At 70.4% G+C, this 57,671-nt stretch carries 53 protein-coding genes (2 of these 53 cut by a window edge); 45 read left to right on the top strand and 8 right to left on the bottom strand.

The features are described from left to right. The 13 genes from ACIRR9_RS20050 to ACIRR9_RS19990 all read left to right on the top strand — a co-directional run. On the top strand, positions 1-31 hold the 3' end of the coding sequence (locus ACIRR9_RS20050; RefSeq protein WP_365345601.1) for a glycosyltransferase family 4 protein. The gene continues 1,130 nt to the left of window position 1, outside the view; 31 of the gene's 1,161 nt are visible here — the last part of the coding sequence; its start codon lies off the left edge, out of view; the stop codon is at positions 29-31. Between the two features lie 136 nt (positions 32-167). Further along, the gene (locus ACIRR9_RS20045; RefSeq protein ID WP_403753414.1) at positions 168-710 is read left to right on the top strand and encodes a hypothetical protein; all 543 of its coding nucleotides are present in this window, start codon (positions 168-170) and stop codon (positions 708-710) included. Between the two features lie 105 nt (positions 711-815). Next, complete coding sequence (gene pdxS / locus ACIRR9_RS20040) at positions 816-1,721, top strand: pyridoxal 5'-phosphate synthase lyase subunit PdxS (RefSeq protein WP_123978497.1); 906 nt, start codon at positions 816-818, stop codon at positions 1,719-1,721. After that, on the top strand, positions 1,721-2,323 hold the full coding sequence (gene pdxT, locus ACIRR9_RS20035; RefSeq protein ID WP_123978498.1) for a pyridoxal 5'-phosphate synthase glutaminase subunit PdxT: 603 nt from the start codon (positions 1,721-1,723) through the stop codon (positions 2,321-2,323). Before pdxS ends, pdxT begins: the two co-directional genes overlap by 1 nt. Positions 2,324-2,375: 52 nt before the next feature. Continuing rightward, complete coding sequence (locus tag ACIRR9_RS20030; protein WP_232651528.1) at positions 2,376-3,128, top strand: YebC/PmpR family DNA-binding transcriptional regulator; 753 nt, start codon at positions 2,376-2,378, stop codon at positions 3,126-3,128. Positions 3,129-3,278: 150 nt separating this feature from the next. Then, complete coding sequence (gene ruvC, locus ACIRR9_RS20025) at positions 3,279-3,818, top strand: crossover junction endodeoxyribonuclease RuvC (RefSeq protein ID WP_089103224.1); 540 nt, start codon at positions 3,279-3,281, stop codon at positions 3,816-3,818. Further along, positions 3,815-4,420 carry a Holliday junction branch migration protein RuvA gene (gene ruvA, locus ACIRR9_RS20020; RefSeq protein ID WP_123978501.1) on the top strand — a complete coding sequence of 202 codons (606 nt, stop codon included), beginning with the start codon at positions 3,815-3,817 and terminating at the stop codon, positions 4,418-4,420. Before ruvC ends, ruvA begins: the two co-directional genes overlap by 4 nt. A gap of 27 nt (positions 4,421-4,447) precedes the next feature. Continuing rightward, entirely contained in the window at positions 4,448-5,521 is a 1,074-nt protein-coding gene (gene ruvB / locus ACIRR9_RS20015; RefSeq protein ID WP_403753408.1) for a Holliday junction branch migration DNA helicase RuvB, read from the top strand. 771 nt (positions 5,522-6,292) lie between these two features. Continuing rightward, positions 6,293-6,808 (top strand): preprotein translocase subunit YajC, encoded by a 516-nt coding sequence (yajC, locus tag ACIRR9_RS20010; RefSeq protein WP_403753405.1) that lies wholly within the window; start codon positions 6,293-6,295, stop codon positions 6,806-6,808. A 141-nt stretch (positions 6,809-6,949) separates the two neighbouring features. Continuing rightward, positions 6,950-8,740, top strand: coding sequence for a protein translocase subunit SecD (gene secD / locus ACIRR9_RS20005; protein WP_403753402.1), 1,791 nt, complete (start codon positions 6,950-6,952; stop codon positions 8,738-8,740). Positions 8,741-8,743: 3 nt separating this feature from the next. After that, complete coding sequence (gene secF, locus ACIRR9_RS20000) at positions 8,744-9,850, top strand: protein translocase subunit SecF (RefSeq protein WP_403753399.1); 1,107 nt, start codon at positions 8,744-8,746, stop codon at positions 9,848-9,850. Continuing rightward, complete coding sequence (locus tag ACIRR9_RS19995) at positions 9,847-10,386, top strand: adenine phosphoribosyltransferase (RefSeq protein ID WP_403753396.1); 540 nt, start codon at positions 9,847-9,849, stop codon at positions 10,384-10,386. Before secF ends, ACIRR9_RS19995 begins: the two co-directional genes overlap by 4 nt. A 226-nt stretch (positions 10,387-10,612) precedes the next feature. Next, positions 10,613-13,138: a RelA/SpoT family protein gene (locus tag ACIRR9_RS19990; protein ID WP_403753393.1), complete on the top strand. Its 2,526-nt coding sequence runs from the start codon at positions 10,613-10,615 to the stop codon at positions 13,136-13,138. A gap of 110 nt (positions 13,139-13,248) precedes the next feature. On the opposite strand, the gene ACIRR9_RS19985 is transcribed toward ACIRR9_RS19990, so the two are convergent. Then, the gene (locus tag ACIRR9_RS19985) at positions 13,249-14,478 is read right to left on the bottom strand and encodes a DUF349 domain-containing protein (RefSeq protein WP_403753390.1); all 1,230 of its coding nucleotides are present in this window, start codon (positions 14,476-14,478) and stop codon (positions 13,249-13,251) included. Positions 14,479-14,613: 135 nt separating this feature from the next. Beyond that, a complete protein-coding gene (locus ACIRR9_RS19980; protein WP_403753387.1) occupies positions 14,614-15,447 on the bottom strand; it encodes a peptidylprolyl isomerase in 834 nt (277 codons plus the stop codon). 178 nt (positions 15,448-15,625) lie between these two features. Here ACIRR9_RS19980 and ACIRR9_RS19975 point away from each other — a divergent pair, with 178 nt between their 5' ends. Both ACIRR9_RS19975 and hisS read left to right on the top strand, forming a co-directional pair. Then, positions 15,626-16,336 carry an MBL fold metallo-hydrolase gene (locus ACIRR9_RS19975; RefSeq protein ID WP_123978511.1) on the top strand — a complete coding sequence of 237 codons (711 nt, stop codon included), beginning with the start codon at positions 15,626-15,628 and terminating at the stop codon, positions 16,334-16,336. A gap of 13 nt (positions 16,337-16,349) precedes the next feature. Then, entirely contained in the window at positions 16,350-17,612 is a 1,263-nt protein-coding gene (gene hisS / locus ACIRR9_RS19970) for a histidine--tRNA ligase (protein WP_403753384.1), read from the top strand. A gap of 318 nt (positions 17,613-17,930) precedes the next feature. Here the strand turns inward: hisS and ACIRR9_RS19965 are convergent, their stop codons facing one another. The 4 genes from ACIRR9_RS19965 to ACIRR9_RS19950 are packed head-to-tail and all read right to left on the bottom strand — an operon-like array spanning position 17,931 to position 21,455. Continuing rightward, positions 17,931-18,554, bottom strand: a complete 624-nt coding sequence (locus ACIRR9_RS19965) for a response regulator (protein WP_384573837.1) — start codon at positions 18,552-18,554, stop codon at positions 17,931-17,933. Then, on the bottom strand, positions 18,551-19,747 hold the full coding sequence (locus ACIRR9_RS19960; protein WP_403753381.1) for a sensor histidine kinase: 1,197 nt from the start codon (positions 19,745-19,747) through the stop codon (positions 18,551-18,553). The genes ACIRR9_RS19965 and ACIRR9_RS19960 overlap by 4 nt, the downstream gene beginning before the upstream one ends. Further along, positions 19,744-20,592 carry an ABC transporter permease gene (locus ACIRR9_RS19955; RefSeq protein WP_403753378.1) on the bottom strand — a complete coding sequence of 283 codons (849 nt, stop codon included), beginning with the start codon at positions 20,590-20,592 and terminating at the stop codon, positions 19,744-19,746. The genes ACIRR9_RS19960 and ACIRR9_RS19955 overlap by 4 nt, the downstream gene beginning before the upstream one ends. Next, the gene (locus tag ACIRR9_RS19950; RefSeq protein WP_403753375.1) at positions 20,589-21,455 is read right to left on the bottom strand and encodes an ABC transporter ATP-binding protein; all 867 of its coding nucleotides are present in this window, start codon (positions 21,453-21,455) and stop codon (positions 20,589-20,591) included. Before ACIRR9_RS19950 ends, ACIRR9_RS19955 begins: the two co-directional genes overlap by 4 nt. A 146-nt stretch (positions 21,456-21,601) precedes the next feature. Here ACIRR9_RS19950 and ACIRR9_RS19945 point away from each other — a divergent pair, with 146 nt between their 5' ends. The 3 genes from ACIRR9_RS19945 (at position 21,602) to rpsD (ending at position 24,582) form a co-directional block, all read left to right on the top strand. Beyond that, a complete protein-coding gene (locus ACIRR9_RS19945; RefSeq protein ID WP_384573848.1) occupies positions 21,602-22,258 on the top strand; it encodes a vitamin K epoxide reductase family protein in 657 nt (218 codons plus the stop codon). A gap of 43 nt (positions 22,259-22,301) precedes the next feature. Further along, a complete protein-coding gene (locus ACIRR9_RS19940) occupies positions 22,302-23,657 on the top strand; it encodes a replication-associated recombination protein A (protein ID WP_403753372.1) in 1,356 nt (451 codons plus the stop codon). Positions 23,658-23,967: 310 nt separating this feature from the next. Beyond that, positions 23,968-24,582: a 30S ribosomal protein S4 gene (gene rpsD, locus ACIRR9_RS19935; protein ID WP_365345638.1), complete on the top strand. Its 615-nt coding sequence runs from the start codon at positions 23,968-23,970 to the stop codon at positions 24,580-24,582. 27 nt (positions 24,583-24,609) lie between these two features. Here rpsD and ACIRR9_RS19930 read toward each other — a convergent pair whose 3' ends face one another. Continuing rightward, positions 24,610-26,775, bottom strand: coding sequence for an ATP-binding protein (locus ACIRR9_RS19930; protein ID WP_403753369.1), 2,166 nt, complete (start codon positions 26,773-26,775; stop codon positions 24,610-24,612). A 151-nt stretch (positions 26,776-26,926) separates the two neighbouring features. Here ACIRR9_RS19930 and ACIRR9_RS19925 point away from each other — a divergent pair, with 151 nt between their 5' ends. The 13 genes from ACIRR9_RS19925 to nusB all read left to right on the top strand — a co-directional run bounded on the left by ACIRR9_RS19925 (position 26,927) and on the right by nusB (position 40,056). Further along, the gene (locus tag ACIRR9_RS19925; protein ID WP_365345642.1) at positions 26,927-27,367 is read left to right on the top strand and encodes a DUF948 domain-containing protein; all 441 of its coding nucleotides are present in this window, start codon (positions 26,927-26,929) and stop codon (positions 27,365-27,367) included. Positions 27,368-27,379: 12 nt separating this feature from the next. Further along, positions 27,380-27,727, top strand: coding sequence for a hypothetical protein (locus tag ACIRR9_RS19920; protein WP_123978520.1), 348 nt, complete (start codon positions 27,380-27,382; stop codon positions 27,725-27,727). Further along, positions 27,727-30,399 carry an alanine--tRNA ligase gene (gene alaS / locus ACIRR9_RS19915; protein ID WP_403753364.1) on the top strand — a complete coding sequence of 891 codons (2,673 nt, stop codon included), beginning with the start codon at positions 27,727-27,729 and terminating at the stop codon, positions 30,397-30,399. The genes ACIRR9_RS19920 and alaS overlap by 1 nt, the downstream gene beginning before the upstream one ends. Positions 30,400-30,413: 14 nt before the next feature. Next, entirely contained in the window at positions 30,414-30,878 is a 465-nt protein-coding gene (gene ruvX / locus ACIRR9_RS19910; protein WP_123978522.1) for a Holliday junction resolvase RuvX, read from the top strand. A 123-nt stretch (positions 30,879-31,001) separates the two neighbouring features. Further along, positions 31,002-32,771, top strand: coding sequence for an endolytic transglycosylase MltG (gene mltG / locus ACIRR9_RS19905; RefSeq protein ID WP_403753360.1), 1,770 nt, complete (start codon positions 31,002-31,004; stop codon positions 32,769-32,771). Positions 32,772-32,820: 49 nt separating this feature from the next. Then, positions 32,821-33,660 (top strand): shikimate dehydrogenase, encoded by an 840-nt coding sequence (locus ACIRR9_RS19900; protein ID WP_403753357.1) that lies wholly within the window; start codon positions 32,821-32,823, stop codon positions 33,658-33,660. Positions 33,661-33,838: 178 nt separating this feature from the next. Next, positions 33,839-35,023, top strand: a complete 1,185-nt coding sequence (gene aroC, locus ACIRR9_RS19895; RefSeq protein ID WP_403753354.1) for a chorismate synthase — start codon at positions 33,839-33,841, stop codon at positions 35,021-35,023. Beyond that, positions 35,020-35,538: a shikimate kinase gene (locus ACIRR9_RS19890; protein WP_403753351.1), complete on the top strand. Its 519-nt coding sequence runs from the start codon at positions 35,020-35,022 to the stop codon at positions 35,536-35,538. The genes aroC and ACIRR9_RS19890 overlap by 4 nt, the downstream gene beginning before the upstream one ends. After that, positions 35,535-36,626, top strand: coding sequence for a 3-dehydroquinate synthase (gene aroB / locus ACIRR9_RS19885; RefSeq protein WP_123978527.1), 1,092 nt, complete (start codon positions 35,535-35,537; stop codon positions 36,624-36,626). Before ACIRR9_RS19890 ends, aroB begins: the two co-directional genes overlap by 4 nt. A gap of 143 nt (positions 36,627-36,769) precedes the next feature. Continuing rightward, positions 36,770-37,597: a Pro-rich N-terminal domain-containing protein gene (locus ACIRR9_RS19880; RefSeq protein WP_403753347.1), complete on the top strand. Its 828-nt coding sequence runs from the start codon at positions 36,770-36,772 to the stop codon at positions 37,595-37,597. A gap of 299 nt (positions 37,598-37,896) precedes the next feature. Then, complete coding sequence (locus ACIRR9_RS19875) at positions 37,897-39,003, top strand: aminopeptidase P family protein (protein ID WP_365352272.1); 1,107 nt, start codon at positions 37,897-37,899, stop codon at positions 39,001-39,003. A 52-nt stretch (positions 39,004-39,055) separates the two neighbouring features. Beyond that, positions 39,056-39,622, top strand: coding sequence for an elongation factor P (gene efp, locus ACIRR9_RS19870; protein ID WP_351487768.1), 567 nt, complete (start codon positions 39,056-39,058; stop codon positions 39,620-39,622). Positions 39,623-39,624: 2 nt separating this feature from the next. Further along, a complete protein-coding gene (gene nusB / locus ACIRR9_RS19865) occupies positions 39,625-40,056 on the top strand; it encodes a transcription antitermination factor NusB (RefSeq protein WP_316774863.1) in 432 nt (143 codons plus the stop codon). Positions 40,057-40,341: 285 nt separating this feature from the next. On the opposite strand, the gene bldD is transcribed toward nusB, so the two are convergent. Further along, on the bottom strand, positions 40,342-40,845 hold the full coding sequence (gene bldD / locus ACIRR9_RS19860) for a transcriptional regulator BldD (protein ID WP_020938842.1): 504 nt from the start codon (positions 40,843-40,845) through the stop codon (positions 40,342-40,344). A gap of 253 nt (positions 40,846-41,098) precedes the next feature. Here bldD and pyrR point away from each other — a divergent pair, with 253 nt between their 5' ends. From pyrR to ACIRR9_RS19790, 14 genes are all read left to right on the top strand, one after another. Further along, positions 41,099-41,680 carry a bifunctional pyr operon transcriptional regulator/uracil phosphoribosyltransferase PyrR gene (gene pyrR, locus ACIRR9_RS19855; RefSeq protein WP_123978531.1) on the top strand — a complete coding sequence of 194 codons (582 nt, stop codon included), beginning with the start codon at positions 41,099-41,101 and terminating at the stop codon, positions 41,678-41,680. Between the two features lie 84 nt (positions 41,681-41,764). After that, positions 41,765-42,745: an aspartate carbamoyltransferase catalytic subunit gene (locus tag ACIRR9_RS19850; RefSeq protein WP_365352267.1), complete on the top strand. Its 981-nt coding sequence runs from the start codon at positions 41,765-41,767 to the stop codon at positions 42,743-42,745. A 5-nt stretch (positions 42,746-42,750) separates the two neighbouring features. Further along, entirely contained in the window at positions 42,751-44,037 is a 1,287-nt protein-coding gene (locus ACIRR9_RS19845; RefSeq protein WP_403753340.1) for a dihydroorotase, read from the top strand. Further along, the gene (locus ACIRR9_RS19840) at positions 44,034-44,603 is read left to right on the top strand and encodes a hypothetical protein (protein WP_403753337.1); all 570 of its coding nucleotides are present in this window, start codon (positions 44,034-44,036) and stop codon (positions 44,601-44,603) included. The genes ACIRR9_RS19845 and ACIRR9_RS19840 overlap by 4 nt, the downstream gene beginning before the upstream one ends. Further along, entirely contained in the window at positions 44,600-45,742 is a 1,143-nt protein-coding gene (carA, locus tag ACIRR9_RS19835) for a glutamine-hydrolyzing carbamoyl-phosphate synthase small subunit (RefSeq protein WP_403753334.1), read from the top strand. The genes ACIRR9_RS19840 and carA overlap by 4 nt, the downstream gene beginning before the upstream one ends. Beyond that, the gene (gene carB, locus ACIRR9_RS19830; protein ID WP_403753331.1) at positions 45,735-49,046 is read left to right on the top strand and encodes a carbamoyl-phosphate synthase large subunit; all 3,312 of its coding nucleotides are present in this window, start codon (positions 45,735-45,737) and stop codon (positions 49,044-49,046) included. The genes carA and carB overlap by 8 nt, the downstream gene beginning before the upstream one ends. Before the next feature lie 128 nt (positions 49,047-49,174). Next, positions 49,175-50,281 (top strand): quinone-dependent dihydroorotate dehydrogenase, encoded by a 1,107-nt coding sequence (locus ACIRR9_RS19825; protein WP_403753328.1) that lies wholly within the window; start codon positions 49,175-49,177, stop codon positions 50,279-50,281. Then, positions 50,278-51,123 carry an orotidine-5'-phosphate decarboxylase gene (pyrF, locus tag ACIRR9_RS19820; RefSeq protein WP_403753325.1) on the top strand — a complete coding sequence of 282 codons (846 nt, stop codon included), beginning with the start codon at positions 50,278-50,280 and terminating at the stop codon, positions 51,121-51,123. Before ACIRR9_RS19825 ends, pyrF begins: the two co-directional genes overlap by 4 nt. 299 nt (positions 51,124-51,422) lie before the next feature. Then, the gene (locus ACIRR9_RS19815; protein WP_003977346.1) at positions 51,423-51,746 is read left to right on the top strand and encodes an integration host factor; all 324 of its coding nucleotides are present in this window, start codon (positions 51,423-51,425) and stop codon (positions 51,744-51,746) included. Between the two features lie 60 nt (positions 51,747-51,806). Continuing rightward, complete coding sequence (gmk, locus tag ACIRR9_RS19810) at positions 51,807-52,400, top strand: guanylate kinase (RefSeq protein ID WP_123978538.1); 594 nt, start codon at positions 51,807-51,809, stop codon at positions 52,398-52,400. A gap of 51 nt (positions 52,401-52,451) precedes the next feature. Continuing rightward, positions 52,452-52,724: a DNA-directed RNA polymerase subunit omega gene (gene rpoZ, locus ACIRR9_RS19805; protein ID WP_005319902.1), complete on the top strand. Its 273-nt coding sequence runs from the start codon at positions 52,452-52,454 to the stop codon at positions 52,722-52,724. A gap of 97 nt (positions 52,725-52,821) precedes the next feature. Next, complete coding sequence (coaBC, locus tag ACIRR9_RS19800) at positions 52,822-54,027, top strand: bifunctional phosphopantothenoylcysteine decarboxylase/phosphopantothenate--cysteine ligase CoaBC (protein ID WP_403753322.1); 1,206 nt, start codon at positions 52,822-52,824, stop codon at positions 54,025-54,027. A 236-nt stretch (positions 54,028-54,263) separates the two neighbouring features. Next, positions 54,264-55,472: a methionine adenosyltransferase gene (metK, locus tag ACIRR9_RS19795; protein WP_403753319.1), complete on the top strand. Its 1,209-nt coding sequence runs from the start codon at positions 54,264-54,266 to the stop codon at positions 55,470-55,472. Between the two features lie 388 nt (positions 55,473-55,860). Beyond that, positions 55,861-57,671, top strand: partial view of a primosomal protein N' gene (locus ACIRR9_RS19790; RefSeq protein WP_403753315.1) — the 5' portion only. Its footprint extends 337 nt past the window's final position; the window shows 1,811 of its 2,148 coding nt (coding positions 1-1,811); its start codon is at positions 55,861-55,863; its stop codon lies off the right edge, out of view.

The following is a 57,671-nucleotide window of genomic DNA, read 5'->3' as shown; positions in this document are numbered from 1 at the left end:
GCGGGCGCGGTTCGGGCTGGCGCGAGATTAGTGGGCCGCGAGAGGTCGTCCGACGGGTGCGGCTCCGTTGTGGCTGGTCGCGCCCGCGCGGCGGCAGCCGCACATCGGATACAGCCCCGCGCCCCTGACAGGGCGCTGCAGCCGGCGTTTCCTATAGCGTTCCGCCCGTGACCGCAACGCTCATCTGGATCCTCGCCGCCCTCGTGGTGATCGGCCTGTACCTGAGCTGGACCGCCGGGCGGCTCGACCGGCTGCACTCCCGTATCGACGCCGCTCGCGCGGCCCTGGACGCCCAGTTGCTGCGGCGGGCCTCCGTGGCCCAGGAACTGGCGACCTCGGGGGTGCTGGACCCTGCCGCCTCGATCGTGCTGTACGAGGCCGCGCACGCCGCCCGGCAGGCCGAGGAGGAGCAGCGGGAGGTCGCCGAGAGCGAGCTGAGCCAGGCGCTGCGGGCGGTCTTCGAGGACCCGCGGCAGGTCGAGGAGGTCCGTGAGGCGCCCGGCGGAGAGGCCGCCGCGACCGAGCTGGCCGAGGCGGTGCGCCGGGTCCCGATGGCCCGCCGCTTCCACAACGACGCCGTCGGCGCGGCCCGCCGGCTCCGCGAACACCGCAAGGTCAGGTGGTTCCGGCTGGCCGGACACGCCCCCTTCCCGCTGGCCTTCGAAATGGACGACGAACCGCCGGCCGCGCTGGTCGAGCGCGTTGCCTAGCCGTAAAACGATCCACCGGCTTCCCATTGGCCCTTGCTGTGGACTGGTCCGTTCGCGTTTCCTCGGTGTTCGCAGAAACCCTCTTTCACTTCAGCGAGGTCACCCGTGTCCACCACCGACAACCAGGCCCCCGAGACCGGTACCGCCCGCGTGAAGCGCGGCATGGCGGAGCAGCTCAAGGGCGGCGTGATCATGGACGTCGTCACGCCGGAGCAGGCGAAGATCGCCGAGGACGCGGGCGCCGTCGCCGTCATGGCCCTGGAGCGGGTCCCGGCCGACATCCGCAAGGACGGCGGCGTGGCCCGGATGTCCGACCCGGACATGATCGAGGGCATCATCGAGGCCGTCTCCATCCCGGTCATGGCCAAGTCCCGCATCGGCCACTTCGTCGAGGCCCAGGTCCTGCAGTCCCTCGGCGTCGACTACATCGACGAGTCCGAGGTCCTCACCCCGGCCGACGAGGTCAACCACTCCGACAAGTGGGCGTTCACCACCCCCTTCGTCTGCGGTGCCACCAACCTCGGCGAGGCCCTGCGCCGCATCGCCGAGGGCGCGGCCATGATCCGCTCCAAGGGCGAGGCCGGCACCGGCAACGTCGTCGAGGCGGTCCGCCACCTGCGCCAGATCAAGGGTGAGATCGCCAAGCTGCGCGGCTGCGACAACAACGAGATCTACGCCGCCGCCAAGGAGCTGCGCGCCCCCTTCGAGCTGGTCAAGGAGGTCGCCGAGCTCGGCAAGCTGCCGGTGGTGCTGTTCTCCGCCGGTGGCGTGGCCACCCCGGCCGACGCCGCGCTGATGCGCCAGCTCGGCGCCGAGGGCGTCTTCGTCGGCTCCGGCATCTTCAAGTCGGGCGACCCGGCCAAGCGCGCCGCCGCCATCGTCAAGGCGACCACCTTCTACGACGACCCGAAGATCATCGCGGACGCGTCCCGCAACCTGGGCGAGGCCATGGTCGGCATCAACTGCGACACCCTCCCCGAGGCCGAGCGTTACGCGAACCGGGGCTGGTGATGACCACTCCCGTAGTCGGAGTGCTCGCGCTCCAGGGCGATGTACGGGAGCACCTGATCGCCCTGGCCGCGGCCGACGCCGTGGCCAGGCCGGTCCGGCGCCCCGAGGAACTCGCCGAGGTGGACGGCCTGGTCATACCCGGCGGCGAGTCCACCACCATCTCCAAGCTGGCCGTCCTGTTCGGCGTGATGGAGCCCCTCCGCGCGCGCGTGCGGGCCGGAATGCCCGTCTACGGCACCTGCGCGGGCATGATCATGCTCGCCGACAAGATCCTCGACCCGCGCTCGGGCCAGGAGACGATCGGCGGCATCGACATGATCGTGCGCCGCAACGCCTTCGGGCGGCAGAACGAGTCGTTCGAGGCGGCGGTCGACGTACGCGGTGTTGACGGCGATCCTGTAGAGGGCGTGTTCATCCGCGCCCCCTGGGTCGAGTCCGTGGGCGCCGACGTCGAGGTGCTCGCCGAGCACGGCGGCCACATCGTCGCGGTCCGCCAGGGCAACGCGCTCGCCACGTCGTTCCACCCGGAACTGACCGGCGACCACCGTGTGCACTCCCTGTTCGTCGACATGGTGCACGCGGACCGGGCGACGGAGTCCTAGTAGGATCTCTGGCGTTCGTTGTTCGGATGGGTTACGCGAAGGAGACAGGCAGATGTCCGGCCACTCTAAATGGGCTACGACGAAGCACAAGAAGGCCGTGATCGATGCCAAGCGCGGCAAGCTCTTCGCGAAGCTGATCAAGAACATCGAGGTCGCGGCCCGCATGGGCGGCGTCGACATCGAAGGCAACCCGACCCTCTACGACGCCATCCAGAAGGCGAAGAAGCAGTCGGTCCCGAACAAGAACATCGACTCCGCGGTCAAGCGCGGCGGCGGCCTGGAGGCCGGCGGCGCCGACTACGAGACGATCATGTACGAGGGCTACGGCCCGAACGGTGTCGCGGTGCTCATCGAGTGCCTCACCGACAACCGCAACCGCGCGGCCTCCGACGTGCGCGTCGCCATGACCCGCAACGGCGGCAACATGGCCGACCCGGGCTCGGTGTCGTACCTCTTCAACCGCAAGGGCGTCGTCATCGTCCCCAAGGGCGAGCTGACCGAGGACGACGTCCTGGGCGCCGTCCTGGACGCGGGCGCCGAGGAAGTCAACGACCTGGGCGAGTCCTTCGAGGTGCTCAGCGAGGCCACCGACATGGTCGCCGTCCGCACCGCCCTCCAGGACGCCGGGATCGACTACGACTCCGCGGAGGCCAACTTCGTCCCGACCATGCAGGTCGAGCTGGACGAGGAAGGCGCCAAGAAGATCTTCAAGCTGATCGACGCGCTGGAGGACAGCGACGACGTGCAGAACGTCTTCGCCAACTTCGACGTCAGCGACGAGGTCATGGAGAAGGTCGACGCGTAACGCCGCGACGGGCTGCACGGACCCAACGGGCCGACGGGACACACCCGTCGGCCCGCCGTCGTGTCGGCCGTTGTCGGTGGCACCGGATAGCCTGCACAAACTGGGGGCACCTCCCAGCGATAGCTGGGGGAGACCGAAGGGAGGGGCGCGGTGCGCGTACTGGGGGTGGACCCCGGGCTGACCCGGTGTGGTGTCGGTGTCGTCGAAGGCGTCGCCGGGCGGCCGCTCACCATGGTCGGCGTGGGGGTCGTACGGACGCCCGCGGACGCCGAACTCGGCCATCGCCTGGTCGCCATCGAGCAGGGCATCGAACAGTGGCTGGACGAGCACCGGCCCGAATTCGTCGCCGTGGAGCGGGTGTTCAGCCAGCACAACGTACGGACCGTGATGGGCACCGCCCAGGCCAGCGCCGTCGCCATGCTGTGCGCCGCCCGCCGGGGCATCCCCGTCGCCCTGCACACCCCCAGCGAGGTCAAGGCCGCCGTCACCGGCTCCGGACGTGCCGACAAGGCCCAGGTCGGCGCCATGGTCACCCGGCTGCTCCGGCTCAGTGCCCCGCCCAAGCCCGCCGACGCCGCCGACGCCCTCGCGCTCGCCATCTGCCACATCTGGCGCGCCCCCGCCCAGAACCGACTCCAGCAGGCCGTCGCCCTGCACGCAGCCAACGCAACGAAAGGCCGTACGGCATGATCGCCTTCGTCAGCGGCCCGGTCGCCGCCCTCGCCCCGGACTCTGCGGTCGTCGAGGTCGGAGGGATCGGCATCGCCGTCCAGTGCTCGCCCAACACCCTGTCCGGGCTGCGCATGGGCCAGCAGACCAAACTCGCCACCTCCCTGGTCGTACGGGAGGACTCGCTCACCCTGTACGGCTTCGTGGACGACGACGAGCGGCAGACCTTCGAGCTGCTGCAGACGGCGAGCGGGGTCGGCCCCCGCCTGGCCCAGGCGATGCTGGCGGTCCACAGCCCGGACGCCCTGCGCCGTGCCGTCTCCACCGGTGACGAGAAAGCGCTCATCGCCGTCCCCGGCATCGGGAAGAAGGGCGCGCAGAAGCTGCTGCTGGAGCTGAAGGACCGCCTCGGTGAACCGGTCGGTGCCCCCGCGATCGGCGCCCCGGTCACCCAGGGCTGGCGCGACCAGCTGCACGCGGCCCTGATCGGTCTGGGCTACGCGACCCGGGAGGCCGAGGAGGCCGTCACCGCCGTCGCCCCGCAGGCCGAGGCCGCCGGGGGCACGCCCCAGGTCGGCCAGCTGCTCAAGGCTGCCCTGCAGACCCTCAACCGCGCCCGCTGACCCCACGACCGCTGAGGCACATCACTTATGAACTGGGACGACACGACCGACACCGGCGCCGACGCGGAGCGGCTGGTGGACGCCGTCGCCGACCGTGAGGACCAGGCCGTCGAGGCCGCGCTGCGCCCCAAGGACCTGGGCGAGTTCATCGGCCAGGAGAAGGTCCGCGAGCAGCTCGACCTGGTCCTGCGCGCCGCACGCGCGCGTGGCGCCACCGCCGACCATGTGCTGCTCTCCGGCGCTCCCGGCCTGGGCAAGACCACCCTCTCGATGATCATCGCGGCCGAGATGGGCGCCCCGATCCGCATCACGTCCGGACCCGCCATCCAGCACGCCGGCGACCTGGCCGCGATCCTCTCCTCCCTCCAGGAGGGCGAGGTCCTCTTCCTCGACGAGATCCACCGCATGTCGCGGCCGGCCGAGGAGATGCTGTACATGGCGATGGAGGACTTCCGCGTCGACGTGATCGTCGGCAAGGGCCCGGGTGCGACCGCCATCCCTCTGGAGCTGCCGCCGTTCACCCTGGTCGGCGCCACCACGCGCGCGGGCCTGCTGCCGCCCCCGCTGCGCGACCGCTTCGGCTTCACCGCGCACATGGAGTTCTACGAACCGCGCGAGCTGGAGCGTGTCGTGCACCGCTCGGCGAATCTGCTGGACGTCGAGATCGAGCCCGCCGGCGCCGCCGAGATCGCCGGCCGCTCGCGCGGCACGCCCCGTATCGCCAACCGGCTGCTGCGCCGGGTCCGCGACTACGCGCAGGTCAAGGCCGACGGGCTGATCAACCGCGAGATCGCGCACGCGGCCCTGGCCGTCTACGAGGTGGACGAGCGCGGCCTCGACCGGCTCGACCGCGCCGTCCTGGAGGCCCTGCTCAAGCTGTTCGGCGGCGGCCCGGTCGGCCTGTCGACGCTCGCGGTGGCGGTGGGGGAGGAGCGCGAGACGGTCGAGGAGGTCGCCGAGCCCTTCCTGGTCCGCGAGGGCCTGCTGGCCCGCACCCCGCGCGGGCGGGTGGCCACCCCCGCCGCCTGGGCCCACCTCGGCCTGACCGCCCCAAGAGGCGCGGCGGGCGGCACCGGCCAGCAGGACCTGTTCGGCACCTGACACCGGCCCGGCGAAGGCCCGGCCACGCTGGAGCCCGTCACGGGCCGTCGCGCGGAACCCGCCGCCGGCTCCCGCCACGGGCCGCCGCGGCGGGCTTCCCCCGGCCCCATCACGAGCCGTCGCCTCGGGCTCCCTCCGGCCCGCCACGGACTGTCCCTCCAACCGTCCGCCGGAGTTCCCACCGGGGAACTCCCCGAACTATCCACGGATCGAGCATCGGCCGGTCCACCGGATCTCGTGCCGACCGGTTCGCCCGGATCCCGGACCGGCCGATACATCGGTTCTTGCGCTGGCCGGTTCGCCCGGATCCCGGACCGGCGGGTCCACCGGATCTCGTGCCGGCCGGTTCGCCCGGATCCCGGACCGGCCGGTCCATCGGTTCTTGCGCCGGCCGGTGCGCCCGGATCCCGGACCGGCCGGTTCGCGGCTTCTTGCACCGCAGTTCCGCCTGATCCCAGAGCGTGGCTCCGCCGGTTCCCCCACCCCCGGTTCGCCCGGTCGTCGCCCACCCGGACCCGGGTCGTCCCGAGCCGTCGAGGCCCCGGCTTCCGGACACACCGCCGCCCGCCCGCCAGGGCCCCGCGGCAGACGTGATCTCTTCGTGACGGCGGGGCATTGGCGGGCGCAGGAACCCAGGTGCCATGCTGAGCGTTGTTCCATGCGAGTGGACTCGCTTAGACTCCGCCGATGCCGCCTCTACAGGCGGCGCCGACCACGCCCCCATCATCCAGGCCGCTCACCGCCGCGGCCGCGCGAAGGAAATTCCGTCCCGTGAATACCTTGACCCTTCTCCCGCTGGTCGTGCTCATCGCGGCCATGTTCCTGCTGACGCGCTCGAACAAGAAGCGGCAGCAGCAGGCCCAGAACATGCGGAACGATCTGCAGCCCGGCAGCGGCGTCCGCACCATCGGGGGCATGTACGCGACGGTCAAGGAAGTGAACGACGACACCGTCCTGCTCGACGCGGGCCCGGGTGTCGAGCTTCTCTTCGCGAAGAACGCGATCGGCGCCATCCTCACCGATGACGAGTACAACCGCATCGTGCACGGCATCGAGCACGACCTGAAGTCCGACGCCGACGTCGTTCCGGACGACGCCTCCTCCCTCACCGAGACCGACGACGAGCCTGCCGACGCTGCCGCCGCCTCCGACGACAAGGCCGTCGACTTCGGGAAGAAGGACGCCGCCGAAGCGGAGACCGAGGAGAAGGCCGAGGAGGCCGAGACCTCCGACGCGAAGGCCGACGGAGAGCCGAAGAAGACCGACGGCGACTCCGACGCGAAGTAGCCGCGACCCGGGGAGCGGTGCGCGCACCTTGTGCGCACCCCGCACCCCGGGCGCGTCTGTTTACCGCACGGGATCCCGACACCATGTCATGGCCGACCGCGCCGACCAGGCGCACGGCGGCCCGAGAGGGAGTACGAGAAGGTGGCAGCACCTAAGAGGGGCCGGAGCGCGAGCGCCCAGAGCAAGCCAGGGCGCTCGCTGGCCCTCATCCTGATCGCCATCGTGGCGCTCACCGGAGGGATGTTCGCCTCGGGGCACACCACTCCGCGTCTCGGCATCGACCTTGCCGGCGGCACGAGCATCACGCTGCAGGCGAAGGCCGACCAAGGGTCCGCGATCAACAAGGCCAACATGAAGACCGCGGTCGACATCATGAACAACCGCGTCAACGGTCTTGGTGTCTCCGAGGCGGAGGTGCAGACCCAGGGGACGAGCAACATCATCGTCAACATCCCCAAGGGCGCCAACTCCGAGGAGGCCCGCCAGCAGGTCGGCACCACCGCGAAGCTGTACTTCCGCCCGGTCCTGGCCAGTGAGGCCAGCGCCGGCGCCGCGTCGTCCGCCTCCCCGAGCGCGTCCTCCAGCGGCAGCTCCAGCGCCTCCCCGAGCGCGACCCCGTCGAGCAGCGCGTCGGCGTCCCAGAAGGCGACCGGGTCGTCCTCCGCCTCGCCGTCGTCCTCGGCCACCTCGCAGGGCCGCGCCGTCACCGACGCCCTGAAGGCCGGCTCCACGCCGTCCTCCTCGGCGAGCCCGTCCGCCTCGGCCAGCCCCTCCGCCGGCTCCTCGGCTTCCGCGAGCGCCTCCGCCGCGGCCTCGAAGCTGGAGGCCGAGTACACCGCGCTGGACTGCAACGACAAGGCGCAGCGCGCCACCGCCGGCAAGAGCGCCAAGCCCACCGACGCCACGGTGGCCTGCGGCAAGATCTCCGGCGTCTGGTACAAGTACGTGCTCGGCCCGGCCCGTGTCGACGGCACCGAGGTCAAGAAGGCCCAGGCCGTCTTCGACACGCAGACCGCCGCCGGCTGGCAGGTCCAGATGACCTTCACCGGCACCGGCGCCAAGAAGTTCGCGGACGTCACCGGTGAGCTCGCCAAGAACTCCCAGCCGCCGCAGAACGAGTTCGGCATCGTCCTCGACGGCGAGGTCGTCTCCAGCCCGACCGTGGCCCAGTCCATCGTGGGCGGCCAGGCGGAGATCTCCGGCAGCTTCACCCAGACCGAGGCCCAGAGCCTCGCCAACGTGCTGTCGTACGGTGCGCTCCCGCTGTCCTTCCGTGAGCAGAGCGTCACCACCGTGACCGCCGCGCTCGGCGGTGAGCAGCTGCACGCCGGTCTGATCGCGGGCGCGATCGGCCTCGCTCTGGTCGTCATCTACCTGCTGGTCTTCTACCGCGGTCTGTCGGTCGTCGCGATCCCCTCGCTGCTGGTGTCCGCGGTCCTCACCTACGTGATCATGGCGCTGCTCGGCCCCGCGATCCACTTCGCGCTGAACCTGCCGGCCGTCTGCGGTGCCATCGTCGCGATCGGTATCACGGCGGACTCGTTCATCGTGTTCTTCGAACGCATCCGGGACGAGATCCGCGAGGGCCGCACGCTGCGCCCCGCCGTCGAGCGGGCCTGGCCGCGCGCCCGGCGCACCATCCTGGTCTCCGACTTCGTGTCGTTCCTGGCCGCCGCCGTGCTGTTCATCGTGACCGTCGGCAAGGTCCAGGGCTTCGCGTTCACCCTCGGCCTGACCACCGTGCTCGACGTCGTCGTCGTCTTCTTCTTCACCAAGCCGCTGATGACGGTCCTCGCCCGTCGTAAGTTCTTCGCGAACGGCCACAAGTGGTCCGGGCTCGACCCGAAGGGCCTGGGCGCCAAGCCCCCGCTGCGCCGCACCCGCCGTCCCGCCGGTCCCGTCGCCGGCCCTGTCGACCCGAAGGAAGCGTGAGCGATGTCGAAACTCGGCAACCTCGGCGCCCGACTCCACCGAGGCGAGATCAGCTACGACTTCGTCGGCAAGCGCAAGATCTGGTACGGCGTCTCCATCCTGATCACCATCACGGCCATCGTCGGCCTGGCGGTGCGCGGCCTGAACATGGGCATCGACTTCCAGGGCGGCGCGGTCTTCACCACCGCGCAGACCAGTGTCTCGGTGGCCCAGGCGGAGACCTACGCGAAGGAAGCCTCGGGCCACGACGCGGTCGTCCAGAAGCTCGGCACGGGCGGTCTGCGCATCCAGATCGCCGGCATGGACACCACCAAGTCGGACGCGACCAAGATCGCGCTGGCCAAGGACATGAAGGTGGACCCGGAGTCCATCGCCGCCGACCTCGTCGGACCCAGCTGGGGTGACGAGATCGCCAACAAGGCCTGGGAAGGCCTCGGCATCTTCATGGTCCTCGTGGTGATCTACCTGGCGATCGCCTTCGAGTGGCGGATGGCGGTCGCGGCCCTGGTCGCGCTGATCCACGACATCACCATCACGACCGGTATCTACGCCCTGGTCGGCTTCGAGGTCACGCCCGGTACGGTCATCGGTCTGCTGACGATCCTCGGTTACTCGCTCTACGACACGGTCGTCGTCTTCGACAGCCTCAAGGAGCAGACCAAGGACATCACCAAGCAGACCCGGTTCACCTACAGCGACATCGCCAACCAGTCGATCAACGGCACCCTGGTCCGTTCGATCAACACCACGATCGTCGCGCTGCTGCCGGTCGCCGGCCTGCTGTTCATCGGCGGTGGCTTCCTCGGCGCCGGCACGCTCAACGACATCTCGCTGTCGCTGTTCGTCGGTCTCGCCGCCGGTGCCTACTCGTCCATCTTCATCGCCACGCCGCTCGTCGCCGACCTCAAGGAGGCCGAGCCGCAGATGAAGGCGCTGAAGAAGCGTGTTCTCGCCAAGCGGGCCCAGGCCTTCGCCGAGGAGGAGATGGCCGAGGCCCGGGGCGATGACGACCGCGACGACGACGCCGCCCCGGCCGTCGTCGGCCCGCGCAACCAGCCCGCGTCCCGCAACCGGGGCGGCCGCGGCCGACCGTCGGGGAAGCGCCGGTGACCGACATCAGGGAACTGCTGCTCAGCCGCATCCGGGACGTCGAGGACTACCCGGAGCAGGGGGTGATGTTCAAGGACATCACCCCGCTGCTGGCGGACCCGGCAGCGTTCACCGCGCTCACCGACGCGCTCGCCCGGATCGCCGCCGAGACCGGCGCCACCAAGGTCGTCGGCCTGGAGGCCCGGGGCTTCATCCTGGGTGCTCCGGTCGCCGTGCGCGCGGGCCTCGGCTTCATCCCGGTCCGCAAGGCGGGCAAGCTCCCCGGAGCCACCCTGCGCCAGGCCTACGAGCTGGAGTACGGCTCGGCCGAGATCGAGGTGCACGCCGAGGACCTCGGCAAGGACGACCGGATCCTGATCGTCGACGACGTGCTCGCCACCGGCGGCACCGCCGAGGCCTCGATCCAGCTGATCCACCGCGCCGGCGCCGAGGTCGCGGGCGTCGCGGTCCTCATGGAGCTGGGCTTCCTGGGCGGCCGCGGCCGCCTGGAGCCCGCGCTGAACGGGGCGCCGCTGGAGGCACTGCTCCAGGTCTGAGCGTCGTACGACCGGCAGAACGCCCGCCCACCGAGGCGGGCGTTCGCATGTCCGGCGGGCCTCCGGCAACCCACCGGACATCGCTGAGGAATCCCTCGGCAGCCTCGCGTGTTCCTCCCGTATACGGTCCACGGTTCGGCCTCCAGGCGATGACATGGCCCAGGATCGCTACCATGGGGTCTCCGGAGCCTGACCGGGGGACCCGGATCGCGCACGAGGAGCCCTCTTGCCAGACGAGGCCCAGCCACTGACAGCCGCCAAGCCCGAGCCCGCCTCGGCGCCCGCGGCCAAGCCCGCGCCGCACGCGACGACCGCGAAGAACGACGCCCGTGGGCCGGTCGAGCACGCCCAGTCCGCGCCCGCCGAGAAGTCGGCCGAGACCTCGCGCCCCAAACCGGCCCCTCCCGAGCGTCCCGCGGCCCGCCCCAACACCGGCCAGCCCGCACGCTCCGGCTCCTCCAACCGCGTCCGCGCCCGCCTCGCCCGGCTCGGCGTGCAGCGCGCCAACCCGTACAACCCGGTGCTGGAACCGTTGCTGCGCATAGTCCGCAGCAACGACCCCAAGATCGAGAACGCCACGCTGCGCCAGATCGAGCGCGCCTACCAGGTCGCCGAGCGCTGGCACCGCGGCCAGAAGCGCAAGAGCGGCGACCCGTACATCACCCACCCGCTCGCGGTCACCACCATCCTCGCCGAGCTCGGCATGGACCCGGCGACCCTGATGGCGGGCCTGCTGCACGACACCGTCGAGGACACCGAGTACGGCCTGGAGGACCTGCGCCGCGACTTCGGAGACGTCGTCGCGCTGCTCGTCGACGGCGTCACCAAGCTGGACAAGGTCAAGTTCGGCGAGGCCGCACAGGCCGAGACCGTGCGCAAGATGGTCGTCGCCATGGCCAAGGACCCGCGCGTCCTGGTCATCAAGCTCGCCGACCGCCTGCACAACATGCGCACCATGCGCTACCTCAAGCGCGAGAAGCAGGAGAAGAAGGCGCGCGAGACCCTGGAGATCTACGCGCCGCTCGCCCACCGCCTGGGCATGAACACCATCAAGTGGGAGCTGGAGGACCTCGCGTTCGCGATCCTCTACCCCAAGATGTACGACGAAATCGTCCGCCTGGTCGCCGAGCGGGCGCCCAAGCGCGACGAGTACCTGGCGATAGTGACCGACGAGGTCCAGGCCGACCTGCGCGCCGCCCGCATCAAGGCGACCGTCACCGGCCGGCCGAAGCACTACTACAGCGTCTACCAGAAGATGATCGTCCGCGGCCGGGACTTCGCGGAGATCTACGACCTGGTGGGCATCCGCGTCCTGGTGGACACCGTCCGCGACTGCTACGCGGCCCTGGGCACCGTCCACGCGCGCTGGAACCCGGTTCCGGGGCGCTTCAAGGACTACATCGCGATGCCCAAGTTCAACATGTACCAGTCGCTGCACACGACGGTCATCGGCCCCAACGGCAAGCCGGTCGAACTCCAGATCCGCACGTTCGACATGCACCGCCGCGCCGAGTACGGCATCGCCGCGCACTGGAAGTACAAGCAGGAGGCCGTCGCCGGCGCCTCCAAGGTGCGTACCGACGTGCCGAAGGCCGACAAGGGCAAGGACGACCACCTCAACGACATGGCGTGGCTGCGTCAGCTCCTCGACTGGCAGAAGGAGACCGAGGACCCCAGCGAGTTCCTGGAGTCCCTGCGCTTCGACCTGTCCCGCAACGAGGTCTTCGTCTTCACGCCCAAGGGCGACGTCATAGCGCTGCCGGCCGGGGCCACCCCGGTGGACTTCGCGTACGCGGTGCACACCGAGGTGGGCCACCGCACGATAGGCGCGAGGGTCAACGGCAGACTCGTACCGCTCGAATCGACCCTGGACAACGGCGACCTGGTGGAGGTCTTCACCTCCAAGGCGACCGGCGCCGGTCCGTCCCGTGACTGGCTCGGCTTCGTCAAGTCGCCGCGTGCCCGCAACAAGATCCGGGGCTGGTTCTCCAAGGAACGCCGGGACGAGGCGATCGAGCAGGGCAAGGACGCCATCGTCCGCGCGATGCGCAAGCAGAACCTGCCGATCCAGCGCATCCTCACCGGTGACTCGCTGGTCACGCTCGCGCACGAGATGCGCTACCCGGACATCTCCTCGCTGTACGCGGCGATCGGCGAGGGCCATGTGGCCGCGCAGAACGTCGTGCAGAAGCTGGTGCAGGCGCTCGGCGGCGAGGAGGCGGCCACCGAGGAGATCGACGAGGCGGTCCCGCCGTCCCGCACCCGCGGCCGCAAGCGGCGCAGCAACCAGGACCCCGGTGTGGTGGTGAAGGGCGTCGACGACGTCTGGGTCAAGCTGGCCCGCTGCTGCACCCCCGTGCCCGGCGACCCGATCATCGGCTTCGTCACGCGCGGTAGCGGTGTATCGGTTCACCGCAGCGACTGCGTCAACGTGGAGTCACTGTCCCGCGAGCCCGAGCGCATCCTCGACGTGGAGTGGGCGCCCACCCAGTCCTCGGTCTTCCTGGTCGCCATCCAGGTCGAGGCCCTGGACCGCTCCCGGCTCCTGTCGGACGTCACCCGGGTCCTGTCCGACCAGCACGTCAACATCCTCTCCGCGGCCGTCCAGACCTCCCGCGACCGGGTGGCCACCTCCCGCTTCACCTTCGAGATGGGCGACCCCAAGCACCTGGGCCACGTCCTGAAGGCCGTACGGGGCGTGGAGGGCGTGTACGACGTCTACCGGGTCACTTCGGCGCGCAACCGGTCGTAGGGGCCCGCAACCGGTCGTAGGCCGCCCAGCACGCCGGACAGACGACGAGAGGGGCCCCGTACGCGTCGTACGGGGCCCCTCCCGGTGTTCCTGGCCGCTGACGCCCGGACCTAGCCGCCGAACTCCTGCAGGCCCTTCAGAGCCTGGTCCAGGAGCGCCTGGCGGCCCTCCAGCTCGCGCTCCAGCTTCTCCGCCTTGGACGTGTTGCCCTGGGCACGGGCCTGCTCGATCTGCGCCCGCAGCTTGTCCACGGCGGCCTGCAGCTGGCCGGTCAGACCCGCGGCACGCGCGCGTGCCTCCGGGTTGGTCCGGCGCCACTCGGCCTCCTCGGCCTCCTGGATGGCCCGGTCGACCGTGTGCATCCGGCCCTCGACCTTCGGACGCGCGTCACGCGGCACATGGCCGATGGCCTCCCAGCGCTCGTTGATCGAGCGGAAGGCGGACCGCGCGGACTTCAGGTCGGTGATCGGCAGGAGCTTCTCGGCCTCGGCGGCCAGCTCCTCCTTCAGCTTCAGGTTCTCCGTCTGCTCCGCGTCCCGCTCGGCGAACGCCGAGCCACGGGCCGCGAAGAACACGTCCTGGGCGCCGCGGAAGCGGTTCCACAGGTCGTCCTCGTGCTCGCGCTGAGCGCGGCCGGCGGCCTTCCACTCGGCCATCAGCTCGCGGTAGCGCGCGGCCGTCGGACCCCAGTCCGCCGAGTCGGACAGCGCCTCGGCCTCGGCGACCAGCTTCTCCTTGACCTTGCGGGCGTCCTCGCGCTGCGAGTCGAGCTGCGCGAAGTGCGCCTTGCGGCGCTTGGAGAACGCCGACCGGGCGTGCGAGAAGCGGTGCCACAGCTCGTCGTCCGACTTGCGGTCGAGACGCGGCAGGCCCTTCCAGGTGTCCACCAGGGACCGCAGCCGCTCACCGGCCGCCCGCCACTGGTCGGACTGGGCCAGCTGCTCGGCCTCGACGACCAGGTCCTCCTTGGCCTTGCGAGCGTCGTCGGACTGCTTGGCGCGCTGCGCCCGACGCTCCTCGCGGCGCGACTCCACGGTCTTGACCAGCTCGTTGAGCCGCGTCCGCAGCGCCTCCAGATCACCGACCGCGTGGTGCGCCCCCACCTGCTCGCGCAGGTGGTCGATGGCGACCTGGGCGTCCTTCGCGGACAGGTCGGTGGTCTGTACTCGCTTTTCGAGGAGGCCGATCTCGACAACCAGGCCCTCGTACTTGCGCTCGAAGTAGGCCAACGCCTCCTCGGGGGAGCCGGCCTGCCAGGAACCGACGACCTGCTCGCCGTCGGCCGTACGCACGTACACGGTCCCCGTCTCGTCGACGCGGCCCCACGGGTCGCTGCTCACAGCGCCTCCTCCACATGATGCCTGCGAGGGGCCTCTGTGCCCCCGGGCATCGTCCACAGTTTCGTCACGGCCAACATAGGCGACCGGCGGGTTGCCTGTCCGCATCCCGCGCGACCGAAATTTCGCAGCTGGTGGTCAGGATTTCGCGACCGTGGCCTTGTTGATCACGACCGTCGCGTTCGGTGCTCCGTCACCCGCTCCGGTGTTCTCTCCCGCGGCGGCGATTTTCTTCAGAACCTTCATTCCGGCCGCGTCGATCGTGCCGAACGGGGTGTAGCTGGCCGGCAACTGGCTGTCCTGGTAGACCAGGAAGAACTGGCTGCCGCCGGTGTGCTTCTGGCCGGTGTTGGCCATCGCGACCGTACCCGCCGGGTAGACACCGCCCTTCAGGCTTTTGTCCTTCAGGTTCTCGTCGGGGATCGTGTACCCCGGACCGCCGCTGCCGGTACCCGTCGGGTCGCCGCACTGCAGCACGTAGATGCCGTTGGTGGTGAGCCGGTGGCACTTGGTGTGGTCGAAGAAGCCCTGCGCGGCCAGGAAGTCGAACGAGTTCACGGTGTGCGGGGCCGCCGCCGTCTTCAGTGCGATGCCGATGTCACCGCAGGTCGTCGCCAGCTTCATCGTGTAGTTCGCCGACGTGTCGATCGACATCGCCGGCTCCTTCTTCCAGCTCAGCTTCTTCACCGAGCCGGCCGCGGCCTTCTCGCACGGGTCCGGCGCCTTGCTGGCGCTGGGCGAGGCGCTGGGCGAGGCGCTGGGAGTCGTCTGCGAGCTGGCGTTCGCCTTGTCGTCGTTCTTCAGTACGCCGGTCGTGTACAGCGCGACACTGCCGATCACGATCACGCCGAGCACGGACGCGATCACGGAGTTGCGCATGCGTGACTTGCGCCGTGCGCTGGTGCGCCGCTGCTGCTGCCGCAAGAACTTCTCCCGGGCGAGCTGACGCCGCCGCTGCTCCTGGCTGACCACCGGGTTCTCTCCTCATGCGTGTCGTGTGCCGACCGGTACGCGTGCGTCCTGTGCGTCTTGTGAGCCGATCGCTGCGTGTAGCCCCGTACCGTATATGGGTTCGCTGAGGAAACGGCAGCGCCGGTAGGCTCTGGACCACAGGTTGTAGCCACCCGTATCGACACAACGAAGGACGATCGTGCTCATTGCCGGGTTCCCCGCCGGGGCCTGGGGGACGAACTGTTATCTCGTCGCCCCCGCCGCCGGTGAGGAGTGCGTGATCATCGACCCCGGCCACCAGGCCGCCGAAGGCGTCGAGGAAGCACTGAAGAAGCATCGGCTCAAGCCCGTCGCCGTCGTCCTCACCCACGGCCACATCGACCATGTGGCCTCGGTCGTCCCCGTGTGCGGAGCGCACGGCGTACCGGCCTGGATCCACCCCGAGGACCGGTACATGATGAGCGACCCCGAGAAGGCGCTCGGCCGGTCCATCGGCATGCCGCTGATGGGCGAGCTGACGGTGGGGGAGCCGGACGACGTGTTCGAACTGGCCGACGGCGCGCAGCTGGAACTGGCCGGACTCGGGCTCTCCGTCGCGCACGCGCCGGGCCATACCAAGGGGTCGGTGACGTTCCAGATGCCGGAGACGGCCGAGATCCCCTCGGTCTTCTTCTCGGGTGATCTGCTCTTCGCCGGCTCCATCGGACGCACGGACCTGCCGGGCGGCTCCATGGACGACATGCTCGCCTCGCTGGCCCGCGTGTGCCTGCCGCTCGACGACTCCACCGTGGTGCTGTCCGGCCACGGCCCCCAGACGACCATCGGCCAGGAGCGCGCCACCAACCCGTATCTGCGGCAGGTGGCCGCCGACGGCCAGGGAGCGCCCCAGGCTCCCCGACGAGGAATGTGACGAGAGACCTTCCGTGAGCACCTTTCAGGCACCCAAGGGCACGTACGACCTGATCCCGCCCCGTTCCGCGAAGTTCCTCGCGGTGCGCGAGGCGATCGCGACCCCGCTGCGCAACTCCGGCTACGGCTACATCGAGACCCCCGGCTTCGAGAACGTCGAGCTGTTCGCACGAGGCGTCGGTGAGTCGACGGACATCGTGACCAAGGAGATGTACGCCTTCGAGACCAAGGGCGGCGACAAGCTCGCCCTGCGCCCCGAGGGAACGGCTTCCGTCCTGCGCGCGGCCCTCGAAGCCAACCTGCACCGGCAGGGCAACCTCCCGGTCAAGCTCTGGTACTCGGGCTCGTACTACCGCTACGAGCAGCCGCAGGCGGGCCGCTACCGCCACTTCTCCCAGGTGGGCGCGGAAGCGATCGGCGCCGAGGACCCGGCCCTGGACGCCGAGCTGATCATCCTGGCCGACCAGGCGTACCGCTCGCTGGGCCTCAGCAACTTCCGGATCCTGCTGAACAGCCTGGGCGACAAGGAGTGCCGCCCGGTCTACCGCGCGGCCCTCCAGGACTTCCTGCGCGGCCTGGACCTGGACGAGGACACCCTGCGCCGGGCGGAGATCAACCCGCTGCGCGTCCTGGACGACAAGCGCGAGTCGGTGCAGAAGCAGCTGGGCGACGCGCCCCTGCTCCGTGACTACCTCTGCGACGCGTGCAAGACGTACCACGAGGAGGTCCGCGAACTGATCACGGCGGCGGGCGTCTCCTTCGAGGACGACCCGAAGCTGGTCCGCGGCCTTGACTACTACACGCGTACGACCTTCGAGTTCGTCCACGACGGTCTGGGCTCCCAGTCCGCGGTGGGCGGCGGCGGCCGCTACGACGGTCTGTCGGAGATGATCGGCGGCCCCGCGCTGCCCTCCGTCGGCTGGGCCCTCGGCGTCGACCGCACGGTCCTCGCCCTGGAGGCCGAGGGAGTCGAGCTCGACATCCCCTCCGCCACCAGCGTCTTCGCGGTACCGCTCGGCGAGGAGGCGCGTCGCGTGCTCTTCGCCAAGGTCACGGACCTCCGCAAGGCCGGCATCGCGGCGGACTTCTCCTACGGGGGCAAGGGCCTCAAGGGCGCGATGAAGAACGCCAACCGCAGCGGCGCCCGCTACACGATCGTCGCCGGCGAGCGCGACCTCGCCGAGGGCGTCGTCCAGCTGAAGGACATGGAGTCCGGGGAGCAGACGGCGGTCGGCGTGAACGAGATCGTGGCCGAGCTGGAGTCGAGGCTGGGCTGAGACGCCGTCCGGGGCGGCGCCGGGCAGTTCCTCGCCCCCGCCGCCCCTACCCGTCCCATCCCCAGGGGCTCGGCCCCTTCACCCCAGCCCCACCGCCCACCCACCACCCGACTCGGCCGCTCAAGAAGCGAGCCGAGGGGGCTTTGGCCTTCCTTTTCGACTGACCGAACCCGACTCGGCCGCTCAGGAAGCGGGGTGTGGGGGCTTTGGGCTTGGTTTTTGGCCGGCCGTACCCGGCTCGGTCGCTCAGGGAGCGGGGTGTGGGGGCTTTGGGCTTGGTTTTTGGCTGGCCGAGTCGGGTGGTGGGTGGGTGAGAGGTCAGTCCAGCAAGCCCTGTCTCATCGCCGACGTGACGGCAGCCGTTCGGTCGTCCACCCCCAGTTTCGCGAACGCCCGCAGCAGGTGTGTCTTCACCGTCGACTCGCCGATGAACAGACGGCGGCCGATCTCCGCGTTCGTGCAGCCGTCCGCGACCAGGCGCAGTACCGCCACCTCGCGGTCGGAGAGGCGTGGGCGTTCGGGACGGATCCGCAGCTGGTCGACCAGCCTCGCCGCGACCGACGGCGCCAGTACCGTCTCGCCCCGCGCGGCGGCCCGTACCGCGTCCGCCAGTTCACCCCGGGGCAGGTCCTTGAGCAGATAGCCGGCCGCGCCCGCCTCCACCGCCCGCAGGATGTCCCGGTCGTTCTCGTACGTGGTCAACACGACCACCCGGCACCGCAGTCCGGCCTCGCTCATCCGCACGATCGAGTCGACGCCTCCGCCGCCCGGCATGCGCAGGTCCATCAGCACGATGTCGGGGCCGAGTTCGGCCGCCAGAGCCTCCGCCTGCGGCCCGTTGGACGCGTCGGCGACCACCTCCAGGTCCGGCTCGGCGCTCAGCATCGCGCGCAGCCCCTCCCGTACGACGGGGTGGTCGTCGGCGAGCACGATCCGGATCACAGCGGATCTCCTTCCAGGGGCAGCCGTACCGTCACCGTCGTACCGGCGCCGGGCGCGCTGCGTACCGTCGCCGTACCGCCCGCCTCCGCGACCCGTGCCCGCAACCCGGCCAGACCGTAGCCGGATCCCACCGCGTCCGGATCGAATCCGCAGCCGTCGTCGTGGACGGTCACGGTGAGGGAATCGTCCGTGTAGCGCAGCCGGATGTCCACCGGCACCGAACTCCCCGCGTGCCTGCGCGCGTTGGTCAACCCCTCCTGACAGGAGCGGAGGGCGACCACTTCGGCGCCGGCGGGGAGCGGCCGTACCGGCCCGGTCACCTCCACGGTCGCCGCCCCGTGCCGGTCCACCAGGCGGCGCAACGCGTCCGGCAGCGACGCGCCGTCCAGGTCCGCCGGCGCGCCCCCGGCGACGAGCGCGCGGGCCTCGGCGAGGTTCTGCCGGGCCGTCCGGTCCATCAGGGCGAGATGGCGGCGGGCCTGTGGAAGGTCGTGCTCCAGCTCCGCCTCCACCGCCTGCACCAGCATCAGCAGGCTGGTGAACCCCTGGGCGAGGGTGTCGTGGATCTCGCGGGCCATCCGCTCCCGCTCCGCGAGCGCGCCGTGCGCCGCCGAGAGCCGGGAGATCTTGTGCCGGCTCGCGTCCAGCTCCGCGATCAGTTCGGCCCGTTCCGAGCTCTGCTCGATGATCCGGATGATCCAGCTGCCGATCACGACGGAGAAGACCAGAGTCACCACGGCGAACAGGGAGTTGGCGAACAGGTCCGGGAGCCGCGGCCGCCACAGCAGCGCCCAGCCCGCCACCGGAGCCAGGTTGATCACCGTGACCGCGATCAACGCCCGGCGCATCCGCAGGGTCATGAAGCACTGGGGGATCAGCGCGAACGACATCAGCCGCGTCTCACCGACCAGCACCGCCGACGGCAGGAACAGCACCATCGCCCCGGCCAGATAGCGCACCGCCCGCGACTCGTCCGGCTCGTCCAGCTGGATCAGCGCGCGGCCGACCGCCGCGTACCAGGGCACCAGCGGGACGAGCAGCAGGACGACGACGAGCCGGACCGGCCACCCCGGGTGCTCCGCGCCGAGCACGAAGGCCAGGGTGGCCGTCCACGCGACCGCGAAGTACACGTCCCAGATCCGGATGGTGCGGTCCCAGGCGTGCTCGTCGCGGGCCGTGTGCCACCGGGTCATCCGTCGCGTCGGTTCTTCCAGCGGAAGGTCAGCAGACACAGCACCAATCCTCCGGCGCACCAGGCGGCCAGCACCAGGGCGATCCGCCCGAACTCCCAGGCACCCGCCTGCTCCAGGACCTTCGCCGAGTCGGGCAGGAACACCCCGCGCAGCCCCTGGCACAGCCACTTCAGCGGGAACAGGGCGCCGATGTCCAGCATCCAGCCGGGGATCGTGTTGATCGAGATGTACACCCCGGAGATGAACTGCAGGACCAGGAAGGGGAGTACGACCACCGAGCTGGCGCTCTTCGCCGACTTCGGCACCGAGCTGATCGCGATGCCGAGCAGTGCGCACGCCGTCAGCCCGAGCACGAAGATCCACGCGAAGTCCAGCCAGCGGGTCGCGGAGGTGGGCAGCGGGACGTCGTAGAACGTGGTGCCGACGGCGAGGAGGATCGCCGTCTCCAGGATCCCCGTGCAGAGAACCAGCCAGATCTTGCCCAGGAAGTACGCGGCCGGTGGCATCGGTGTGCCGCGCAGCCGGCGCAGGACCTTCTCGTCCCGTTCGATCGCGATGGAGATGCCGAGCGACTGGAAGCTCGTCGACATGATCCCCGAGGCCATCATCGCGGGCACGTACAGCTGGGATGCGGTGACCCCGCTGCCCTTGACGTCGTCGTGGAAGATCGACGCGAAGAGGAAGAGGAAGACGACGGGGAAGGAGAAGGTGAAGACGACCTGTTCGCGCTGACGGAAGAACTGCCTGATCTCCAGGGCGCCCCGGCGCAGTCCGATCGTCCAGGCGCTCGGCAGGCGCTCGGCGCCACCGCGGGTGCGCACGGGTGCGGCGGTCGTCGTGGTCATCGTGCGGCCCCCTGTCCGGTCAGGCGGAGGTAGACGTCCTCCAGGGTGGGGCGGCTCACCCGCAGCCCCGGGATCTCGCCGTCGAAGCGGCGCATGAGGCCGGCGACCGCCTTCGTCGGGGTTTGCGTGTGCTCCGTGCGCGTGGTGCCGTCCGGTTCCGTCCACTCGACCGTGGCACCGGTGCCGAAGCGGTCCCGGAGCGTCTGCGGCTCGCCCTCGGCGACGACCCGGCCGCGGGCGATGATCGCCAGCCGGTTCGCGAGGGCCTCCGCCTCCTCCAGGTAGTGGGTGGTCAGGAGGATCGTCGTGCCCTCATCGGCGAGAAGGCGGATCAGGTCCCAGAACTGGTGCCTGGCAGCGGGGTCGAAGCCGGTCGTCGGCTCGTCCAGCAACAACAGCTCCGGATCGCCGATCACGCCGAGCGCCACGTCCAGGCGGCGGCGCTGACCGCCCGACAGGGCCTTGATCTGGCTGCCCGCCTTGGCCTCCAGGCCGACCAGACCGATCACCTGCTCCGGGTCGCGCGGTTTCGGGTAGTAGTGCGCGAAGTGCCGTACCGTCTCGCGGACCGTCAACTCGGCGGGTGCCGATTCGTCCTGCCAGACGATGCCCACCCGGGACCGCCACGCGCGCGTGCCCTTCGCCGGGTCGGTGCCCAGCACCGAGACCTCGCCCGCGTCGCGGTTCCGGTTGCCCTGGAGGATCTCCACCGTCGTGCTCTTGCCCGCCCCGTTGGGTCCGAGCAGGCCGAACACCTCGCCGCGCCGGATGCCCAGATCGATGCCGTCCACCGCGGTCACGTCGCCGTACCGCTTGCGCAGCCCCCGGACGTCCACCGCGAATTCGTTCGCGTGTGCTGTCATGCCCTTGAGCTTGGGCCGGAACCGAGTGTTCCGGGACGACCGTGCGTACTTCCTTATGTCCACCGAACGGTGGACAGGGCGCCTCGTGCGGCACAATGGCCCCTGCCCGAAGAAGTTCCAACTCTCAAACAGACGGAATCGGCGTGATGAGCAAGACGACAGTCAAGGACGTCTCCACGGATCCCGAGCCCGAGCACGACTCCGCCGCGCCGCGCACGGAGGGCGGCAGCCGCGCCTTCGCGCTGCTGCTGATCATCACCGGCGCCGCCGGACTGCTCGCCGCGTGGGTCATCACGGTCGACAAGTTCAAGCTGTTGGAAGCCAAGGTCGAGGGCAAGACGTTCACCCCCGGGTGCAGCCTCAACCCGGTCGTCTCCTGCGGCAGCGTCATGGAGTCCAAGCAGGCCGCCGCCTTCGGCTTCCCGAACCCGATGCTCGGCCTGGTCTGCTACGGCATCGTCATCTGCGTCGGCATGAGCCTGCTGACCCGCGCCCGCTTCCCGCGCTGGTACTGGCTCACCTTCAACTTCGGCACCCTCTTCGGTGTCGGCTTCTGCACCTGGCTGCAGTTCCAGTCCCTGTACCGGATCAACGCGCTGTGCCTGTGGTGCTCGCTGGCCTGGGTCGCCACGATCACCATGTTCTGGTACGTGACCTCGTTCAACATCCGCAAGAGCTTCCTGCCGGCCCCGAACTGGCTGAAGTCCTTCTTCGGCGAGTTCACCTGGGTCCTGCCCGTCGTGCACATCGGCATCATCGGCATGCTGATCCTGACCCGCTGGTGGGACTTCTGGACCAGCTGACAGCGCGCGCCGCGTTGTCAGTGCGGTGATTTAGGGTTTCAGCGTGGAACCCGACCTGTTCACCGCAGCCGCCGAAGAGCGCCAGGAGAAGGACCCGACCGGCAGCCCCCTGGCGGTGCGGATGCGCCCGCGCGCCCTCGACGAGGTGGTGGGCCAGCAGCATCTGCTGAAGCCGGGATCCCCGCTGCGCAGACTGGTCGGCGAGGGCAACGGCGGTCCCGCCGGACCGTCGTCGGTGATCCTCTGGGGACCGCCCGGCACCGGCAAGACCACCCTGGCGTACGTCGTCTCCAAGGCGACCGACAAGCGGTTCGTGGAGCTCTCCGCGATCACCGCCGGCGTCAAGGAGGTCCGCGCGGTGATCGACGGCGCCCGCCGCGCCACCGGGGGATACGGCAAGGAGACCGTCCTCTTCCTCGACGAGATCCACCGCTTCAGCAAGGCCCAGCAGGACTCCCTGCTCCCCGCCGTCGAGAACCGCTGGGTCACCCTCATCGCCGCGACCACCGAGAACCCCTACTTCTCGGTGATCTCCCCGCTCCTGTCCCGCTCCCTGCTCCTCACCCTCGAACCGCTCACCGACGACGACGTCCGGGGCCTCCTCAGACGGGCCCTGACCGACGAGCGCGGTCTCAGGAGCGCCGTCACCCTCCCCGAGGACGCCGAGGAACACCTCCTGCGCATCGCGGGCGGCGACGCCCGGCGCGCCCTGACCGCCCTGGAGGCGGCCGCCGGGGCCGCCCTCGACAAGGGTGAGACGGAGATCGGCCTGCAGACCCTGGAGGAGGTCGTCGACCGGGCCGCGGTGAAGTACGACCGTGACGGCGACCAGCACTACGACGTCGCCAGCGCCCTCATCAAGTCCATCCGCGGCTCCGACGTCGACGCGGCCCTGCACTACCTGGCCCGGATGATCGAGGCCGGCGAGGACCCCCGATTCATCGCCCGCCGGCTGATGATCTCGGCGAGCGAGGACATCGGGCTCGCCGACCCGAACGCCCTCCCCACAGCCGTGGCTGCCGCCCAGGCCGTCGCCATGATCGGCTTCCCCGAGGCCGCCCTCACCCTCAGCCACGCCACCATCGCCCTCGCCCTGGCCCCCAAGTCCAACTCCGCGACCATGGCGATCGGCGCCGCCCTGGAGGACGTACGCAAGGGACTGGCCGGCCAGGTGCCCCCGCATCTGCGCGACGGGCACTACAAGGGCGCCGCCAAACTGGGGCACGCCCAGGGCTATGTGTATCCGCACGACCTGCCCGAGGGCATCGCCGAGCAGCAGTACGCCCCGGACACCGTCAGGGACCGCGAGTACTACACCCCGACCCGGCACGGCGCCGAGGCGCGCTACGCCGACGCCGTCGAGTGGACCAGGAAGCACCTCGGTCGCAGGCGGTCCTGAGCAGCCTGTAGAATCCCCCGAAGCGCCGAGTCCCGCGCTGTCAGAGCGGGACAGTCGGCCGGAACCCCCGTAAGGGGGATCCAGGAGCGTCGCGCACCGTCGAACGGTGTCGCGGGCAGCCCACCACCATCCGTCGGCACACAGACGACGGGACCGGCCGGTGGGCCACTCGCGTGCTGCACGTATGTGCCCAGACCAGGGGAGCGGCTGCCCACCAGGCCCGGCAACGGGTTCCGGCGGGTTTCCCCGGCTGCGGATTGCGACCTCCCTCAACCCTGACAAGCCGAATATCAGAAGGAAGAAAGAGACAGTGGCGAACCAGTCCCGCCCCAAGGTCAAGAAGTCGCGTGCCCTCGGCATCGCGCTGACCCCGAAGGCCGTCAAGTACTTCGAGGCCCGCCCCTACCCGCCGGGTGAGCACGGCCGCGGCCGCAAGCAGAACTCGGACTACAAGGTCCGTCTGCTGGAGAAGCAGCGTCTGCGTGCGCAGTACGACGTGTCCGAGCGTCAGCTCGTCCGCGCCTACGAGCGTGCCTCCAAGGTCCAGGGCAAGACCGGTGAGGCCCTGATCATCGAGCTGGAGCGCCGTCTCGACGCGCTGATCCTGCGTTCGGGCATCGCCCGCACGATCTACCAGGCCCGCCAGATGGTCGTCCACGGCCACATCCAGGTCAACGGCCAGAAGGTCGACAAGCCGTCCTTCCGTGTCCGCCCGGACGACGTCGTGCAGGTCCGCGACCGCTCCAAGGACAAGACGCTCTTCCAGATCGCCCGTGAGGGTGGCTTCGCCCCCGACGGCGAGACCCCCCGCTACCTGCAGGTGAACCTCCGCGCCCTGGCCTTCCGCCTGGACCGCGAGCCGAACCGCAAGGAAGTTCCGGTCATCTGCGACGAGCAGCTCGTCGTCGAGTACTACGCCCGCTGATCACCGGCCGGGTGTAGCAGCTCAGCGTCAGCCCGTCGTCTCCCCGCCCTTCCGGGTGGGCGAGGCGGCGGGCTTCCGCATGTCACCGCCGTCCCGCCGCTGCCGAACCGGCCCGCGCGGCGTCGGCAGGACGTCCAGCGGTCGTACCCCCAGGTACCCCAGCGCCCGGGTCACCGCCGCCTCCCGGTCCAGCCCGGCCCCCCGCCGTACGCACTCCGCGTACCGCTCGTCGCCCAGCGCCCGCCGGGCCGTCGCCTCGCACAGCTCGTGCGGCGCGTTGTAGTACGCCGAGCCGAACAGCGGCAGGCCCACCGACGGCCACAGCCGCCCGGCCGCGCCCTGCAGCACCGCCGCCTCCGCCGGATCGCCCTGCGCCACCGTCACCAGGGCGAGCAGCTCGATCGACAGAACCGAGCCGAGCAGGTCACGGAAGCCGTGGGCATGGCCCAGGCAGTCGGTGAGCAGTTCGCGGGCGGCCCCGTGGTCGCCGTCCTGCCAGGCCGCGTACGCCAGCACGTACAGCGCGTACGACCGGGCCCAGTGCTCGCCGTGGTCCTCGCACACCCGGCGCACGTCCTCGCACAGCCGTACCGCGTCCGCCGGATCGCCGAGGAACGCCCTGGTCATCGCCAGTTCGACCTGGGCCATCAGGACATTGCTGTTGAGCTCGCCGATCTCCCGGTACCGGTCGAGGGCCGAGCGCAGCAGCGTCTCCGCGCGCGCCATGTCGTCCGTGACCAGGGCCAGACAGCCGGTGCGGTGCTCCGCGTACGCCACCGCCGTCGGGTCGGCGACCAGCTCGGCCTCCTCGCGGCACTCCTGGAGCGCGGCCAGCGCGGGCACCGCGTCGCCCTGGAGGATCGCCACGTAACCCAGCACCCACAGCGCCTTCAGCCGGGACCGCGGGTACTCCGAGTCCAGCTCCAGACTCCGCTCCAGCCAGCGCCGCCCCTCCGAGAGACGGCCGCAGCCCGCCCAGTAGAACCACAGCGAGCCGGCCAGGTACTGGCCCAGATGCGCCTCGTCCGGCTCGGTCAGACAGTGGTCCAGGGCGGCCCGCAGGTTCGGCAGCTCCGCCTCGACCCGCGCGGCCACCTCGCCCTGCCGCGGTGAGAACCAGTCCAGCTCGCACCAGGTCGCCAGCCCCATGAACCAGTCCCGGTGCCGGCGCCGCAGCCGCCCCGCGTCCCCTGCCGCCGCCAGCCAGCCGGCGCCGTAGGCGCGCACGGTGTCGAGCATCCGGTAACGCACCCCCGTCGGGGTCTCCTCGCGGGCGACCACCGACTGCGCGAGCAGCTCCGTCAGCACGTCCAGGACCTCCTCGGACGACAGCCCGTCCCCGCTGCACACGTACTCGGCCGCCTCCAGGTCGAAGGTCTGCGCGAACACCGAGAGCCGCGCCCACAGCAACCGCTCGGCGGGGGTGCACAGTTCATGGCTCCAGCCGATCGTCGTACGCAGGGTCCGGTGCCGGGGGAGCCCGTCGCGCCCGCCGCCGGTCAGCAGCCGGAACCGGTCGTCCAGCCGCGCCAGCAGCTGCCCCGGCGACAGCGCCCGCAGCCGCCCCGCCGCCAGCTCGATCGCCAGCGGGATCCCGTCCAGCCGCCGGCACACCTCCCGTACGTCCCCGCAGTCCCGCACCTCCAGCCCCTGCCGCCCGGCTCGCTCGGCGAACAGCGCCACCGCATCGTCCTCGCCCAGCGGTGCCAGCGGGAACAGCACCTCACCCGCCACCCCCAGCGGCCGCCGCCCCACCGCCAGCACGATCAGGTCCGGCAGCTGCCGCAGCAGCTCGGCCACCAGCTCCGCGCACGCGTCGACCAGATGCTCGAACCCGTCGAGGACCAGCAGGATCCGGCGGCCGGCGAGATGCCCCAGCAGGGTCTCCTCCGGCAGCCTGGTGGTGTGGTCGGTCAGGCCCAGCGCCTCCACGACCGCGTACGCCACGAACTCCGGGTCCTGCACCGACGCCAGCTCGACCCGCCACACCCCGTCCCGGGGTGCCGCGCCGGCCGCCGCCCGGGCCGCGAGCCGCGACTTGCCGACCCCGCCGACCCCGGTCACCGTGACCAGCCGGCCGGACTCCAGGGCCCGGGCCAGCCCGCCGAGTTCGGCCGACCGGCCCACGAAGGCAGTCAGTTCCAGGGGCAGATTGCCGTCCGCCGACGAGCCGGGGCGCTGAGGACCTCGCATGGGACACGGAGCGTACTTAACCGTGTTCGGTCCGTACAATCGCTTGCCGTAACCCGGCCCGTCGCGCGCGGTAATCCGGTACGGAGCCCCGCCCCCGGCGCGATAGGCTCGGTGCAGACTTTTCGATGTTGAGGCACGTTTCAGGGAGCGGGTGCGCACAGTGTCCGGTGGAGAGGTGGCCGGGATCCTGGTGGCCGTCTTCTGGGCGATCCTGGTCTCCTTCCTCGCCGTCGCGCTGGCGAGGCTGGCCCAGACGCTCAAGGCGACCACCAAGCTCGTGGCGGACGTGACCGACCAGGCCGTCCCACTGCTCGCCGACGCCTCCGTGGCCGTGCGCTCCGCACAGACCCAGATCGACCGGGTCGACGCGATCGCCTCCGACGTCCAGGAGGTCACCTCCAACGCCTCCGCGCTCTCCAGCACCGTCGCCTCCACCTTCGGCGGCCCGCTCGTCAAGGTCGCGGCCTTCGGCTACGGAGTGCGCCGGGCCCTGGCAGGACGCAAGGCGGACGTGCCCGTGAAGGAGCCCAGGCGTACCGTGATCGTGGGCCGGACCGTCCCGGCCGCGCGGCGGAAGAACCGGGGAAAGTAGGAGCCAGGTCAGATGTTCCGCCGTACCTTCTGGTTCACCACCGGTGTTGCAGCCGGTGTCTGGGCCACCACCAAGGTCAACCGCAAGATCAGGCAGCTGACCCCTGAGAGCCTCGCCGCCACCGCAGCGAACAAGGCGCTGGAGACGGGCCACCGGATCAAGGACCGGGCGGTCGGCTTCGCGCTCGACGTCCGCGACAACATGGCCCAGCGGGAGGAGGAGCTGGGGGACGCGCTGGGCATCAACGCGGACCCCGAACTCCCCGCACCCCGGCGGCTCGCCGCCATCGAGAACCGCAGCAACCCGAAGTACGCCGATGACAGGACGACGTACTCGTACAACCGGAATGAGGACCACTGATGGAGTCGGCCGAGATTCGCCGCCGCTGGCTGAGCTTCTACGAGGAGCGCGGTCACACCGTCGTCCCTTCGGCGTCGCTCATCGCGGACGACCCGACTCTGCTCCTCGTCCCGGCCGGCATGGTGCCCTTCAAGCCGTACTTCCTCGGTGAGGTCAAGCCGCCGTGGGCGCGCGCCACCAGTGTGCAGAAGTGCGTGCGCACCCCGGACATCGAAGAGGTCGGCAAGACCACCCGGCACGGCACCTTCTTCCAGATGTGCGGCAACTTCTCCTTCGGCGACTACTTCAAGGAAGGCGCCATCAAGTACGCCTGGGAGCTGCTCACCAGCCCTCAGGACAAGGGTGGTTACGGCCTTGAGCCGGAGAAGCTCTGGATCACCGTCTACAAGGACGACGACGAGGCCGAGCGCATCTGGCACGACGTCATCGGTGTGCCGAAGGAGCGCATCCAGCGCCTCGGCATGAAGGACAACTACTGGTCCATGGGCGTCCCCGGCCCCTGCGGCCCGTGTTCCGAGATCAACTACGACCGCGGCCCCGAGTTCGGCGTCGAGGGCGGCCCCGCCGTCAACGACGAGCGGTACGTGGAGATCTGGAACCTCGTCTTCATGCAGTACGAGCGCGGCGAGGGCATCGGCAAGGACAACTTCGAGATCCTCGGCGAACTGCCCAGCAAGAACATCGACACGGGCCTCGGCATGGAGCGTCTCGCCATGATTCTGCAGGGCGTGCAGAACATGTACGAGATCGACACGTCCATGGCCGTCATCGAGAAGGCCACCGAGCTGACCGGCGTGGCCTACGGCGACGCCCATGACTCGGACGTCTCCCTGCGCGTGGTCACCGACCACATGCGCACCTCCGTGATGCTCATCGGCGACGGCGTCACCCCCGGCAACGAGGGCCGCGGCTACGTGCTGCGCCGCATCATGCGCCGCGCCATCCGCAACATGCGCCTGCTCGGCGCCACCGGTCCGGTCGTCCTCGACCTGATCGACACCGTGATCGCCATGATGGGCCAGCAGTACCCGGAGCTGGTCACCGACCGCGAGCGCATCGAGAAGGTCGCCGTCGCCGAGGAGAACGCCTTCCTCAAGACGCTGAAGGCCGGCACCAACATCCTCGACACCGCCGTCACCGAGACCAAGGAGTCCGGCGGCTCGGTGCTGGCCGGCGACAAGGCGTTCCTGCTCCACGACACCTGGGGCTTCCCGATCGACCTCACCCTCGAAATGGCCTCCGAGCAGGGCCTTTCCGTGGACGAGGAGGGCTTCCGCCGCCTGATGAAGGAGCAGCGGGAGCGCGCCAAGGCCGACGCCCAGGCCAAGAAGACCGGGCACGCCGGCGCCGGCGCCTACCGCGAGATCGCCGACAAGACCGGCGAGACCGACTTCATCGGGTACTCCGACACCGAGGGCGAGACCACGATCGTCGGCATCCTCGTCGACGGCGTCTCCTCTCCGGCCGCCACCGAGGGCGACGAGGTCGAGATCGTCCTGGACCGCACCCCGTTCTACGCCGAGGGCGGCGGCCAGATCGGCGACACCGGCCGGATCAGGGTCGACAGCGGTGCCGTCATCGAGATCCGCGACACCCAGAAGCCGGTCCCGGGCGTGTACGTGCACAAGGGTGTCGTCCAGGTCGGCGAGGTGACGGTCGGCGCCAAGGCCCACGCCTCGATCGACCAGCGCCGCCGGACCGCCATCGCCCGCGCCCACTCGGCCACCCACCTCACCCACCAGGCGCTGCGCGACGCCCTCGGCCCGACGGCCGCCCAGGCCGGTTCCGAGAACCAGCCCGGCCGCTTCCGCTTCGACTTCGGCTCGCCGTCCGCCGTGCCGACGGCCGTGATGACCGATGTCGAGCAGAAGATCAACGAGGTGCTCGCCCGCGACCTCGACGTGCGCGCCGACATCATGGGCATCGACGAGGCCAAGAAGCAGGGCGCCATCGCCGAGTTCGGCGAGAAGTACGGCGAGCGGGTCCGCGTCGTGACCATCGGCGACTTCTCCAAGGAGCTGTGCGGCGGCACCCACGTCCACAACACCTCCCAGCTCGGCCTGGTCAAGCTGCTCGGCGAATCGTCGATCGGCTCGGGTGTGCGCCGTATCGAGGCCCTCGTCGGTGTCGACGCCTACAACTTCCTCGCCCGTGAGCACACGGTCGTCGCCCAGCTCCAGGAGCTGATCAAGGGCCGTCCGGAGGAGCTCCCGGAGAAGGTCTCCGCGATGCTCGGCAAGCTGAAGGACGCCGAGAAGGAGATCGAGAAGTTCCGCGCGGAGAAGGTGCTGCAGGCCGCCGGCGGTCTCGTCGAGTCCGCCAAGGACGTGCGCGGGATCGCCGTGGTCACCGGGCAGGTCCCGGACGGCACCACCCCGGACGACCTGCGCAAGCTGGTCCTCGACGTGCGGGGCCGCATCCAGGGCGGACGTGCCGCCGTGGTCGCCCTGTTCACGGTCAACAACGGCAAGCCGCTCACGGTCATCGCCACCAACGACGCCGCCCGTGACCGCGGCCTCAAGGCCGGCGACCTGGTCCGTACCGCCGCCAAGACCCTCGGCGGCGGCGGTGGCGGCAAGCCGGACGTCGCCCAGGGTGGCGGCCAGAACCCGGCCGCGATCGGGGAGGCCATCGACGCCGTCGAGCGCCTCGTCGACGAGACCGCCAAGTAAGGAATCGGTCGGAGATGCGCAGAGGACGTCGACTCTCGATCGACGTCGGGGACGCCCGGATCGGGGTCGCCTCGTGCGACCCCGACGGGATCCTCGCCACCCCGGTCGAGACCGTTCCCGGCCGGGACATCCCGGCGGCCCACCGCCGGCTGCGGCAACTGGTCGAGGAGTACGAACCGATCGAGGTCGTCGTCGGTCTCCCGCGCTCCCTCAAGGGGGGCGAGGGTCCCGCCGCCGTCAAGGTCCGCGCCTTCGCCCAGGAGCTCGCCAAGGGCATCAAGCCGGTGCCGGTCCGGCTGGTCGACGAGCGGATGACGACTGTAACGGCGAGCCAGGGGCTGCGCGCTTCCGGAGTGAAGGCCAAGAAGGGCCGCTCGGTCATCGACCAGGCCGCGGCGGTCATCATCCTTCAGCAGGCACTGGAATCCGAACGGGTGTCAGGTAAACCACCCGGCGAGGGCGTCGAAGTAGTCATCTGATCGCGATACGGTAACGTTCCGCGCGATGCGATGGTTTTCGAACAGCCACCGCACAGCAAGAGGCGGAACGGTCAGTCGGCCCACCAGCCGCGTGACGCGCCGCCTCGCGGCTCTAGGGGATCGATGACTGAGTATGGCCGGGGCCCAGGCTCCGAACCGTGGCACCCGGAGGACCCGTTGTACGGGGACGACGGGTGGGGCGGACAGCAGGCCCAGGTGGGCCAGCAGTCCCCCTACGGCGGCCAGCCACAGCACTATCCGCAGCAGTCGCAGCAGCAGTACGGCGACTGGGGCCAGCACCCGCAGGGCGGGTACGACCAGCACCAGGGCCAGCAGCAGTACACGTACTACGACGAGCAGGGCCGACTCCAGTACGCCGAAGGACACGGTCAGCAGCACTACGGTCAGCCGCAGTACGACCAGCAGCAGTACGACCAGCAGCAGTACGACCAGCAGTACGCCGGGCACGCCCCGCAGCAGCAGCACCACCAGGGCGGCTGGGACGCCACCGGCACCCACGGCCAGGTGCCCTACGCCGCCGACCCGGGCGACCCCTACGGCCAGCAGCCGGTGGCCTACGGCGTCGAACAGCCCGACCTCTACGGCACCGAGGACGCCTACCCGCCGCCGGAGCCGCCCGGCCGTCGCCGCGATCCGGAGCCGGAGACGCAGCCCGAGCCCGCCGCCGAGGAGGAAGAGCAGCACCCCTTCTTCACGGGCGCGGACGACGACGGGGACGACACCGACGACGACCCGAAAGGGCGCCGCGGCGGCGACGGGGGCAAGGGCACCAAAGGCGGCAAGGGCACCAAGAAGCGCCGTACCGGCACCGCCTGCCTGGTGGTCTGCCTGGTATTCGGCGGCGGCGCGGCCACGGTCGGCTATTTCGGCTATCACTACTTCAAAAATCGTTTCGGCGCTTCCCCGGACTACGCGGGTAGCGGCAACGGCGAGACGACGAACGTCGAGATTCCCAAGGGCGCGCTCGGCTATGACATCGGCCGCATCCTTAAGGAGGCCGGCGTGGTCGCGAGCGTCGACGCGTTCGTCTCCGCGCAGGCGGCGAACCCCGACGGCAAGACGATCCAGGACGGTGTCTACACGCTGCAGAAGCACATGTCCGCGGCCAGCGCCGTGGAACTGATGCTCAGTCCGAAGAGCCACAACAACCTGGTCATCGCGGAGGGCCTGCGCAACTCCAAGATCTACGACATGATCGACAAGCGTCTCGAAGTGGCGAAGGGGACCACCGCGAGCGTCGCGAAGCAGGACTACAAGACCCTCGGTCTGCCCAAGTGGGCACTGAACCACCCCAATCTGAAGGACCCGCTGGAAGGATTCCTCTACCCCTCCAGCTACGCCGTGGCGAAGGGGCAGAAACCCAAGGCGGTCCTCACCGAGATGGTGGCCCGCGCCAACGAGACCTACCAGTCGCTCGGCCTGGAGAAGAAGGCGACCAGCCTGGGCCTCGACGGACCGTGGCAGCTGCTCACCGTGGCCAGCCTGGTACAGGCCGAGGGCACCAGCCACGACGACTTCCGCAAGATGGCCGAAGTGGTCTACAACCGCCTCAAGCCCGGAAACCCCGAGACCTACGGCGCGCTGGAATTCGACTCCACGTACAACTACGTGAAGAACCAGAGCAAGATCGACCTGTCGATCGCCGAACTGCGGCACTACAACAACCCGTACAACACGTACTACGTCAAGGGGCTGCCGCCCGGGCCCATCGACAACCCCGGTGAAGAGGCGCTCAGGGGCGCACTCGACCCGACGGACGACGGCTGGTACTACTTCATTTCGACGGACGGCAAGACCAGCAAGTTCACGAAGACGCTCGCCGAGCACGAGAAACTCGTGAACGAGTGGAACGCCTCCAAGAAAAAGAGCTGACCAATTATCGCGACGTTCACCGGAGTCGCGAGGCACAAGGACAGATTCAATGCCAACTCGGGCAACCGACGCCCGCCGGGCCGCCGTGCTCGGTAAGCCCATCGCCCACTCCCTCTCCCCGGTGCTGCACCGGGCCGCCTACGACGAACTCGGGCTCACCGACTGGTCGTACGAGCGCTTCGAGGTCGACGAGGACCAACTGCCCGGCTTCATCGGGCAGCTGGGACCTGAGTGGGCGGGGCTGTCGCTGACCATGCCGCTGAAGCGGGCCGTCATCCCGCTGGTCGACGAGATCACCGAGACGGCCGCCTCCGTCGACGCGGTCAACACCGTCGTCCTCACGGAGGACGGACGCCGGCTCGGCGACAACACCGACATCCCGGGCATGATCGCCGCGCTGCGCGAGCACGGCATCGAGCAGGTCGACTCGGCCGCGATCCTCGGCGCCGGTGCCACCGCCTCCTCCGCGCTGGCCGCACTGGCCCGGATCTGCACCGGCGAGGTCGTCGCCTACGTCCGCAGCGAGGCCCGCGCCGCCGAGATGCGGGAGTGGGGCGAGCGGCTCGACGTCGAGGTCCGCACCGCCGACTGGGCCGACGCGGAGCAGGCCCTGCGCGCCCCCCTGGTGATCGCCACGACCCCGGCCGGCACCACCGACGCCCTCGCCGCCGCTGTGCCGGAGCGCCCCACCACCCTCTTCGACGTGCTCTACCACCCCTGGCCCACCGCCCTCGCCGCCCGCTGGTCCATGTTCGGCGGAGCCGTCGTCAGCGGCCTCGACCTGCTGGTCCACCAGGCCGTACTGCAGGTCGAACAGATGACGGGCCGCACCCCCGCTCCGCTGAACGCCATGCGCCGGGCCGGGGAGAAAGCACTGGCCGAGCGCTGACCCGAGCGCCGGCCCGGCCTGTTCGCGTCCGTCTGCTGGACCGGCGGCCGGGTCCGCCGCCCGGACGTGGGAGGATCGGGGGTGGCGGACCGGGGCCGCGCACCCGGTCGGGCCGTCGCCGTACGCGAGGACACGCGTACGCAGGGCAGTACCAGGGCGCGAGCACTGAGGAGCATCGTTGAGCAGGCTGCGTTGGCTGACCGCGGGGGAGTCCCATGGTCCCGCACTTGTCGCGACGCTGGAGGGCCTTCCCGCCGGCGTGCCGATCACGACCGAGATGGTCGCGGATCACCTGGCGCGGCGGCGGCTCGGTTATGGCCGTGGTGCGCGGATGAAGTTCGAGCGTGACGAGGTGACCTTCCTCGGTGGTGTCCGGCACGGTCTGACCCTGGGTTCCCCGGTGGCGATCATGGTGGGCAACAGTGAGTGGCCCAAGTGGGAGCAGGTGATGGCGGCCGATCCGGTCGACCCCGAGATCCTGGCCGGGCTGGCCCGCAATGCCCCGTTGACCCGGCCGCGTCCGGGCCATGCGGATCTCGCGGGTATGCAGAAGTACGGTTTCGACGAGGCCCGCCCGGTCCTGGAGCGCGCCTCCGCGCGGGAGACCGCGGCCCGGGTGGCCCTCGGCGCCGTCGCCCGCTCCTACCTGAAGGAGACGGCGGGCATCGAGATCGTCTCGCACGTCGTGGAGCTGTGCTCGGTGAAGGCCCCGCAGGGTGTGTACCCGACGCCGGCCGATGTGGAGAGGCTGGACGCGGACCCGCTGCGCTGTCTGGACGCGGATGCGTCCAAGGCGATGGTCGCGGAGGTCGACCAGGCCCACAAGGACGGCGACACCCTCGGGGGTGTGGTCGAGGTGCTGGCGTACGGCGTCCCGGTCGGCCTCGGCTCGCACGTCCACTGGGACCGGAAGCTGGATGCCCGTCTCGCCGGGGCCCTGATGGGTATCCAGGCGATCAAGGGTGTCGAGATCGGTGACGGTTTCGAGCTGGCCCGGGTGCCCGGTTCCAAGGCGCATGACGAGATCGTCAACACGGCCGAGGGTATCCGCCGGGTCTCCGGCCGCGCGGGCGGGACCGAGGGCGGTCTGTCCACGGGTGAGCTGCTGCGGGTGCGGGCCGCGATGAAGCCGATCGCGACGGTGCCGCGTGCGCTGCAGACCGTGGACGTGGCCACCGGTGAGGCGACCCAGGCCCACCATCAGCGTTCGGATGTCTCCGCGGTGCCGGCCGCGGGTATTGTCGCCGAGGCGATGGTGGCGTTGGTGCTGGCGGACGCGGTCGCGGAGAAGTTCGGTGGTGACTCGGTGACCGAGACCCGCCGTAATGTGCGGTCGTACCTCGAGAATCTGGCCATCCGATGAGTGCAGCGCCGGTGGTGGTGCTGGTCGGGCCGATGGGTGTGGGCAAGTCGACGGTCGGGCAGTTGCTGGCGGAGCGGCTGGGTGTCGGCTACCGGGACACCGACGAGGACATCGTGGCCGGTGAGGGCCGTACGATCGCGGACATCTTCGTGGAGGAGGGCGAGCCGGCGTTCCGTGCCGTCGAAAAGCGTGCGGTGCACAGGGCGCTGGCCGAGCACGGGGGTGTCCTGGCGCTCGGCGGTGGTGCGGTTCTCGACGCCGACACGCGGGTGCTGCTGGCCGGGCAGCGGGTGGTCTACCTGTCGATGGACGTCGAGGAGGCGGTCAGGCGCACCGGTCTGAACACGGCCCGGCCGCTGCTCGCGCTGAACCCGCGCAAGCAGTGGCGGGAGCTGATGGAGGCGCGGCGGCACCTGTATGAGGAGGTCGCCACGGCGGTCGTGGCGACCGACGGCCGTACACCCGAAGAGGTCACCCAAGCAGCCCTGGACGCACTGGAGTTGAAGGAAGCATGAGCGAGGCAGTCACCCGGATCCAGGTCGGCGGCACGGCGGGCACCGAGCCGTACGAGGTCCTGGTGGGCCGTCAACTCCTCGGCGAGCTGGGCGGATTGATCGGTGAGAAGGCCCAGCGGGTAGCCGTCATCCACCCCGAGGCGCTCGCCGAGACCGGGGACGCGCTCCGCGCCGACCTGGCCGGGCAGGGCTACGAGGCCGTCGCCATCCAGGTGCCGAACGCCGAGGAGGCCAAGACCGCCGAGGTCGCCGCCTACTGCTGGAAGGCGCTCGGTCAGTCCGGCTTCACCCGAACCGACGTCGTCGTCGGCGTGGGCGGTGGCGCGACCACGGACCTGGCCGGTTTCGTGGCGGCGACCTGGCTGCGCGGCGTTCGCTGGATCGCCGTCCCCACGACCGTGCTGGCCATGGTCGACGCGGCGGTCGGCGGCAAGACGGGCATCAACACGGCCGAGGGCAAGAACCTCGTCGGCGCCTTCCACCCCCCGGCGGGCGTCCTCTGCGACCTCGCCGCCCTGGACTCCCTCCCGGTCAACGACTACGTCTCCGGGCTCGCCGAGATCATCAAGGCCGGCTTCATCGCCGACCCGGTGATCCTGGAGCTCATCGAGTCCGACCCCGAGGCCGCGCGCACCCCGGCGGGCCCGCACACGGCCGAGCTGATCGAGCGCTCCATCCGGGTCAAGGCCGAGGTCGTCTCCTCCGACCTCAAGGAGTCGGGCCTGCGCGAGATCCTCAACTACGGCCACACGCTCGGCCACGCCATCGAGAAGAACGAGCGCTACAAGTGGCGGCACGGCGCCGCGGTCGCCGTCGGCATGCACTTCGCCGCCGAGCTGGGCCGCCTCGCGGGCCGTCTGGACGACGCGACGGCGGACCGCCACCGCACCGTCCTGGAGTCGGTCGGCCTTCCGCTGCACTACCGCTACGACCAGTGGCCCAAGCTGGTCGAGACGATGAAGGTCGACAAGAAGTCCCGCGGCAACCTGCTGCGCTTCATCGTCCTGGACGGCCTCGGCAAGCCGACCGTCCTGGAAGGCCCGGACCCGGCCGTGCTGCTCGCCGCGTACGGCGAGGTCGGGCAGTAGATCCGCTGCTGTTCCACCCCGCCCGATCCGCCTCGCGGGACGGGCACTTCGGACCGCCCCCGGCCGTTTCACCAAACGACGACCGGGGGCGGTACCGTTCGGTAACGAGCGCAGCCGCACATGACGAGACGGAGTGGCACCGGATGCAGCACGCAGTGGGATCTCCGCTGCCGCCGCCCCATCAGCCGGGGCAGGGACCGGTCGGCTGGCAGCCGGCCGCACAGCACCCGGGAGCACCGCAGGGCCCCGCGCCCGTGCCGCCACCACCGGTTGCGCCCCCACAGCCGTCCGTTCCGCCGCTGCCCACGGCCCCACCGCCGCCCGACACCACGGGTCACGTCCCGCTGCCGCCGGGCGGCCCGGTAGGCATGCCGAGCGCACCCCCCGCCGCCACGACCGTGCCGGACCCGACGGCCACCACGCTGGCCGTCCTGCTGATCGGCCCGGCCGGTGCGGGCAAGACCAGCGTGGCCAAGTACTGGGCGGACCACCGCCGGGTCCCCACGGCCCACATCAGCCTCGACGACGTCCGCGAATGGGTCCGCTCCGGCTTCGCCGACCCCCAGTCCGGCTGGAACGACAACTCCGAGGCCCAGTACCGCCTGGCCCGCCGCACCTGCGGCTTCGCCGCGCGCAACTTCCTGGCCAACGGCATCTCCTGCATCCTCGACGACGCGGTCTTCCCGGACCGCCCGGTCGTCGGCCTCGGCGGCTGGAAGCGCCACGTCGGCCCCGGCCTCCTCCCGGTCGTCCTCCTCCCCGGCCTCGACATAGTCCTGGAACGCAACGCGGAACGCAGGGGCAACCGCCGCCTCACCGACGAGGAGGTGGCCCGCATCCACGGCCGCATGGCGGGCTGGTACGGCTCGGGCCTCCCGATCATCGACAACTCGCAGTTGGATGTGCCGGGCACGGCCCGCGTCCTGGACGACGTCCTGGCAAGAGCAATAGCGAGCCCCCCGAACTGGTAGGCGGGGGGACTGAACCCACCTTCTTGGGGGCGCTGGGGGTACCCCCGGCCGAAGGCTGGGGGAGGAACTGCGCGCTCTCCCCCACCGGCCGGTTGCCGAAAAACGGCCTGTGTCGTGAGGGGCGCGGGGAACTGCGCGACCAGCCCCCACCAACCGGTGGCCGAAAGACGGCCCGTCTTCCCAGGGGCGCGGGGAACTGCGCAAACCCCCCACCCACCCGCGCCCGAAAACGGCGCCCCACCACCCCACTCGGCCCTCCCCAACCGGCACAAATCGCCCACGCCTCCTACGCTCGTGTCATGTCAGAGGTGTACGCCGCCCGCCGAACCCGCCTGAGGGACCGCTGCCAGGCCAGCGGCAGCGCCTCCGCGCTGATCTCGCGCCCCGCCAACGTGAGATACCTCGCCGGTGCCGCCCCGACCGGCTCCGTCCTGCTGCTGGGCAAACGCGAGGATCTCCTCGTATGTCCCGGCCCCCAGGACGACCGCCCCGCCGAGGCCCGCTGCGACGAGTCCCTACGGCAGCACCTTCTGGAAGGCCCCGGCGGCGACCCCGCCGTGGCCGCCGCAGACCTCGCCGCCGCCCAGGACGCCGACGTGCTCGCCGTCGAGGAGCATCACCTCACCGTGGCCCGGCACCGCGCCCTCTCCTCGGTCGCCCCCTGCCTCCGCCTCACCGACCTGGGCTCGGCCGTCGAGCAGCTCAGGGTCGTGAAGGACGAGGAGGAGATCTCCTGCCTCCGCATCGGCGCGGAGATCGCCGACCAGGCCCTCGGTGAGCTGCTGGAGTCGATCCTCGTGGGCCGCACCGAACGGCACCTCGCCCTGGAGCTGGAGCGCCGCCTGGTCGACCACGGCGCCGACGGCCCGGCCTTCCCCACCTCCGTGGCCACCGGCCCGAACTCCGGCCGCCGCGGCCACCGCCCCACCGACCGGCGTGTCGAGGAGGGCGACTTCCTCTCCGTCTGCCTGGGCGCCACCTACCGCGGCTACCGCTGCGAGATCGGCCGTACCTTCGTCATCGGCACCACGCCCGCCGACTGGCAGATCGAGCTGTACGACCTGGTCTTCGCCGCCCAGCGGGCCGGCCGGGAGAGCCTCGTGCCGGGCGCCGCCTACCGGGACGTGGACCGCGCGGCCCGCCAGGTGCTGGACTCCGCGGGCCACTCCGAGGGCCTGCAGCACCTCACCGGACACGGTGTCGGACTCGAAATCGACGAGGACCCGCAGCTCGCCCCCTCGGCCATGGGTAAACTGGACGCTTGCGTGCCGGTCACCGTCGAACCGGGGGTCCACCTCCCGGGCCGGGGCGGAGTCCGGATCGATGACACGCTCGTCGTGCGCCCTGAGGCGGACGGCGGACCCGAGCTACTCACCATCACGACCAAGGAGCTGCTCGCACTATAGGGAATGTGCGTGCCCCGGGGTCGTCCACGTCAGTCCAGGAGATTCCGCAACCGTGGCTTCCACGAACGACCTCAAGAACGGCCTGGTGCTCAAGCTCGAAGGCGGCCAGCTCTGGTCCGTCGTCGAGTTCCAGCACGTCAAGCCCGGCAAGGGCCCGGCATTCGTGCGCACCAAGCTCAAGAACGTGCTGTCCGGCAAGGTGGTCGACAAGACCTTCAACGCCGGCGTCAAGGTCGAGACGGCCACTGTCGACAAGCGCGACATGCAGTTCTCGTACATGGACGGCGAGTACTTCGTCTTCATGGACATGGACACGTACGACCAGCTGCACATCGACCGGAAGACCGTCGGCGACGCCGCGAACTTCCTGATCGAGGGCTTCACGGCCGTCGTCGCCCAGCACGAGGGCGAAGTGCTCTTCGTCGAGCTCCCGGCCGCCGTCGAGCTGGTCATCCAGGAGACCGAGCCGGGTGTCCAGGGCGACCGCTCCACCGGCGGCACCAAGCCGGCCACGCTGGAGACCGGTCACCAGATCCAGGTCCCGCTCTTCATCACCACCGGTGAGAAGATCAAGGTCGACACCCGCACGAGCGACTACCTCGGCCGGGTGAACAGCTAACCGTGGCTGCCCGCAACACGGCCCGCAAGCGCGCCTTCCAGATCCTCTTCGAGGGCGACCAGCGCGGGGCCGATGTCCTGACGGTCCTCGCGGACTGGATCCGGCTCTCCCGGGACGACACCCGGCAGCCGCCGGTGAGCGAGTACACGATGCAGCTGGTCGAGGGCTACGCCGTGCACGCGAGGCGGATCGACGAGCTGATCGCCCAGTACGCGGTCGGCTGGACGCTGGACCGGATGCCGGTCGTCGACCGCAACCTCCTGCGCCTCGGCGCGTACGAGCTGATCTGGGTCGACGAGACGCCGGACGCGGTCGTCCTCGACGAGATGGTGCAGCTCGCGAAGGAGTTCTCGACGGACGAGTCGCCCTCGTTCGTGAACGGGCTTCTCGGGCGTCTGAAGGAGCTGAAGCCGTCGCTTCGCCGCGAGGCGTAGCCGACGAAACGCGAACGCCGGAAGGCCCGCAGCTGCTTGCTGCGGGCCTTCCGGCGTTCGCGCGCCCAATGGGGTGGGTGGTGCGGTGGTCGGGCGGCTGATGGTCGTCTGTGGCTTGTCGCGCAGTTCCTCCCCCAGCCTTCGGCCGGGGGTACCCCCAGCGCCCCTAGGGGGTTGCGCCCACGTCGCTCAAGACGTGAACGCAGAAAAAGACCGCCGGGGCAGACCGGAACCGTCGAGTTCCGGCCACCCCGGCGGCACGTTTCTGCTCAGGTGTGGTGCGGTTCAGGCGTCTTCGTGCGTGGCCACCGCGCGGCGCGCGTCCGCGTCCAGGACGCCCCAGCTGATCAGCTGCTCGGTGAGGACCGAGGGGGACTGGTCGTAGATGACGGCCAGTGTGCGCAGGTCGTCCTGGCGGATCGACAGCACCTTGCCGTTGTAGTCACCGCGCTGGGACTGGATCGTCGCCGCGTAGCGCTGCAGCGGGCCCGCCTTCTCGGCCGGCACGGTGGCCAGCCGCTCCAGGTCCAGGACCAGCTTCGGCGGGGGCTCGGCGGCGCCGCCGGGGGTGGTGCCCGGGAGCAGCTCCTGCACCGGCACACCGTAGAAATCCGCCAACTCGGCAAGGCGCTGCACGGTCACGGCACGGTCGCCGCGCTCGTACGAACCGACCACCACGGCCTTCCAGCGCCCCTGGGACTTCTCCTCGACACCGTGGAGGGAAAGGCCCTGCTGGGTGCGGATGGCCCGGAGCTTGGCCCCGAGCTGTTTGGCGTATTCGCTGGACATATAGCTCCCCGGACACTGTGTCGACGCGGCCGGCCTTGGTTCCCGCCGCGCGGCTGGTAACTCACTGTGAGGTTACGCAGCGTTACTCTCTCGCGTCAAGCCGAATGGTCCGCACCGACTCTTCCGTGGTGGCGATGGCCGGTTAGCCCAGGGGGGTGATCAGGGGCATCTTCGGCACCTGCTACCGTTGATGGCGCAAATCCGACGTCCTTTAAGGTCCGTCCCGTGAGACGGAGAAGGGGGTCCGTTTCGTATGGACAAGCAGGAAAAGCTCGAGACCCAGGCCCAGGGTTCCGATGCGCGGCCCGTTCTCGAAGGCCCCGACATCGCACGGGTGCTGACCCGCATCGCCCACGAGATCGTCGAGCGCGCCAAGGGTGCCGACGACGTGGTGCTGCTCGGCATCCCGACCCGCGGCGTCTTCCTCGCCCAGCGGCTCGCAGCCAAGCTGGAGCAGATCACCGACCGCAAGGTTCCCGTCGGTTCGCTCGACATCACCATGTACCGCGACGACCTGCGCATGCACCCGCCGCGCGCGCTGGCCCGCACCGAGATCCCCGGCGACGGCATCGACGGCAGGCTGGTCGTCCTCGTCGACGACGTGCTGTTCTCCGGCCGCACCATCCGCGCCGCCCTCGACGCCCTGAACGACATCGGGCGCCCGCGCGCGGTCCAGCTCGCGGTCCTCGTCGACCGCGGCCACCGCGAACTGCCCATCCGCGCCGACTACGTCGGCAAGAACCTCCCCACGTCGCTGCGGGAGACGGTCAAGGTCCTGCTCGCCGAGGAGGACGGTCGCGACACCGTGCTGCTCGGCGCCAAGCCGACCCAGTAGCGGGCCGAGGGCGCGCGCCGGTCCGGCGCGCCCCTGGCTGCCCGGAATCTCCCCAAACGTGAACTGCCTTACGGAGCCTGACAGATGCAGCGTCATCTCATCTCGGCCGCCGACCTCACCCGCGACGACGCCGTACTGATCCTCGACACCGCCGAGGAGATGGCCCGGGTCGCCGACCGGCCGATCAAGAAGCTGCCGACCCTGCGCGGCCGCACCGTCGTCAACCTCTTCTTCGAGGACTCGACCCGGACCCGGATCTCCTTCGAGGCCGCCGAGAAGCGCCTCTCCGCCGACGTCATCAACTTCACCGCCAAGGGGTCCAGCGTCTCCAAGGGCGAGTCCCTGAAGGACACCGCCCAGACCCTGGAGGCGATGGGCGTCGACGCCGTGGTCATCCGGCACGGCGCCTCCGGAGCCCCCTACCGCCTCGCCACCTCCGGCTGGATCGACGCCGCCGTCATCAACGCCGGCGACGGGACCCACCAGCACCCCACCCAGGCCCTCCTCGACGCCTTCACCATGCGCCGCCGCCTGGTCGGCAGGGACGCCGGGATAGGGCAGGACCTGGCCGGCAAGCGCATCACGATCGTCGGCGACGTCCTGCACAGCCGGGTCGCCCGTTCCAACGTCGACCTGCTGCACACCCTCGGAGCCGAGGTCACCCTGGTCGCCCCGCCCACCCTGGTGCCGGTCGGCGTCGAGCGGTGGCCCTGCGAGGTGTCGTACGAACTGGACGCCGTACTCCCGAAGTCCGACGCGGTGATGATGCTCCGTGTGCAGCGCGAGCGCATGAACGCCGCGTTCTTCCCGACCGAGCGCGAGTACTCGCGGCGCTACGGCCTCGACGGCGACCGCATGGCGAAGATGCCCGAGCACGCCATCGTGATGCACCCCGGCCCGATGGTCCGCGGCATGGAGATCACCGCCGAGGTCGCCGACTCCGAGCGCTGCACCGTGGTCGAGCAGGTCGCAAACGGAGTCTCCATCCGGATGGCCGTCCTGTACCTCCTGCTCGGCGGCAACGAACCCGCCGTCAGTCACGCCCGCACCACCGAGGAGAAGTAAGACCCATGAGCAAGATCCTGATCCGTGGTGCGAAGGTGCTCGGCGGCGAGCCGCAGGACGTACTGATCGACGGCGAGGTCATCGAGGCGGTCGGCACCGGGCTGTCCGCCGACGGTGCCGAGATCGTCGAGGCCGCCGGCAAGGTCCTGCTGCCGGGCCTGGTCGACCTGCACACGCATCTGCGCGAGCCCGGCCGCGAGGACTCCGAGACGGTCCTGACCGGCACCCGTGCAGCGGCGAGCGGCGGCTACACGGCCGTCTTCGCCATGGCCAACACCTTCCCGGTCGCCGACACCGCCGGCGTGGTCGAGCAGGTCTACCGGCTCGGCCAGGAGCACGGCTACTGCGACGTCCAGCCCATCGGCGCCGTCACCGTCGGCCTGGAGGGCAAGAAGCTCGCCGAGCTGGGCGCCATGCACGAGTCGGCCGCCGGGGTCACCGTCTTCTCCGACGACGGCAAGTGCGTCGACGACGCCGTGATCATGCGCCGTGCCCTGGAGTACGTGAAGGCCTTCGGCGGGGTCGTCGCCCAGCACGCCCAGGAGCCGCGGCTGACCGAGGGCGCCCAGATGAACGAGGGCGTCGTCTCGGCCGAGCTGGGGCTGGGCGGCTGGCCGGCCGTCGCCGAGGAGTCGGTCATCGCGCGGGACGTCCTGCTCGCCGAGCACGTCGGCTCCCGTGTCCACATCTGCCACCTGTCGACCGCCGGCTCGGTCGAGATCGTGCGCTGGGCCAAGTCCCGGGGCATCGACGTCACCGCCGAGGTCACCCCGCACCACCTGCTCCTCACCGACGAGCTGGTGCGGTCGTACAACCCGGTCTACAAGGTCAACCCGCCGCTGCGCACCGAGCGCGATGTGCTCGCGCTGCGCGAGGCCCTGGCCGACGGCACGATCGACATCGTCGCCACCGACCACGCCCCGCACCCGCACGAGGACAAGGACTGCGAGTGGGCCGCGGCCGCCATGGGGATGGTGGGCCTGGAGACCGCGCTGTCGGTGGTGCAGGAGACCATGGTGGACACGGGCCTGCTGACCTGGGCCGGTGTCGCCGAGCGGATGTCCGTCAAGCCCGCGCGGATCGGACAGGCCACCGGCCACGGCCGCCCCGTCTCGGCTGGTGAGCCCGCCAACCTCACCCTCGTCGACACGGAATACCGTGGCCTGGTGGACCCCGCGGGCTTCGCCTCGCGCAGCCGCAACACCCCGTACGAGGGGCGCGAGCTGCCGGGCCGTGTCACCCACACGTGGCTGCGGGGCAAGGCGACGCTCGCGGACGGGAAGCTCACGTGACACCTCTGATCCTGCTGGCCGACGACAAGAAGTCGGCCGCGGTCACCGACTGGTCCGCCCGTATCGGCTGGCTGGTCGGCCTGGCCCTCTTCGTCGCGCTCGTCTACTGGCTGATGCGCGAGGGCTGGAAATGGCGCGGCACCCTTCAGGGCGACCTGCCGGAGCTGCCCAGCGCGCCGGACGACCTCGGTGACGTGAAACTGACGATGAGCGGCCGCTACCACGGCTCCACCACCGCCGGGCAGTGGCTGGACCGCATCGTGGCCCGCGGCCTCGGCTCCCGCAGCCGGGTCGAGCTCACCCTGACCGACGCGGGCCTGGACGTCGTACGCCCCGGGGCGACCGACTTCTTCATCCCCGCCGCCGCGCTCCGCGAGGCCCTGCTGGGCAAGGGCATCGCGGGCAAGGTCCTCACCGAGGGCGGACTGCTCCTGGTGACCTGGCAGCACGGCGACAAGCTGATCGACTCCGGATTCCGCTCGGACCACGCGGCCGAGCACACCGAGTGGGTCGAGGCCATCAACTCCATGATCAAGACAAACGACACGGAAGGCGCCGAACGATGACGACCTCCACAAGGGGAGCCGGCAAGGTTCCCGCGGTACTCGTCCTGGAGGACGGCCGGATCTTCCGCGGCCGCGCCTACGGGGCCGTGGGGGAGACCTTCGGCGAGGCCGTGTTCTCCACCGGCATGACCGGCTACCAGGAGACCCTGACCGACCCCTCGTACGACCGCCAGATCGTGGTCGCCACCGCCCCGCAGATCGGCAACACGGGCTGGAACGACGAGGACGACGAGTCCAGCCGCATCTGGGTCTCCGGCTATGTCGTGCGCGACCCCGCGCGCGTGCCCTCCAACTGGCGCGCCAAGCGTTCGCTGGACGAGGAACTGGTTGCGCAGGGCGTGGTCGGCATCTCCGGGATCGACACCCGCGCCCTCACCCGCCACCTCCGTGAGCGCGGTTCGATGCGCTCGGGCATCTTCTCCGGAGAGGCGATCGCCACCGACGCCGAACTCGTCGCGCGCGTGCAGGCGCAGCCGCACATGAAGGGCGCCTCGCTGTACGAGGAGGTCGCCACCAAGGAGGCGTACGTCGTCCCGGCCGTCGGGCAGAAGCGATTCACCGTGGCCGCCATCGACCTCGGCATCAAGGGCATGACCCCGCAGCGGATGGCCGAGCGCGGCATCGAGGTGCACGTCCTGCCCGCGACCGCCACCGAGGACGACGTGTACGCCGTCGGCCCCGACGGTGTGTTCTTCTCCAACGGCCCCGGCGACCCGGCCACGGCCGACGGCCCGGTGGCCCTGATGACCGCCGTCCTGGCGCGGAAGACCCCGCTGTTCGGCATCTGCTTCGGCAACCAGATCCTCGGCCGCGCGCTCGGCTTCGGCACCTACAAGCTGAAGTACGGCCACCGGGGCATCAACCAGCCGGTCCAGGACCGTACGACCGGCAAGGTCGAGGTCACCGCGCACAACCACGGCTTCGCCGTGGACGCGCCGCTCGACAAGGTCAGCGACACGAAGTTCGGCCGCGCCGAGGTCTCGCACGTCTGCCTGAACGACGATGTCGTGGAGGGGCTGCAGCTGCTCGACCAGCCGGCCTTCTCCGTCCAGTACCACCCCGAAGCGGCAGCGGGCCCGCACGACGCCGCCTACCTGTTCGACCGCTTCGTTTCCCTGATGGAGGGCCAGCGTGCCTAAGCGCACCGATATCCAGTCCGTCCTGGTCATCGGCTCCGGCCCGATCGTCATCGGCCAGGCCGCCGAGTTCGACTACTCCGGCACCCAGGCCTGCCGCGTGCTGCGCGCCGAGGGCCTGCGGGTCATCCTCGTCAACTCCAACCCGGCGACGATCATGACCGACCCGGAGATCGCCGACGCCACCTACGTCGAGCCGATCACCCCGGAGTTCGTCGAGAAGATCATCGCCAAGGAGCGCCCCGACGCCCTGCTGCCCACCCTGGGCGGCCAGACGGCCCTGAACACCGCGATCTCGCTGGACGAGAACGGTGTCCTGACCAAGTACGGCGTCGAGCTGATCGGCGCCAATGTCGAGGCCATCAACAAGGGCGAGGACCGCGATCTCTTCAAGGAGGTCGTGGAGGAGGTCCGCCGCAAGATCGGCCACGGCGAGTCCGCGCGCTCCGTCATCTGCCACACCATGGACGAGGTCGTCGCCGGCGTCGAGACGCTCGGCGGTGGCTACCCGGTCGTCGTCCGCCCCTCCTTCACCATGGGCGGCGCCGGCTCCGGCTTCGCCCACGACGAGGAGGAGCTGCGCCGCATCGCCGGCCAGGGCCTGACCCTCTCGCCGACCACCGAGGTGCTCCTGGAGGAGTCCATCCTCGGCTGGAAGGAGTACGAGCTGGAGCTGATGCGCGACAAGCACGACAACGTCGTGGTCGTCTGCTCCATCGAGAACTTCGACCCCATGGGCGTGCACACCGGCGACTCGATCACGGTGGCGCCCGCGATGACGCTGACCGACCGCGAGTACCAGATCCTCCGCGACATCGGCATCGCCGTGATCCGCGAGGTCGGTGTCGACACCGGCGGCTGCAACATCCAGTTCGCGGTCAATCCCGAGGACGGTCGCGTGATCGTCATCGAGATGAACCCGCGTGTGTCGCGGTCCTCCGCACTGGCATCCAAGGCGACCGGCTTCCCGATCGCGAAGATCGCCGCGAAGCTCGCCGTCGGCTACACCCTCGACGAGATCCCCAACGACATCACGCAGGAGACCCCGGCCTCCTTCGAGCCCACGCTCGACTATGTGGTCGTCAAGGCTCCGCGCTTCGCGTTCGAGAAGTTCCCGTCCGCCGACTCCACGCTGACCACCACCATGAAGTCGGTCGGCGAGGCCATGGCCATCGGCCGCAACTTCACCGAGGCCTTCCAGAAGGCGCTGCGCTCGCTGGAGAAGAAGGGCAGCCAGTTCACCTTCGTCGGTGAGCCCGGCGACAAGGACGAGCTGCTGCGCGAGGCGGTACGGCCCACCGACGGCCGGATCAACACCGTCATGCAGGCCATCCGCGCGGGCGCCACGCCCGAGGAGGTCTTCGAGTTCACGAAGATCGACCCGTGGTTCGTCGACCAGCTCTTCCTGATCAAGGAGCTCGCGGACGAACTCGCGGCCGCCGACCGCCTGGACGCCGACCTGCTCGCCGAGGCCAAGCGGCACGGCTTCTCCGACCAGCAGATCGCCGAGATCCGCGGGCTGCGCGAGGACGTCGTCCGCGAGGTCCGGCACGCGCTGGGGGTCCGCCCGATCTACAAGACGGTCGACACCTGCGCCGCCGAGTTCGCCGCGAAGACGCCGTACTTCTACTCCTCCTACGACGAGGAGACCGAGGTCGCGCCGCGCGAGAAGCCGGCCGTCATCATCCTGGGCTCCGGCCCCAACCGCATCGGCCAGGGCATCGAGTTCGACTACTCGTGCGTGCACGCGTCCTTCGCGCTGTCCGACGCCGGGTACGAGACCGTGATGGTCAACTGCAACCCGGAGACCGTCTCCACCGACTACGACACCTCCGACCGGCTGTACTTCGAGCCGCTCACGCTGGAGGACGTGCTGGAGATCGTGCACGCCGAGCAGCAGGCCGGTCCGGTCGCCGGTGTGATCGTGCAGCTGGGCGGCCAGACGCCGCTGGGTCTGTCACAGGCGCTCAAGGACAACGGCGTGCCGATCGTCGGCACGTCCCCGGAGGCGATCCACGCGGCCGAGGACCGGGGCGCCTTCGGGCGGGTGCTCGCCGAGGCTGGCCTGCCGGCCCCCAAGCACGGCACCGCGACCACCTTCGCCGAGGCCAAGGCCATCGCCGACGAGATCGGCTACCCGGTCCTCGTCCGGCCGTCGTACGTGCTCGGCGGCCGCGGCATGGAGATCGTCTACGACGAGACCCGCCTCGCCTCCTACATCGCCGAGTCGACCGAGATCAGCCCCTCCCGGCCGGTCCTCGTCGACCGGTTCCTGGACGACGCGATCGAGATCGACGTCGACGCCCTCTACGACGGCGAGGAGCTGTACCTCGGCGGCGTCATGGAGCACATCGAGGAGGCCGGCATCCACTCCGGCGACTCGGCGTGCGCCCTGCCCCCGATCACCCTGGGCGGCTTCGACATCAAGCGTCTGCGCGCCTCCACCGAGGCCATCGCCAAGGGCGTCGGCGTCCGCGGCCTGATCAACATCCAGTTCGCGATGGCCGGGGACATCCTCTACGTCCTCGAAGCCAACCCGCGCGCCTCCCGCACCGTGCCCTTCACCTCGAAGGCGACCGCGGTGCCGCTGGCGAAGGCCGCGGCCCGGATCTCGCTGGGCGCGACCGTCGCCGAACTGCGCGCCGAGGGCCTGCTGCCGGCCCGGGGCGACGGCGGCGAGCTGCCGTTCGACGCGCCGATCTCCGTCAAGGAGGCGGTCATGCCGTGGTCGCGGTTCCGCGACATCCACGGCCGGGGCGTCGACACGGTCCTCGGCCCGGAGATGCGCTCCACCGGTGAGGTCATGGGCATCGACTCCGTCTTCGGCACGGCGTACGCCAAGTCGCAGGCCGGAGCGTACGGGCCGCTGCCGACCAAGGGCCGCGCGTTCATCTCCGTCGCCAACCGCGACAAGCGCTCGATGATCTTCCCGGCGCGTGAGCTGGTCGCCCACGGCTTCGAACTGCTCGCCACGTCCGGCACGGCCGAGGTGCTCAAGCGCAACGGCATCAACGCGACCGTTGTCCGAAAGCAGTCGGAGGGCGTCGGTCCCGAGGGCGAGAAGACGATCGTCCAGCTGATCCACGACGGCGAGGTGGACCTCATCGTCAACACCCCGTACGGCACGGGGGGTCGCCTGGACGGGTACGAGATCCGGACCGCCGCGGTGGCCCGGTCGGTGCCGTGCCTGACGACCGTGCAGGCGCTGGCGGCCGCTGTGCAGGGTATTGACGCGCTGAACCACGGGGATGTCGGGGTGCGGTCGCTCCAGGAGCATGCGGAGACGTTGACCGCAGCGCGGGACTAAAAGGTCGTAGTGAGGCTGCGGGCCGGTTGTGGCTGGTCGCGCAGTTCCCGCGCCCCTGAGGGGCGCGTTGCCCAGCTGTCTATGAAGGGGGGCACCGGTGACGGTGTCCCCCTCCGCATGAGGACTCCATGTACAAGATCTTCTTCAGTCTCGTGTTCAAGTGGATGGATCCGGAACAGGCCCACTACCTGGCCTTCCGGTGGATCCGGCTCGCCGTCCGGATCCCCGTGCTGCGCACCTTCGTCGCCGCCGCGCTCGCGCCGCGCTACAAGGAACTGCGCACCGAGGCCTTCGGGCTGCGGATGCACGGGCCCTTCGGGCTCGCCGCCGGCTTCGACAAGAACGCCGTCGCGATCGACGGGATGTCGATGCTCGGGTTCGACCATGTCGAGATCGGCACGGTGACCGGGGAGGCCCAGCCCGGCAATCCCAAGAAGCGGCTGTTCCGGCTCGTCGCCGACCGGGCGCTGATCAACCGCATGGGCTTCAACAACGACGGCTCGCTGGCCGTCGCCGCCCGGCTCGCGACCCGGGAGCCCGTCTTCAGGACGGTCGTGGGCGTCAACATCGGCAAGACCAAGGTCGTACCGGAGGCCGAGGCCGTCGGTGACTACGTGAAGTCGGCCGAGCGGCTCGCGCCGTACGCGGACTACCTGGTCGTGAACGTGTCGTCCCCGAACACGCCGGGCCTGCGCAACCTCCAGGCGGTGGACCACCTGCGTCCGCTCCTGACGGGTGTCCGCGAGGCCGCCGACCGCGTGGTGGCGCACCGGCGGGTGCCGCTCCTGGTGAAGATCGCGCCGGACCTCGCCGACGAGGACGTGGACGCCGTCGCCGACCTGGCCGTGGAGCTGGGTCTTGACGGGATCATCGCGACCAACACCACCATCGCGCGGGAGGGGCTGGGGCTGCGGTCCGATCCCGGCCTGGTGAAGGAGACCGGAGGTCTCTCCGGGGCGCCGCTCAAGGCGCGCTCCCTGGAGGTGCTGCGGCGGCTGTACGCGCGCGTGGGCGACCGGATCACCCTGGTGGGCGTCGGCGGCATCGAGAACGCCGAGGACGCCTGGCAGCGCATCCTGGCCGGTGCCACGCTGGTGCAGGGCTACAGCGCGTTCATCTACGAGGGGCCCTTCTGGGGCCGAGCCATTCACAAGGGCCTCGCGGCGCGCCTGCGCACCAGCCCGTACGCCACCCTCGCCGACGCGGTCGGCGCCGATGTGAGGACGACCGTATGAGCCCCTCGGAGCCCTTCGGCGCGCGGCTGCGCCGTGCCATGGACGAGCGAGGTCCGCTGTGCGTGGGTATCGACCCGCACGCCTCGCTGCTCTCGGAGTGGGGTCTGAACGACGACGTGGCGGGCCTGGAGCGGTTCAGCCGTACCGTCGTGGAGGCGGTGGCCGACCGGGTCGCGGTCATGAAGCCGCAGAGCGCGTTCTTCGAGCGGTTCGGCTCGCGCGGGGTCGCCGTCCTGGAGCGGGTGGTGCAGGAGGCGCGGGCCGCCGGGACCCTGGTCGTCATGGACGCCAAGCGCGGTGACATCGGCTCCACCATGGCCGGGTACGCGGAGGCCTTCCTGGGCAAGGACGCCCCGCTGTTCTCGGACGCCCTGACCGTCTCGCCGTACCTCGGCTACGGCTCGCTCAGCCCGGCCGTGGCGCTGGCCCGGGAGAGCGGGGCCGGTCTGTTCGTGCTGGCGCTCACCTCGAACCCGGAGGGCCCCGAGGTGCAGCACGCGGTGCGCGGCGACGGCCGTACGGTCGGCGCGACCATGCTGGCGCACCTCGCCGCCGAGAACGAGGGGGAGGAGCCGCTGGGCTCCTTCGGCGCCGTCGTCGGCGCCACGGTCGGCGACCTGTCGTCGTACGACCTCGACATCAACGGTCCGCTCCTCGCGCCCGGCGTCGGTGCGCAGGGTGCGACGGCAGCGGACCTTCCCACGGTGTTCGGGACGGCGGTGCGCAACGTGGTTCCAAACGTGAGCCGAGGTGTTTTGCGTCACGGTCCCGATGTCGGGGCACTCCGGGCGGCCGCGGACCGGTTCGCGGGCGAGATCCGGGACGTCCTCGCAGGTGGATGAGTCCTCCGACGAGTGCTCCCGCGAGCGCTCCGGCGACGGCTTGAGTGTGAATACATCCTCAAATCCCGGGCATTATGTCTGAAATGTCCGGCCTGGCGGAGGCTGACCAGGACTTTTCCGCTGTTCTCGCTGACTCCGGCGGACTTGCCCGCTAGTCTCCGAGCAGTGGGGGCACCCCCACACCCTTTAGGTAGTGGGGGACAACGGGCAAGCGTGTTGCTCGTAGCTCCCCTGGTGTGGGGCGACTAGGTTCCTCACCGGTCCGTATCCGACAGTTCGACATCCGAGGTGACGTAGGCGTGGCTCTTCCGCCCCTTACCCCTGAACAGCGCGCAGCCGCGCTCGAAAAGGCCGCCGCGGCTCGCCGGGAGCGGGCCGAGGTCAAGAATCGACTGAAGCACTCCGGCGCCTCTCTCCACGAGGTCATCAAGCAGGGCCAGGAAAACGACGTCATCGGCAAGATGAAGGTCTCCGCCCTGCTCGAGTCCCTACCGGGCGTGGGCAAGGTCCGCGCCAAGCAGATCATGGAGCGACTCGGGATCTCCGAGAGCCGCCGCGTGCGTGGCCTCGGTTCCAACCAGATCGCCTCCCTGGAGCGCGAGTTCGGCAGCACCGGCTCCTGATCACCGGGCCGCCCGGGACGGCCGTCCCGGGCAACCTGCGATTGCTGGAATAATCGCTGCATGGCTGCAACATTCCGGGGGACGACCCCCGAGCCCCCGGACGTACGTCCGCGGCTGACCGTGCTCTCCGGCCCCTCCGGGGTCGGCAAGAGCACGGTCGTCGCCCATATGCGCAAGGAACACCCCGAGGTCTGGCTCTCGGTGTCGGCGACCACCCGAAAGCCCCGCCCCGGCGAGCGGCACGGGGTCCACTACTTCTTCGTCTCCGACGAGGAGATGGACAAGCTGATCGCCAACGGCGAGCTCCTGGAGTGGGCCGAATTCGCCGGCAACCGCTACGGCACCCCGCGTGCGGCCGTGCTGGAGCATCTCGAATCCGGCGTCCCGGTCCTCCTGGAGATCGACCTCCAGGGCGCCCGGCAGGTCCGCGAGACCATGCCGGACGGCCGGCTGGTGTTCCTGGCCCCGCCCTCCTGGGAGGAGCTGGTGCGCAGGCTCACCGGACGCGGCACCGAGGCGCCCGAGGTCATCGAGCGCCGTCTGGACGCGGCCAAGATCGAACTCGCGGCCGAGCCGGAGTTCGACGAAACCCTGGTCAACACCTCCGTCGAGGACGTGGCGCGCGAGCTGCTAGCCTTGATGGACGTTGTGTGATCGTTGCTGATCATTCAGACTGAATCTTTCCCATCCATCGGAAGGCAGAGCGTGTCCTCTTCCATCACCGCGCCCGAGGGCATCATCAACCCTCCGATCGACGAGCTTCTCGAGGCCACCGACTCGAAGTACAGCCTGGTGATCTACGCGGCCAAGCGCGCCCGTCAGATCAACGCGTACTACTCGCAGCTCGGCGAGGGCCTCCTCGAGTACGTCGGTCCGCTCGTCGACACCCACGTCCACGAGAAGCCGCTCTCCATCGCCCTGCGCGAGATCAACGCGGGTCTGCTGACCTCCGAGGCCATCGAAGGCCCGGCGCAGTAGTACTTTCATTTTGCAGTTGCTTTATCCACAGGCCCGGCGCACGACTGCCGGGCCTGTGGTGTGTCATGGAGCCGTGGACGCAACGAGTGGAGGACCGGTGAGCAAGCCGAAGGTCGTGCTGGGGGTCAGCGGTGGCATCGCCGCCTACAAGGCCTGTGAGCTGCTGAGAAGGTTCACGGAGTCCGGTCATGACGTCCGGGTCGTGCCCACCGCCTCCGCGCTGCACTTCGTCGGCGCCGCCACCTGGTCCGCCCTCTCCGGCAACCCCGTCTCCACCGAGGTCTGGGACCACGTCGAAGAGGTCCCGCACGTCCGTATCGGCCAGCACGCCGACCTGGTCGTGGTCGCCCCCGCCACCGCCGACATGCTCGCCAAGGCGGCCCACGGCCTCGCCGACGACCTGCTGACCAACACCCTCCTCACCGCCCGCTGCCCGGTCGTCTTCGCCCCCGCGATGCACACGGAGATGTGGGAGCACCCGGCCACCCGGGAGAACGTGGCCACGCTGCGCCGCCGCGGCGCCGTCGTGATCGAACCGGCGGTCGGCCGCCTCACCGGCGTCGACACCGGCAAGGGCCGGCTGCCCGACCCGGCGGAGATCTTCGAGGCCTGCCGCCGGGTGCTGGCCCGGGGCGTCACCGAACCCGACCTCACGGGCCGCCACGTCGTGATCTCCGCCGGCGGCACCCGCGAGCCCCTCGACCCCGTCCGCTTCCTCGGCAACCGCTCCTCCGGCAAGCAGGGCTACGCCCTCGCGCGCACGGCCGCCGCGCGGGGCGCCCGGGTGACCCTGGTCGCGGCGAACACCACCGGCCTGCCCGACCCGGCCGGTGTGGACATCGTCCCGGTCGGCACGGCCGTACAGCTGCGCGAGGCGGTGCTGAAGGCGGCCGCCGACGCCGACGCCGTGGTGATGGCCGCCGCCGTCGCCGACTTCCGCCCCGCGGTCTACGCGGCCGGGAAGATCAAGAAGAAGGACGACCAGGATCCCGAGCCGATCGTCCTGGTGCGGAATCCGGACATCCTCGCGGAGATCTCGGCCGACCGGGCGCGGCCCGGACAGGTGATCGTCGGCTTCGCCGCCGAGACCGACGACGTCCTGGCCAACGGACGCACCAAGCTCACCCGCAAGGGCTGTGACCTGCTCGTGGTGAACGAGGTGGGGGAGCGTAAGACCTTCGGCTCGGAGGAGAACGAGGCCGTGGTGCTGGGCGCCGACGGCAGCGAGACGCCTGTGCCGCACGGGCCCAAGGAGGCCTTGGCCGACATAGTGTGGGACCTGGTCGCGGCCCGTTTGGGTTAACTTTTTTCAGTCATATGTCAACTTCTCCGGAGCCCACATTGCGGCCCGGTGGCACTGGCCAAGGCCGCCGGCCATTGGGCAGAATGCCCGTGCCGCAGGTCACAGCACTCCCGAGTGTCGAGACACGTGGGCCGCGGCAGAGTGCGACCGATAAACTGTTCTCGGACGACGCCCGGGTGCAGCCCCCGTCGTCCGCCAATGATCAGCCAGCAGCCGCTGCAACCCCAGGGAGCGTTGTGTCCCGTCGCCTGTTCACCTCGGAGTCCGTGACCGAGGGTCACCCCGACAAGATCGCTGACCAGATCAGCGACACCATTCTCGACGCGCTTCTGCGCGAGGACCCGACTTCCCGGGTCGCCGTCGAGACGCTGATCACCACCGGCCTGGTGCATGTGGCCGGCGAGGTCACGACCAAGACGTACGCGGACATCGCGACGCTGGTCCGCAACAAGATCCTCGAGATCGGCTACGACTCGTCGAAGAAGGGCTTCGACGGCGCGTCCTGCGGCGTCTCGGTCTCGATCGGCGCGCAGTCCCCCGACATCGCGCAGGGCGTGGACACGGCCTACGAGAACCGCGTCGAGGGCGACGAGGACGAGCTCGACAAGCAAGGCGCGGGCGACCAGGGCCTGATGTTCGGCTACGCGACCGACGAGACGCCCACCCTGATGCCGCTGCCGATCTTCCTGGCGCACCGCCTGTCGAAGCGGCTCTCCGAGGTCCGCAAGAACGGCACCATCCCCTACCTGCGCCCGGACGGCAAGACGCAGGTCACCATCGAGTACGACGGCGACAAGGCCGTCCGCCTCGACACGGTCGTGGTCTCCAGCCAGCACGCCTCGGACATCGACCTGGAGTCGCTGCTCGCCCCCGACGTCCGCGAGTTCGTCGTGGAGCCGGAGCTGAAGGCCCTGCTGGACGAGGGCATCAAGCTCGACACCGAGGGCTACCGCCTCCTGGTCAACCCGACCGGCCGTTTCGAGATCGGCGGCCCGATGGGTGACGCGGGTCTGACCGGCCGCAAGATCATCATCGACACGTACGGCGGCATGGCCCGCCACGGCGGCGGCGCCTTCTCCGGCAAGGACCCGTCCAAGGTCGACCGCTCCGCCGCGTACGCGATGCGCTGGGTCGCCAAGAACGTGGTGGCCGCCGGTCTGGCGTCCCGCTGCGAGGTCCAGGTCGCGTACGCGATCGGCAAGGCCGAGCCCGTCGGTCTCTTCGTCGAGACCTTCGGCACCGCCAAGATCGACCACGAGAAGATCGAGAAGGCGATCGACGAGGTCTTCGACCTCCGCCCGGCCGCGATCATCCGCGACCTCGATCTGCTCCGCCCGATCTACTCCCAGACCGCCGCGTACGGCCACTTCGGCCGTGAGCTCCCCGACTTCACCTGGGAGCGCACGGACCGCGTGGAGGCCCTGCGCAACGCCGCGGGTCTCTGAGGCAGGCAAGCAGTACGACTGACGTCGGCTCCCGTCACCACCGCTCGGTGGTGACGGGAGCCGACGACGTTGTGTGGGGCCGACGGATCGACCGGTCCGCCCCTAGGCCACGCGCGGCTGCTCCGTGTCGGCGTCCGCCGCGGTCGCCGTGAGGGGTGCGTCGCCGACCGCCCGGTGTTCGGCTCCTGCCACAGCCACGTCTGACATCGCTGTCTCCCGCTTCGTACATGTACGTGAATTGCAGTCACGTAGATGGGCAGATTAGGGAGGCTGATCTTCCGGGTCAATGACCTGAACCTGTGGGCATGTATGTGAACAGTGGGCGGCGGTGACAGAACGCCGGTCCGTGGCCCGGCCGTTGTCAGTGGCGTTTGGTAAAAATGCAAGCGTGAGCAGCGAGAACGGGCAGGGGAGCGGCGGCGCCGGAGGGGCGCCGCCGGAACAGCTCGCGCTCATCCGGGAGAGCGTGCGGGAGGCCAAGGCGCCCCGGGCCAAGCCGCGTACCTGGCGGGGGGCCGCGCTCGCCGAGCGGCTGCCGGTCGCGCGGGTGCTCGTGGACAAGGGCGTGCTGCATCTCGACCGGTATTTCGACTACGCCGTCCCGGCCGAGCTGGACGCTGACGCGCAGCCGGGGGTGCGGGTGCGGGTGCGGTTCGGTGCCGGGCGGCACCGGGTGCGGGACGGACGCCGGGAGGGCGGCGGGCTCATCGACGGGTTCCTGGTCGAGCGGCTCGCCGAGTCCGACTACCCGGGGCCGCTGGCCGCACTGGCCCAGGTCGTGTCGCCCGAGCCCGTGCTGAGCGAGGAACTGCTGCGGCTCGCACGGGCGGTCGCCGACCGGTACGCGGGAAGTCTCGCGGACGTGCTGCAACTGGCCGTGCCGCCGCGCAGCGCGCGGGCCGAGAAACGCCCGTCGCCCGAGCCGCTGCCACCCCCGTCCGTGCCGGACGCCGGTTCCTGGGCGCGGTACGAGCGAGGGGCCGCGTTCATCGAGTCGCTGGCCTCCGGCGGCGCGCCGCGCGCGGTGTGGAACGCGCTGCCGGGGCCCGGGTGGAGCGAGGAGCTCGCGCGGGCCGTCGCCGCCACGCTCGCCTCAGGACGCGGCGCGCTCGTCGTCGTACCGGACGGGCGAGCCGCCGCGCGGGTCGACGCCGCGCTGACCGAGGTTCTCGGAGCGGGGCGGCACGCGCTGCTCACCGCCGACGCCGGCCCCGAGAAGCGGTACGCGCAGTGGCTGGCCGTCAGTCGCGGGTCGGTGCGGGCGGTGGTGGGCACGCGGGCGGCCATGTTCGCGCCCGTACGGGACCTCGGACTCGTCGCCATCTGGGACGACGGCGACGACAGCCACAGCGAGCCGCACGCCCCGCAGCCGCACACCCGGGACGTCCTGTTGCTGCGCGCCGCGCTGGACAGGTGCGGCTTCCTGCTGGGGAGCTGGAGCTGCACGGTGGAGGCCGCACAGCTCGTGGAGAACGGCTGGGCGCGCCCCCTGGTGGCAGGGCGGGAACAGGTACGACAGGCCGCGCCCCTGGTGCGGACCGTGGGGGACGGCGACCTCGCGCGGGACGAGGCGGCACGGGCCGCGCGGTTGCCGACGCTCGCCTGGCAGGCCGTCCGGGAGGGGCTGCGGCACGGGCCGGTGCTGGTGCAGGTGCCCCGGCGCGGCTATGTGCCCCGGATGGCCTGCGACCGGTGCCGGGCACCCGCGCGCTGCCGGCACTGCGCCGGACCGCTGGAGGCACAGGACGCCGGGGTGCTGCGGTGCGGATGGTGCGGACGCGAGGAGCGCGACTGGCACTGCCCCGAGTGCGGCGGCTTCCGGCTGCGCGCCCAGGTGGTCGGGGCCCGGCGGACCGCCGAGGAACTGGGGCGGGCCTTTCCCGCCGTGCCGGTACGGACCTCCGGGCGTGAACATGTGCTGGACACCGTGCCCGGGGCGCCCGCACTGGTCGTGAGCACACCGGGCGCCGAACCGGTCGCCGAGGGCGGCTATGCGGCGGCCCTGCTGCTGGACGGCTGGGCCATGCTGGGGCGGCCGGATCTGCGCGCCGGTGAGGACGCGCTGCGCCGGTGGCTCGCGGCGGGAGCGCTGGTGCGGCCGCAGGGGGACGGGGGGACCGTGGTCGTCGTCGCGGAGCCGACGCTGCGACCGGTGCAGGCGCTGGTGCGGTGGGACCCGGTCGGGCACGCGGTGCGCGA

The organism is Streptomyces sp. NPDC101234 (assembly GCF_044767525.1).
Taxonomy (GTDB): Bacteria; Actinomycetota; Actinomycetes; order Streptomycetales; family Streptomycetaceae; genus Streptomyces; species Streptomyces sasae.
Note: the sequence above shows the minus strand (reverse complement) of the source record. Positions and strands in the feature narration are given on the sequence as shown.

Bases quoted from the DNA above. Each gene is read 5' to 3' on its own strand.
- aroB (WP_123978527.1), top strand. From the start codon at position 35,535: ATGAGCGAGGCAGTCACCCGGATCCAGGTCGGCGGCACGGCGGGCACC.
- bldD (WP_020938842.1), bottom strand. From the start codon at position 40,845: ATGTCCAGCGAATACGCCAAACAGCTCGGGGCCAAGCTCCGGGCCATC.
- pdxT (WP_123978498.1), top strand. From the start codon at position 1,721: ATGACCACTCCCGTAGTCGGAGTGCTCGCGCTCCAGGGCGATGTACGG.
- ACIRR9_RS19930 (WP_403753369.1), bottom strand. From the start codon at position 26,775: ATGCGAGGTCCTCAGCGCCCCGGCTCGTCGGCGGACGGCAATCTGCCC.
- ruvB (WP_403753408.1), top strand. From the start codon at position 4,448: ATGAACTGGGACGACACGACCGACACCGGCGCCGACGCGGAGCGGCTG.
- ruvX (WP_123978522.1), top strand. From the start codon at position 30,414: ATGCGCAGAGGACGTCGACTCTCGATCGACGTCGGGGACGCCCGGATC.
- ACIRR9_RS19825 (WP_403753328.1), top strand. From the start codon at position 49,175: ATGTACAAGATCTTCTTCAGTCTCGTGTTCAAGTGGATGGATCCGGAA.
- ACIRR9_RS19920 (WP_123978520.1), top strand. From the start codon at position 27,380: ATGTTCCGCCGTACCTTCTGGTTCACCACCGGTGTTGCAGCCGGTGTC.
- ACIRR9_RS19845 (WP_403753340.1), top strand. From the start codon at position 42,751: ATGAGCAAGATCCTGATCCGTGGTGCGAAGGTGCTCGGCGGCGAGCCG.
- ACIRR9_RS19960 (WP_403753381.1), bottom strand. From the start codon at position 19,747: ATGACCCGGTGGCACACGGCCCGCGACGAGCACGCCTGGGACCGCACC.
- ACIRR9_RS19900 (WP_403753357.1), top strand. From the start codon at position 32,821: ATGCCAACTCGGGCAACCGACGCCCGCCGGGCCGCCGTGCTCGGTAAG.
- ACIRR9_RS19850 (WP_365352267.1), top strand. From the start codon at position 41,765: ATGCAGCGTCATCTCATCTCGGCCGCCGACCTCACCCGCGACGACGCC.
- alaS (WP_403753364.1), top strand. From the start codon at position 27,727: ATGGAGTCGGCCGAGATTCGCCGCCGCTGGCTGAGCTTCTACGAGGAG.
- ACIRR9_RS19880 (WP_403753347.1), top strand. From the start codon at position 36,770: ATGCAGCACGCAGTGGGATCTCCGCTGCCGCCGCCCCATCAGCCGGGG.
- ACIRR9_RS19875 (WP_365352272.1), top strand. From the start codon at position 37,897: ATGTCAGAGGTGTACGCCGCCCGCCGAACCCGCCTGAGGGACCGCTGC.
- ruvA (WP_123978501.1), top strand. From the start codon at position 3,815: ATGATCGCCTTCGTCAGCGGCCCGGTCGCCGCCCTCGCCCCGGACTCT.
- carA (WP_403753334.1), top strand. From the start codon at position 44,600: ATGACGACCTCCACAAGGGGAGCCGGCAAGGTTCCCGCGGTACTCGTC.
- mltG (WP_403753360.1), top strand. From the start codon at position 31,002: ATGACTGAGTATGGCCGGGGCCCAGGCTCCGAACCGTGGCACCCGGAG.
- ACIRR9_RS19890 (WP_403753351.1), top strand. From the start codon at position 35,020: ATGAGTGCAGCGCCGGTGGTGGTGCTGGTCGGGCCGATGGGTGTGGGC.
- ACIRR9_RS20030 (WP_232651528.1), top strand. From the start codon at position 2,376: ATGTCCGGCCACTCTAAATGGGCTACGACGAAGCACAAGAAGGCCGTG.
- gmk (WP_123978538.1), top strand. From the start codon at position 51,807: ATGGCTGCAACATTCCGGGGGACGACCCCCGAGCCCCCGGACGTACGT.
- ACIRR9_RS19955 (WP_403753378.1), bottom strand. From the start codon at position 20,592: ATGACCACGACGACCGCCGCACCCGTGCGCACCCGCGGTGGCGCCGAG.
- pyrF (WP_403753325.1), top strand. From the start codon at position 50,278: ATGAGCCCCTCGGAGCCCTTCGGCGCGCGGCTGCGCCGTGCCATGGAC.
- pyrR (WP_123978531.1), top strand. From the start codon at position 41,099: ATGGACAAGCAGGAAAAGCTCGAGACCCAGGCCCAGGGTTCCGATGCG.
- ACIRR9_RS19945 (WP_384573848.1), top strand. From the start codon at position 21,602: ATGAGCAAGACGACAGTCAAGGACGTCTCCACGGATCCCGAGCCCGAG.
- ACIRR9_RS19950 (WP_403753375.1), bottom strand. From the start codon at position 21,455: ATGACAGCACACGCGAACGAATTCGCGGTGGACGTCCGGGGGCTGCGC.
- secF (WP_403753399.1), top strand. From the start codon at position 8,744: ATGTCGAAACTCGGCAACCTCGGCGCCCGACTCCACCGAGGCGAGATC.